Source organism: Kribbella sp. CCNWLW201, from assembly GCF_037203805.1.
Lineage (GTDB): Bacteria > Actinomycetota > Actinomycetes > Propionibacteriales > Kribbellaceae > Kribbella.
This window is the reverse complement of the sequence record NZ_JBBCBQ010000001.1, coordinates 1,582,815-1,639,828: the sequence shown is the minus strand read 5'-3', so window position 1 is coordinate 1,639,828 and position 57,014 is coordinate 1,582,815. Positions and strand designations below refer to the sequence as shown.

The following is a 57,014-nucleotide window of genomic DNA, read 5'->3' as shown; positions in this document are numbered from 1 at the left end:
CGTGCAGGCAGGCGGTGTAGGCGCCGAGCTTCATAGACGGTGGTTCCTTTCCGGATCAGATGAGGGAGACAGCCTGGCCGTGGTTGAGGGCGGACTGGGTGACGGCGGCGAGGATCTCGAGGTTGTGCAGCCCGTCGGCCAGCGACGGCACTGGCGGGAGCTTGCCGAGGCCGGCGACCTGGTCCAGGAACGCCCGGGCCTGCCAGGCGAACAGGTCGTTCTGGCCGTGGCCGACCGAGGGGAAGTCCATCGGGATGCCCTTGTCGATCCCGGGGTGCTGCGGACCGATGAGCACCGACCGGAAGCCGTTGGTCTTGCCGTCGGGACCGTGGTCGGCGAAGGTGAACTCGCCCGGCCGGTTCAGGTCGAACGCGGCCGCGCCGTCGGCGGCGAACACCTCGAACCCGAGCCCGTTCGGCAGGCCGTGCGAGATCCGGCTGATCGAAAAGGTGCCGACGGCACCGTTTGCGAAGGTTGCCGTGAAGGTGGCGATGTCCTCGTTCTCCACCGGCTCGAAGGTGTCTCCGACAGCACCGGCCGCATGCCCAACTGTGGCGCCGAGCGGCACCGGACGCTCGGCGGTGAACGTCTGGAAGACCGCACCGCTGACGCTGGCGATCGGGCCGCACAGGTACTCACCGAGGTCGACCATGTGGCTGCCGATGTCGGCCAGAGCTCCGCTGCCAGGGCCGCCCTTGTAGCGCCAGCTCATCGGGTTGCCCGGGTTCTGTGCGTAGTCGCACCAGTAGTGACCGTTGAAGTGCCGCACCGGCCCGATCGCTTCGAGCTGTTCACGGATGGCGTTGATTCCCGGCGTACGACGGAACGAGAAGCCGACCCCGGAGATGGTGTCCGCGGCCTCGGCCGCGGCGACCATGGCCTTGGCGTCGTCGACACTCGGCGCCAGCGGCTTCTCGCACAGCACATGTTTGCCGGCCGCAAGCAATGCCTCGACCACCGGACGGTGCAACTCGTTGGCGATGGCAACGGACACGACGTCGATGTCCGGCGCGTCCACGATCGCCTGCCACGAGGTCTCGGACCGCTCGTAGCCGAACCGCTTGGCGCCGTCGACCGCGAACGGTTCGTACGCGTCGGCAACGGCGACCAGCCGGATCTCGGGCAGGTCGAGGTCGTAGAGCTGGGAGGCGGCGCGATAGCCCGCCGCATGCGCCCGGCCGACCATGCCGGCACCGATCACTGCCACGCCGAGAGAGTTCTGGGTCACAGCTGTCCTGCCTTCGCTTCGGTGGTGTTGAATGCTTCGATCTCGGCCTCCAGTTCGGCCATCGCCTCGCCGCCGGCCATCAGGTCGGTGATCTCTTCCCGGGACCGTTCGCCCTTGCGGAAGTCAGCGGCCAGCGAGCCGCGGATCAGTACGGCGAAGTGGTCGCCGACCGTCATCGCATGCGTGACGTGGTGCGTGACCAGGACGACCGCGATGCCCTTCTGGCGCGCCTGCATGATGATCCGCAGGACGTGTGCGGCCTCCTTCACCCCGAGTGCCGCGGTCGGCTCGTCGAGGATGAGTAGCTTGGCGCCGAAGTACACCGCCCGCGCGATCGCCAGCGCCTGCCGCTCGCCGCCGGACAGCCCGCCGACCAGGCGGTCCCCGTCGGTCACCCGGGTGATGCCCAGACTCTGCATCTCCTGGACGGCGATCCCGCCGGCGAACTTCCGGTCGAACCGGCGGAATGGCCCACGCCACTTGGTCGGCTCGGCCCCGACGAAGAACGACCGCCCGATCGACATCAGCGGGAACGTGCCGCCGAACTGGTGCACGGTCGCGATACCGCGCCCACTCGCATCCCGCGGACTCCGGAACACGACGGCTTCGCCGTTGGCCTCGATCGTGCCCGAGCTCGGCTGGTGAACCCCCGACAGGATCTTGATCAGCGTCGACTTGCCCGCGCCGTTGTCACCCAGCAGACAGAGGACTTCACCCGGGTGCACCCGCAGCGAGATGTCGGTCAGTACGTCGGTCGCGCCGAACGACTTGCAGACATCCCTCAGCTCGAGCAGCGGTGTCGCCATGGTCACGCCTTCCTCTTTGTTTTCGGTGCATGGGACAGGGCCATCCGCCGGAACGTGTTGTTCATCAGTACGGCGGCCAGGATCAGCACACCGAGGATCAGTGCGGCCCAGTCGGAGTTCCAGCCGGTGTAGTAGATGCCCTGGCTGACGATGGCGAAGGTGAGAGTGCCGAGCACGATGCCGACGACCGAGCCGTAGCCGCCGGTCAGCAGCACGCCGCCGATGACGACCGCGATGATCGAGTTGAAGACGAAGGACTGACCGTTCGCGACCTGGGCGCTGTTGTAGAGCATCGTCTGGATGACGCCGACCGTTGCGGCCCCGAGCCCTGAGGCCATGAAGAGCGTGATCTTGACGCCCTGGACCGGGATACCGGTGGCGCGGGCGCTCTCCTTGTCGCCGCCGACGGCGAAGACCCAGTTGCCGTACGGGCTGACGTGCAGCAGCCAGCCGACCACCAGGACCGCGGCGATCCACCAGAAGATCGCGGTCTCGAACTTGCCGCCGACCAGCGTGCCGAGCAGTTGCTTGGCCGGCGGACCGGGGTCGATGGCGACGCTCGTCGTACCGGTGATGACCCGGGACAGACCGAGGGTGAGACCGGAGAGTCCGGACAGGGTCGCGAGGGTGACGATGAAGGAAGGGACGTTCGTCCGGGTCACCAGCAGGCCGTTCAGGAAGCCGACGGCCAGGCCGAGCGCGAGCGCGGCGACGATGCCGACGATGACCGGTGCACCCCAGTAGCCCGAGATGATCGCGACCGTCATCGAACTCGACGCCAGCACCGAGCCGACGGACAGGTCCAGCTCACCTGCGACCATCAGCAGGCCGACCGGGATCGCGATGATGCCGAGTTCGGCGGCCACGTTGAGCCAGCTCGCGGCGCCGCCGGCGGAGAGGAACTGCCCGCCGCCGAAGATCGCGAAGAACACGAAGACACTGATCGTTCCGATCAGGGCACCGGTCTCCGGCCGGCGCGCCAGGTCGCCGACCGACACCCCCGATCGCGCGCCGTACCCGGCCTGCGACTTCGCCGGCGACGGTTCGGCCAGTTGGACTGTCATGGGGATACCACCTTCGATTGGTTCCGTCCGGGATCGGTCACGGATCACCGGACGCCGGCCTTGGCCCCGGCGATCGCTGAGTCGACGTTGTCCGCGCTGATGATGGCGGGGCCGGTGAGCAGCGGGCGCTGCGGCAGTTCGAGGCCGTACTTGAGGTAGCCGTTGGCCATCGAGACCGCCAGATACCCCTGCATGTAGGGCTGCTGATCGATCGAGAACAGCTGCTTGCCGGCCTTGATCCGGTTGAGCTGCGACTCGTCCATGTCGAACGTGCCGAGCTTGACCTTGCTGCTCAGACCGGCCTGCTCGATACCGCTGAAGGAACTGTCGGCGTCCTGGGTGCTGATGGTCACGACACCGTCGATGGTGTCGTCCTTGAGCAGGGCCGCCTTGACGCCCTGGGCGACGGCGGTGGGGTTGCCGAAGTTCGAGGACGGCATCGGCAGTTGCTTCGACGTACCGCCGCTGGCCTTGACGCCGTCGGCGATGCCACGGCAGCGCGCCTCGGTGTTCGCCGCACCCGGGACTGTGTTGACACACAGCACGTTCTTGGCGCCCTGCTTACCCAGGAACTCGCCCCCGGCCTTGCCGGCCGCGTACTCGTCGCTGCCGATGTAGTTCAGCGCACCGACCCGGTCCGCGGCCTCGATCCCGCCGGCGTTGTAGACAATCGCCGGGATCCCCTTGGCGACGACGCGTTTGAACGCCGCGTCCTCGGCCTCGGGCACCCAGTCGGGGGCGAGTACGGCGCTCGCGCCCTGACTGAGCGCGGAGTCGATCAGCTTGGCCGCGTCCGGGCCGAGGTTGTCGTAGTTCTGCGGCCCGAGGAAGGTGACCGAGCCGCCCTGGGCCTGGACCACCTTGGCCGCGTCGTCGACGCCGCGTTTCACCTTCGACCAGAACGGGTCGTCCGACTTGCCGCCGATGACGAAGATCGCGACCTTCCCGGTGTCGGCGGCCGCCTTCGCCGTACTGCCGGCGTTCCCGGCGTCGGCCGCGTCGGGGGCCGAGCCGGACGGTTTGCCGCTGTTGCAGGCGCTGGTGAGGAGCAAGGCCGCCACTGCGACCGCGCCGAGAGCCCCGCGGACCCATCTGGTGCGCATGTGTGTTCCCTTCATGAGCTTCCTGAGCTGTTGCCGGTGTGTGGCGCCAGTCACCAGGGAACCGACACATTTCGGTGCTGTCAATACTTTGTTACGACATTTTAGAGCGCTCTAGAGGTTCCTTCGTTGTAATCTTCTATAGCGCTCTAGAGCTATTGACCTAGAGCGCTCTAGGCGAGATGCTCGGACGCTGCCGTGCCGGGTGCGCTACGGTGATCCGACGCGGGAACGGGAGGTGGTGAGGGCGATGGCGGGAGAGCTTGGCCGGGCCGGCCGGCGGGTCACGCTCGCGGACGTCGCCAAACGCGCCGGCGTCTCACCGGCGCTGGTCTCGATCGTCATGCGGGACGCCCCGGGAGCGAGTCAGCAGAGCCGGCAGCTGATCCTCGCGGTCGCCGAGCAGCTCGGCTACCGCCCGGACGTCCGGGCCCGTTCGTTGGCGAGCCTCAAGGCACACACCATCGGCGTGCTGTTCGGCCGAGCCGGTCGCTTCCACCTGGAACTCATCGACGGTCTCTACGCGGCGGCCGAGGAACGCGGCTGGGATCTCGTCCTCAGCGCCCTCACCACCAGCCGGGACGAGAAGCGAGCGCTCGCCTCCCTCCACGACTTCCGGTTCGACGCCCTGATCATGCTGGGCCCACCCGTCGCCGAGCCGCTGCTGGCCGGAAGTGTTCCGCTGGTGGTGATGGGATGGCATGTCGACCATCCGGATGTCGACATCGTGCGTACGTCGGACGAGCACGGCATGGCGTTGGCCGTGCAGCACCTCGTCGACCTGGGCCATCGCCGGATCGCCCATCTCCAAGGCGGGGACGGGCTGGTCGCGGTCGCCCGCCGGGATGCGTACGTGAAGGCCATGCGTGCCCACCGCCTGACCAAGCAGATCCGTGTCGTCCGGTGTGACGGTGAGGACCAGCTCGACGGGCAGCGCGGGGCCCGGGCGATGCTCGACGACGGTGCCGAGCTGCCGACGGCCGTCATCGCCTTCAACGACGACATCGCCGCGGCCGCGATGAGCGTGCTCGGTCAGCAGGGCATCGACGTACCGGGGGAGGTGTCGATCATCGGCTTCGACGACAGCGTCCTGGCTCATGGCCCGGTGATCGATCTGACCAGCGTGCAGCAGATTCCGCACGAGATGGCCCGGCTGGCGGTCGATCGCGTCATCGCTCGTACGGCGGGTGACGCCGTACCTGATCGTGAGCTCGTCCTCGAGCCTGAGCTCATCGTCCGCTCGAGCACCGGCCCCGCGCCCGGGCTCAGTCGGGCGCGGGACCGGTAGCACTGGTTACCCGATGGAGATGCGGTCCAGGTCGGGAGCGGAGTCCTCGGTGTTGAAGATCCGGATGGTGTTGGCGCCGGCCTGCAGGTTCACCGGCATCGTGACGGTTTGGACGGTCGCGTTGCCGATACCGGTGACCGACGCCTCGACCGGTACGCCGCCGTTGACGGATACGAAGTACGAGCGCGTCCCGTTCACCGTGTAGTCGATGTAGAGGGTGTACTGCCCGGCCTGGTCCACGGTGACGTCCGGGAAGACCACGTGCGCGTCATCCGAACCGCCGAGGTTGCGGACCTTCTGGCTGCCCGAGCATGCCGAGCAGTTCGTGATGCCGGCGCTGCCGATCTGGTTGAGCGAGCTCTCGGCCTCGCGCATGAACAACCGGTCCGCCGGGCGCACCTGGATCGGGATCACCTTCGACACCTTCTTCGGAATCCCGACGGTCTCGAACGTCACCTCGACCGGCACCTGCACCGCCCCTGTCCCGGTGAGCGTCCACGAGCCGGCGATCGTCTGGCCGAGACGCAATCCAGACTTCTCGACCGGGCTTTCTGTCACCGTCCAGCCCGACGGCGCGACCGGCGTCATCCGGACGTTGTCGACCGAGTCCTCGTCCAGCCGCAGTTCGGCCGAGATGTCCACCGACTGTTGCCCTGGACCGACCCAAACCACGCCCGACGGCTTCACCGCCATGGTCGTCTTCGGCACGTACGACGCCGGTGGCATCGGACCCACCGCGATCCGATCGAGGGCCGCCGTACCCGACACCTGGATCGTGTTCGCACCAGCATTCAGTGGTACGGCGATCGCCGTACTGCCGGGGACATCGGGGTTGCCGGCGTCCAGGGCTGCCTTGATCGGCGCACTGCCATTGACCCGGACGGAGAACGAGCCGGCGGCTGACGTCGTACCGTCGAGTTGCAGGCGGTAGGTTCCGGCGGTGGGAGCCTGGACATCTCTATAGGTGACGCTGCCGTGGCCGGTGACTCGAGCGGAGCCTGAACAGGCTGCGCAGGGGTCGGGTCGTGCGGCGCCGCTGAGGTATGCGTGCTCGGCCTCGAGTGGCAGCGGGTTCGCGAGCTTGGTCGGGTAGGCATAGCCGACCTTGATCTCGTCGATCTTGAGCTGCTTGTAGAAGGGTGGCGCTTGTGGGCCGGACCAGGTGTTCAGCACGTCCAACTTGATGTAGCGGGCAACCTGGTTGCCGATGTCAACGAACTGGACCCCGCGTCGGCTCGGCATCGCCCTGGTCCGGACGGACTTCCAGGTCTTGCCGTCGACGCTGACCGACACCTGGTAGTCCTTGATCCGCGCGGAGTCTTCCGGGCGACCGAAGGACTCGCGGGCGTGGGTCGGCGACCACTCCGTCTGGTTCACCGCCAGGTACGCCGCCTTGCGCGCCCGGCCGAGGTCGAGTGTCACCGAGACCGGGAGTTGCCCCTTGGCGTCCCAGTAGCTCGGGTAGCTATCGTCGACCAGGCTCGACGCGGGACTGCCCGCGCTGGCAGTCGCCTTCAAGGTCGACTGCGGATAGAGGCCCTCCTGCCCGTCCGTCGTCACCTTGAAGACGGTGTCGTAGGTGTCCCAGTCGGTGATGCCCAGGATGCTGAGGTAGCCACCGGACTGGTTGAAGCGCAACTGCTTGCCGGTCCGGACATCCGTGACTCCGGTGACCCGGTAGCCGTTGTCCCGAAGTCTCACCAGGTCCTGCGACTTCGGTTTGGTCAGTACGTGGACGTACTGCGTGCGCGCGTCGTCGGCGAGGGTGATCACGCCGTGCGCGCCGTCGTTCCAGAATCCCGGCTGCATGCCCCCGTACATGTAGCCGCCGCCGTTGGTCTTCGCCAGTGACGACCAGATCGGTGGCAGCCACTGGGCCATGAAGTTGTTGAAGTTCTCCTGTTGCGGCGGGAACTTGCCGTTCACCATCGCGGTCTCGGCCATCAGCGACTTGATCGAGGAGCCCGCGTTGGCGACGTACCGGCCGACACTCAGGCCGTAGTCGACCGCGCTGTCGTTGCCGTCGTACCACCACTGGCCGACGGTCGGCAGCTTGTAGTCCGCCTCGACCAGCCGCGGCATCGGCGTGAAGGTGGCCTGCGGGTAGTCGTACGCCGGGGTGATGCCCGTCTTCTGCTCGTTGGAGACGGTGTCCATGATCGGCGTGTCTTCGTTGTTGTTGCTGAGCAGCCAGGTCGGACGCTTCTCCCGGATCTGCTCGTAGAGTCCGTTGCGTTCCCAGTAGGCGTTGTCGTTGTCGATCCAGAAGCCGGACAAGTCGGGATAGTTGTCCATCACCTCGTGGAACAGGTCGTAGCTGTACATGCCGAACCCGTCCCGCGTGGTCAGATCCACCTGCTGACCCTTGTACGCCGAGTAGGCCGCCGAATCGAGTGTCTGAACGCCCGGGACCTCGTTGTGCCACTGCGGATCGTCGGTCATGTAGAGCAGGATGTGGACGCCCTTGGCCTTGCCGGCGGCGATCAGCTCGCCCAGGAAGTCTCGTTGCGTGGAGCAACTACCAGGGATGGCCGACGGCCACGGCCTGGCGTAGCCGAGGCGGCTGTGGAAGGTGGCCAGCACGATGTACGACGCGTGCAGTTTGCGCGCCTCGTCGACCCAGTAGTCGGCGCTCCAGCCGCCGGCGGTGACATCGCGCTCCCAGGACGCGCAGTCGGTGTGGCGGGGCGCGGTGAACATGCCCCAGTGCAGGAACAGTCCGGCGGTGGAGTCGCGCAGCCACTGCTGACGCGGATGCTCCACCTCCGCGTGGGCGGGGGTGGTGGTGCCGAGCATGGCGGAGAGCAGGGCCAGGACAAGGGTGACGGCGTGGAACCGCCTTCGATAGGCCATCGGGTTCTCATTTCCGGACGGGCGGGGGAAATTATGGCAAGTAGCTTGCCTATTGAGAGATCCGATCTTTGCAACGTCCTGGCGGCCGGGTCAAGACCCGGGCACCGCCAGCAGCTCGGCGATCACCGTGTCCAGTGCCATCCGGGCAGCGCCCAGAGCGACCGAGTCGGCGCCCATCGTGGAGGTGATCACCTCCACCGGGACCAGCGTCAGCTTGGCCAGTTCCCGGCGGAACGGCTCGGCGATGATCGCGCCGCCGCGCGACATCCCGCCGCCGAGCACGATCACCTCGGGGTCGACGGCCAGGGCGAGCACGGCCGCGCCACGGGCGAGCGCCTCGGCGAACTCGATCAGCACCGCGAGGCTCTCCGGGTCCTGCCTCGCGGCCGAGGCGACCACCAACTCACCCTCGCGGCCGGGGCCGACGTTTTGGTCGGCAGCCAGTACGGCGCCCCGGGCGTGCAGGCGCGCCATCGCCGCTTCCCAGCCGAGCATCGGGAACACGCCGATCTCACCGGCCGCACCGTGCCGGCCTTGGTGCACCTGCCCGTCGATCAGCACGCCGGCGCCTGCGCGATGTCCGGCGAACATGTAGACGATGTCCCGGTGCTCGCGAGCCGCACCCTTCCAGTGTTCGGCCAGCGCGGCGAGCTTCACGTCGTTCGCCACCGCAACAGGCTTTCCCAGTCCGCCCGATAGCTCCCCGGCCACGTCGATCTCGGTGAAGCCGGGCAGTGAGTACGGCGCCAGGCCTGAGCCGAACGGTCCTTCGCGGACGTCGTGCACTTCCTCGGCGGCGCGGAGTGCGCCGGTCACCCCGCAGGCGATGCCGGTGATGTCGGCCGGCCCGAGGTTGGCCTGCGACCAACTGATGCGGGCAGCCTCGACTGCGGCTTGGACGCGGTCGGATGCGGGCAACTCGGGGTCGAGTTCGACGCGGTGGGTGGCCAGGGTTCTGCCGCGTAGATCGGTCACCACGGCCATCGCCTTGTGTGCCCCGATGTCCAGGCCGCTCACGTACCCGGACTCGGCGCGGAACCGGAAGTAGCGGGCCGGCCGACCGGCGCTCCGGGCCTCGGACGGCTGGCGAGGTGGGGTCGTCTCCTCGACCCGGCCCTCGGTGAGCAGTTCGGCGAGCAGGTCCTCGGCGGTCGGCCGGGAGACGCCGACGACCGCGCGCAGTTCGCGCAGCGTCAGCGGCTCCGACTCGAGGAACGCGCCCAGGGCGGCGGCCAGGTTCAGCCGGCGCAACAGCGACGAATCGCCCATCCGCCCGCCGACGGCTCTGTCCTGACTCATCCGATGACTCGCCCCATGCTCGACCGATTTTGCTAAATGGTCTGCACATTATCACCGGACGGATACCTGCTCAGCTACCTTCGAGCAGGTTCTTCAGGGTGACCAGATCGGCCTGTACGGCGTCAGCGTCGCGGGCGAAGTCGTCCTCGGTCATGTCCGCGCGACGGCGGACGGTGAAGACGACTTCGCAACCGTCGCCGTCGGCGATCACGCGCATGGGATTGTAGACGGATTCGCCCGACGGAAGTGTCACGGTGTGGTCCAGGACGCCGTACTCATTGCTCTCGGCAAACTTGACGACGATCCGTCCCATCGGTGAGTCGGCGACCCAGTCTCCGTCGACCTGCTCGATCGAGCCGGCCAGCCCGGCCGCCCACTCGGGCGCGTTGGCCGGGTTGGACGCGTACTCGTAGACCTCCTGGGCGGTCCGATCGATGTGGGTGCTGAGGTGTCGTGAAGTGCTCATGACCCCCGACGTTAGCGAGCCGCCGCCGAGGTCGTCTTGAACGAATCGGTCATCAGGCGCTGGCTTGGTCCAGTCGTTCCAGTTGGTCACCGGTCAGCTTGATGTCGCCCGCGGCCAGGGCTGTCTCGAGCTGCTCGGGCGTGCGCGGACCGATCAGGGTGATCAGTTCGGGATCGGTCTGGTGAAGCAGCCAGCTGATCACGAGCTGGTTCGGCGTGACGTCCAGCTCGGCCGCGACCTCGGTGAGGACGGCGAGTCGGGCGTCGGCGTCCGGACCGGCGTACGACCGCATGATCTGATGTCCCTCGCGTTTGGCCGGGTCGTCGTAGATGCCCTTCAGGATCGGCGAGTACGCCACCAGGGTCAGGTCGTCGTTGGCACGCAGATAGTCGACTTGCTCATCGTCGACAATCGACAAAGTATTGACGCCGGCCTTCGGCCGCAGATACGAGTGCTCCTGCTGTACGGCGACCGGCACCGGCCAGCCGTTCTTCTCGGCCAGGGCGCGGATGCGCTCGAGCCGCCAGGTCCGCACGTTCGACCACCCAATGTACCGAGCTTTGCCGGCGGCAACGATCTCGGCGAGTGCCTCCAGCGTTTCCTCCAGCGGCGTGGACCGGTCGTCGACGTGGACGTAGTACAGATCGACGTGGTCGGTCCCCAGCCTCCGCAGGCTGTCGTCGATCGCCTGCCGCAACGTGTCACCACTGGCACCCACCCACTGGGCCGCCATCGTCTCGTAGCTTCCGTCTCCGGACCGGATCGCCTCCGGATCACGCACCCACGCGCTTCCCTTGGTGGCCAGGAAGATCTCGTCCCGCTTCCCGGACTTGGCAAGCCAACGCCCGAGGAGCGACTCGCTCTCGCCCCCGGTGTACGGCCCGGGCCACCACGCGTAGCAGTCAGCCGTGTCGATGAACGTCCCGCCGGCCTCCAGATACCGCTCGAGCATCCCGACCGACGTCACCTCATCGGTCGACGTACCCATCAGCATCGCCCCCAGCGCCAGCTGGCTGACCTGCTCCCCAGTCCGCCCCAACCCGACCGTACGCATCAACATCCTCCTCGCGACTCCGTCCCGTCACCGCGAGCCTATGCACCCCAAATCCATACGTCCAATGCCAACAACTACCCCACTTGATGCACACAACGCATCAACTAGCTGTCCGAGGTGGGTTCGGGAGTCGTTTCACGAGGCTGCTCTGCTCGCCGCTGAGCGGGTTGCTGACGTTCCTTCCGTCGGATTCCTGGCCACCATCCTGCCCGCCGAGGGGGTCCATCCCAGCACGTTGCTGATGGCAACGGTTTGTGGTTCGCGAAGAAATTTCGGTTGGCGTTGAACCGATTCGTCGGGGGGTGCGTGTGGTGGGGCGAGAGACACCGGAGAGCACACGTTCCAGACCACGGAGGATCTGATGAGGAAGTCCCTTGCTGTGACGATCAGCGCCGTTGCCGCCGTACTGACCCTGACAGCATGCGGTTCGGCGTTCGTTGACAAGTCTGCTGACGACGGCGAGCCGGCGGGGAGCGGTGCGCCGGTGGCTCAGCAGAACAACGCGCCGGCCAACGGTGCGCAGGCGAAGACGCAGGCCGGTCAAGAGGAGCCTAAGGTGCTCAAGGTCCAGCGGGTTCCGGGCCTGACGCCCATCGTGACCAGCGCGAGTGGGCGCACCGTGTACCGCTTCGACGACGACTCGTCGAACCCGTCGAAGTCGAGCTGCTTCGACGCGTGCGCCAAGGTGTGGGAGCCGGTTCTGGCCGGTTCGGGCGTCGAGATCGACGGTGGTGGTATCGACGAGCGCCTGATCGCCACGATCGATCGTCCGGAGGGCAAGCAGGTCACGCTGAAGGGCTGGCCGCTGTACTACTTCAAGGACGATCTCCGGCTCGGCGAGCTCGCCGGTCAGGGCCGCGGCGGCGCGTGGTTCGCGGTCAACCCGCAGGGCGGCAAGGCCAAGTCGACGAAGCCGACCAGTACGACGGCGCCGGTCCAGAAGGATGTGCAGACGCTGACCGTCAACGTGGTCGACGGCTTCATGCCCTTCGTCACCAACCAGGCGGGCCGGACCATCTACCGCTTCGACAACGACTCCGCCAACCCGTCGCGGACCACCTGCTTCGGCGAGTGCACGAAGAAGTGGGAGCCGGTGCTGGCCGGCAAGAACGGGATCAAGATCCTGAGCAACAAGATCAACCGTGCGTCGGTCGGCACGATCGATCGCCCGGAAGGCAAGCAGGTCACGCTGAACGGCTGGCCGCTCTACTACTTCCACAAGGACAAGAAGCTCGGCCAGACCGCCGGGTACGGCGTCGGCAACGCCTGGTTCGCCATCGCCTCCGACGGCAAGAAGGCCCCCCGCTGCCCCTGATCCACCCCACTGAGTGGCCGGACACCTGCCCGGCCACTCAGTGCTGTCCGTGGTGCATCGAGGCCCGTATCGTGCTGACCGGGGGTGGTGGCGATGGCACAGGCACCGAGTGGGTGGTCGGGGTCGTTCAGCGAGGCGTTGCAGTGGGCGGAGGCGTCGGCGGCGTTGCGGGGACCCGGCCGGGTGGTGGGCGAGTCGGATCTCTTCCTCGGCACCTTGCTGGCTCACCCTGATCCGGACGGCGAGATGCGCCGGTTGATCGGGTACTTCGGGCTCACCGCGCGCGATGTGTTACCCGACGACTTCCCGAAGGTCACGCTGGACAGCCTTCGCCGCGCGGCCGCCACCGTCGGTACGACGAGCACGGCCAGCCTGGACCAACCCGTCACCCGGATCATCGCGGCGGCGGAACGGTTCACCAGCAGTCGGCCGACCATCCTCGCCGACCTGGTCGGCGCCCTCTTGTCCGATTCACCGGTGTTCCAGCAGGCTCTGCAGCGCGCGCTGGATCGATCCGGTCTCTCGGTCAGCATCCTTGCCGACCAGTACCGCACCTTCCTCCGCGAGTTGGACCCGCAGAAGGAGGTCGCCGGCGAGAAGCTCGGTGCCTGGTTGACCCGGAACTTTCCGCGCAAACCGGCCAGCCTGGCCGCGTTCAGCAGTGACGTGGTCGACCCGACGGCCGACTTCATCGACGTCAGCATCGAGGCCGACGCCTTCGCCTACCTGATCTCGTCCCGCACCCTGGTGCCGCCGCTGGCCATCGGCCTGTTCGGTCAATGGGGCAGTGGCAAGAGCTTCCTGATGGCCAAGATCCGGTACCGGATCCAGAAACTCAGCGAGTTGGCCCGCTCCAGCGAGGAGGCCAACCTCGCTGTCTGGCCCAATGTCGCGCACATCGAGTTCAACGCCTGGGAGTACGTCGAGACCAACCTGTGGGCCTCGTTGCTGGACAAGATCTTCGACGAACTGAGTCCGGAGGCGCGGAAGAAGCTGTCCGATCGGCGGCGCGAGGACACGTTGAAGGAGCTGGACGACAAGAAGAAGGACGTCGCCGAGGCGGTCCAGAAGCTGGAGACCTTGCAGGCCGCGGAGACCACGGCTGCGAACGTCGTACGGAAGAAGCAGGAACATCTCGACACGGTGGTGCGGACGACCGCCGAGCTCCGGGACAGCATGATCACCGGAGAACTCGAATCCACTGCCCGGGCCGCGCTGGTCCGGACTGTGGTTGCCGTGGGCAAGAAGGAGCTCGGCGACGAGGTGACCGATGCGGTGACCGACGTACGACGTGCCGCTGAGGCGACTCGAACGAGTCCGTGGCTGCAGCAGAAGTTCTGGACCGCCAAGCGAGTCGTCTACGTGGCGCTCGCGGCGGCCGTCGTACCGGTTGTCGCGTTCGTGATGGACCAGCTGTCGGCTCCACCGCTCACGAGTGTGGTGGCGAGCGTCGTACCGCTGATCCCGTTGGCAGCGCTGGCACTCAAGGCGGCGGCAACCTTCGCCACGAACCAGCAGGAGGCCTTGGCGAGCGCCGAGCGCAAGGTCGACGAGCAGCTCGCAGGGGCCGTCACCGCAGTCAAGAACGATCTGACTGAGGCCAACAAGACGCTCGAGAAAGCGCGCACCGACTTGGGGGTGGCGGAAACCGACGCTGCCAAGGCTCGTGACGAGCAGGCGGTACTGGAGCGGAAGCGTGATGCGCTCACGGTCGGGAACACGCTGGTGGAGTTCCTGGCCGATCGCGAGGCCAGTGAGGACTATCGCAGCCAACTGGGTCTGGTCAGCAAGGTTCACCAGGACCTGCAGGATCTCGCCGACCTGACCGCCGATTTCAACATGGAGACCCCACAGGCCGCGGGTGGGCCGCCGAATCGGATCGTGTTGTACATCGACGATCTGGATCGGTGCCCGCCGAAGAAGGTGGTCGAGGTCCTCGAGGCGGTGCACCTGTTGCTCTCGTTCCCGCTGTTCGTGGTGGTCGTCGCAGTGGACACGAGGTGGCTCAGGTCGGCCCTGCACGACGCACTGCCCGCCCTCGACGCGAAGCCGAACGAGGCCGGAGAGCAGCCGAAGGCGATGGATTACGTGGAGAAGATCTTCCAGATCCCGTTCTGGGTGGAAGAGCTCGACGACGACGCCCGGCGCCGCCTGTTGCGCGGCCTGCTGCTGCCGTCGGTGGCAGCAGAGCAGACCAACGCGGTCGGGCGCGGCAAGACCCTGCAGGTCGGGAAGCGCGAGGAAGAGCTGGTGAGCGCGATGCTGACCGACTTCGGCAGCTGGCTCGACCTCGACGCCAGGCAGCTCGCGCTGACCGATGACGAACTCGCCTTCATCGAGTCGCTGGCACCGCTGATCGGCGGGACGCCGCGCCGGGTCAAGCGCTTCGTGAACATCTGCCAACTGTTGCTCGCGATGGCACCACCGCTGTCGGCGGACGGCGATCAGCCGACCGAGCGGATGGCCACCTGTTTCATGGCGGCGGTGCACGAAGGTATGCCACGCCTGGCAAGCCGTCTCGCCGAAGCATCCGCCGGTCTGCGTGGGGCGCCCACCCTGCTCACTACGCTCGCCGCCCTCGACCCCGTCGAGCTGACCGTGGAGCGAGAGCGGGTGCAAGCGTGGTTGCAGAAACGACTGCAGCTAACGCCTGGGACGGCCCCGTTCGAGCTGACCCCGATGAGCAGGTTCCTCGCCCGCTTCGAGCTGATTCGCCGGCTGACCTTCGAGACCGGAGCCTGATCACTTGGTCGGAGTTGCCGAGGGGGGTGGACGACGTGCGGGGGGTGAAGAGGGGATAGGTGCGGGTCGCCTGCGGTGGCAGTTGCAAGGAGGCGGCGACGCGCTGGACGAGGTTGATCGAATCCGGCACCGCCTTGCGTCCCTTGCCGGGGCGGTAGATCCGCAGATTGATGTACCAGTCGCCGATGATCGCGACCGCGACCGCGCCGGTCCGATAGGCAGGCTCGGAGAATCCGATCGGATGGTCGGCCGGGAACAGCGTCCACGCGGGGCCCGCAGCGCGGCCACGGATGCGTCGGCCGCCTGCCTCGCGGCGGTTGCCCGACCGGCCAGATCGGTCCCGAACGCTGTCGACGTACCGCCGGTCCAGGCCTTCGCCGCGAACGCCTTCTTCGCCGCGTCCAGTGCGGCGGCGGCCGAGGCGGCCGGCGTACCGGCCGTTGCCAACGCCCGACCGACAGCAGCCTTGTACGGGTTGGACACCTCGTCGGTCAAGCTCGTCCCCAGGTGTCGAGTGCAGGAAGCCAGGCCAATTCTGACCCGAACTCCGACCACTGTCGGTCAGTTCGCCCTCACATCTCGTTGCAACTTCGTGCAACTTCGCGGGCACAGGCGTCGTCGTTGACGGGTCAGATCACGGCGGGGAAGATGAAAACAGTTGGGGGGAATCGCATGGCACAGAACCCGGTCGCATTGTCGGACCAGGAACGCGACGCGGTCGCCAATGACCTCTACACGGCTCCGACCGAGCCCGACGACGTCGGCCTGTGTCTGTCCGGTGGCGGCTATCGCGCGATGGTGTTCCACGTCGGATCGCTGCGAAGACTGAACGAAGCAGGACTGCTGCGCAAGCTCACCAGGGTCAGCTCGGTGTCCGGTGGATCCATCACCGCCGGGGTTCTCGGGCTGGCGTGGAAGGAGCTGGAGTGGAACGGCGACGTCGCCGTCAACTTCACCGAGGTGGTCGAGAAGCCGATCTTCGCCTTCGCCGGCGAGAGCGTCGACCTCACCTCCGTTCTGCTCGGCATCATCCCCGGTCGTATCGCGGCGAGGGTCGCGAACTCCTACGACGAGCACCTGTTCCACGGAAGGACGCTGCAGGATCTGCCGACCGACGCGGAGGGGCCGCGGTTCATCTTCTGTTCGACGAACCTCGGCAACGGCGCGTTGTTCCGGTTCAGCCGCCCGTACATGGCGGACTGGAGGACGGGGAAGTTCGACAACCCGACGACCCGGGTCGCGACGGCGGTCGCGGCGAGCTCCGCCTTCCCGCCGGTGCTGTCGCCGGCCATGCTCGACCTGCCCGACGGCCGCACGATCACGCTGACCGACGGCGGGGTGTACGACAACCTCGGCCTGGAGCCGGTGAAGAAGAGGTGCGGCACGGTCTTCGTCAGTGACGGAGGTGGCACCTTCCAGATCAAGGCCAAGCCACGCCGGGACTGGGTGCTGGGAACCAAGCGGCTCCTGGAGGTCCTCGATGTCGAGGTACGCCGGTTGCGACGCCGTGAGATCGTGGGCGCCCTCAAGGGTGGCTTCCGCAAGGGGGCGTTCTGGGCCATCAACACCGATCCGGCCGTGTTCAAGCGACCAGCGTCCACACTTCCCTGCACCTACGACCAAACGAAGGCGCTGTCCCTGGTGTCGACGAGGCTGAAGAAGATGCCGGACAGACAGAAGAACCGGATCGCGAACTGGGGCTACACCGCGACCGACGCGTCCTTGCGGGACAACTACGACCAGAATCTGGCCGTGCCCAGCCGGTTCCCCTACGACGACGGCATCGGCTGACTACAGCTCAATGGCGAAAGAGGGCTGGTCGTCGTCGAGCACCTTCACCTCGATCCGGCCCGGATTCTGCGCCGCCGCATCCTCGGCTTCTTTGATGGCTGCTCCCAGGGCTTCCCGGCGGTTGGCGATCGTGCGGTCCTCGGAGCAGTTGAACCAGAGTGTGAACGGCCCGGGGGCCTCGAGCCGAGAGGCGATGATCGTCGCGATGACCCGCGGATTGGGGTTGCCGTGGGCACCATCGCCGCAGAACACGTAGTGGTCGGCGTGCACCTGGTCAGCGAACGTCTTGCTCAGGTTGTTCTCCGAGCCGTGATGCTGGACCTTGAGGAGGTCACAGTGGAACGGCTCGCCGTTCAGGCGCCCAGCGGCCGTCAGGCCGTCGAGGATCTCGTCCTCGGCAGCATCCCCGGTGAGCAGGCACGTCTTGCCGGCCTCCTCGGCGAGCAGCGTGATCGAGGCCCGGTTGGGCGGCGTCACGTTCGCCGAGTTCGACTTCTCGATGATCTCCGCCGCGGTGGCAATGGAGTTGATCAGGGTTTCGGCCTCGCCGACCGAGGTGGGCGGGCCGGCGAGCAGCAGGTCGTCGATACCGAGCCCTTGTCCGTCAGCCGATCCTTGTCCGCCGCCGCGAGGCCGTGGTTGCCGTCCCGAACCGAGCAGGCGCTCGACGTACTCGCGCCATTCCTCCCGCAGTTTCTCGAGGTGCTCTTCGGACGGTCCGAGAATCGTCAGCTTGAGGCTCCCGAAGCTCTTGCGCTGCACGGGCTTGCGCAGCCGCACGAGCTTGTTCTTGAAGCCTTTGTTGCGAGGGACAGGCGTCTGACTGTCGACGAGGCTCATGAGATCGATACCGCCGGCGATGCTCTCGGCGAGGTCAGCGAAAGAGGTGAGCGCGATCCGGGCCGCGCCGGTGCTCTCGGCGTCGCTGCGAGGAGCGAGTTCGATGGCCTCGGAAACCTGCTGGGCAAGGGCACTGATCGGCCCGGCCAGGTCGCCGAGCTGCGCTCGCCAGGAGTTGTGCCACAGCCCGTGGATCTCCGGTGGACGAGGCCGTTTGGGCTCGGGGAAGTTGGGGTTGTTCCCTTCGTGCACCTGGAAGTCGTGCACCTCCCAGGCTGCGACGTCCTCCAGCAGCGAGATGATTCCCGTGATGTGGTCGGCGTCGATATGGCTGACAACCACCAGGTCGAGCGGCGTCCCGTTGTCGGCCAGCTCCTGCAACACGGGGCGCGTCTGCGAGTCGAAACTGCCCGACCGCCCGCCGTCCACCAGAATGTGGTGCCCGTCTGCCGAGGTGAGCAGTAGACAGTCGCCGTCCTTGGCGAAGAACACATCGAGCTTCATTTCCCGCTCCCTCTCTTGGCTGCGGCCGCCTTCTCCACCATGTCCGCGAACTCCGCCGTTGCCTGCACACAGGCGGCGGCGTCGATCAGGCCGAAGCCGGTGTCGTTGCGCCAGCCGAAGGTCTGTCCGGGAAGCGGTGCCGAGGTCGAACGCATGATCCCCTGGATCTGCGCGGACGTGAGGTCCGGCCTGATCGCCAGCATCAGCGCGGCGACGCCGCAGACATAAGGACTGGCCATGCTGGTGCCGGTCATCGCGATCCACGCGACCTCGCTGTCGAAACCCTTGGCGGCGATCACAGCGGTGCCGTCCGCGGCGATATCGGGCTTGGACCGGCCGTCCCGGGTCGGGCCGCGACTGGATGTGACATGGGCGGCGTTGCGATCGATGTCGACGTTCCCGACGGCCAGCAGGCGCTCGGCACAGGCAAGCGAGCCGATCATCCGGTCGTCGGTGTACGAGCCTGCCGCGAAGTACGACGGATAGCGCCACTGCTGCACGGATCCCGGCGCGCGGCGCGGATCGTCGCGCTCGATCCAGGCGTCGAAGCTGCCGTCGCGCACGACCACCCCGGTGAGGCGGACACGCCACTCCCCGGAGGCGATCGGACCCAGTTGCGGGCTGCCGCCCGGCGTGCCCGGCCCGAAGAACGGGGAGAGGAGCACCGAGATCCGGTTGAGCCCGTTGGCGGGGTGATAGGCCTCGTTGTACACGCTCAGGACCGTGCCGTTGCTCAGGAGTTCGTTCCGGATCATCTGGCCGAGCTTGATCGGTTTCAGCCAGGGCTGGCCGGGCGGCTTGACCTCGACGGCGAAGCGGTCCTGGGGGCCGTACCAGATCTCCAGTTCGTTCTCCGAGATGTCCTGTACGCCGTCTCCGCCCACGACCCAGCCGAGTTCGCGCCGCAGGTTGGTCGCCGGGATCCGGCCGCTCGCGTGGATCCGCCCCTTGACGTATCCCCGGTCGGTAGGCGAGCCCGGCTCGACCTGTCCTGCGTTGCCGGCAGCAACGGACACACACCGGCCGCGAGTGGCCAGCGCGTTGTCGATCCACCGGGCCATCGCGCTCGAGGTGTCGTGGGCATGCCCGTTGGTCCCCAGGCTGATGTTGATCGACAGCGGGAGAGGGGTCTTGTCCTTGTGCCTCTCCTCGCCGAGCCGGGCCGCGAGTTCGATCAGGTACTCGACCGCGTCGGCGATGCGCGTGGAGTCGTAGAAGCTCGACGACGCGACCGTGTCCTCCGGGCGCAGCGCCAGCAGGACACCCGCGATGATCGCCCTGCGGGCCACTCCACTGTTGCCGGCGGCGATCGATGCCACATGGGTGCCATGCGACCCGATCTCCAGCTGCGACTGGGGTTCGAGGCTGGTGGCGGCCATTTCACGGCCGGGCATCCGAGCCCTCTTGATGGCCGCGTTCATGTCGTCGCGGCGAAGCTCTGATCCGTAGTCCAAACCGACGCATCGCCCTTTTTCGCGGGCGGCCGGGGAGGGTCGTAAGGTGCCGGCCTGGTCCCAGATCGCTTCCCAACGAGTCTGGTCCTTCTCCAGGAAGTCCGGGTGGGCGAAGTCGAACCCGCCGACGTCGATGATGCCGACCACGACCTCCTCGCCGTACCTATGACGAGCACGCTCCGCCGTCACCCGCCGCGAATCGCCCGGGCCCTTCGTGGGGTCGTGGCCGACCGTCGGCTCCGGGCCCCGCAGCGCTTGGCCCGGCTCGATGTACGCGACGGCCTGATTGGCCAGCAGGTCCTGTACGTCCTTCGCGGCCACCTCGAGAACGCCGGTGTCGAGCTTCCAGCGCGACCGCTGTGCATGACGGCCGATCGCTTTGATGGCGGCCTGACGGGCGTCCGGCGTCAGGTCCCGATCGAGCTTGACGAAGAGACTGAAGACAGAGTTCTCCGCCGGTGCCTGCTGCGGAAGCTCCGCCGCAAGCGCGGTCACCTCCGCCGGCGACAGAGCCGTCGGGGCTTGCAGCTCCGCCACCTCAGCACCGGCCACGGACGGGCACTGCACCGCCCGCGCCTGGTTGACCTCGTCCGAGCCCCCCAACAACACATCAAGCTTCGGCGACAGCCGCGGATTCAACGGCCTGATTTCCGGCGCGTCCATAGCACCCCCCTGACACCTTCCCCCTGCCCTACACCACGATCATGACCCCCATCCCGTCCCCGGGGTAGGGGACAAGAAACATTCGCGATCTGCCCGCAATGTCCAGCGTCGGCTTGGGGGTCCTGCCGGGCTTCGCCGTTGCTGGTATAGAAGATGACGTGCTTGGGGTCGGTGTAGATGCCGATCACAGCGAGGATCTCGCTGTCGATGCCGGTTTCTTCTTTGGTATCCAACCCGTCCGAGGCCCGCCACGCTACTGGTCTGGGGATTGCAGTTGGCGGAAGGCTGGGAGCGCCCGGCGTCCTTACTTCACGGCGCGGAGGAGAAGGTGGATGGTGCTGTGGGTGGCGAGGCCACCGAGAGCGGCGAGGGCGCGGAAGGTGAGAGGTACGTCGACGACGGTGGGTGCGTCGAACTGGATGCGGAACGCCAGGTCCTGGCGGTGTTCGCCGGTGAGTTCATGCGGTGGCAGGTCGAGTTCGACGCCGGGGATCGGCTCGGTCTCGATGGTCAGCGGGCCGGTGACGAAGCCTTCGTTGATCAGGGTGACGTCGATGGTGTGCCACTCGGCCGGGGTGAGCTTGCCGATGGGTGCGGTGGTTCGGGCGGCGTTGACTCGGGCCTCGGGGTTGATCGTGACCGCGATCGGCGCATTGGTCTCGACCGGGCCGGAGCAGCCGCACGCGACCGCGTGGTGGGTGTGGTTCATCAGTCGACCTCGCATTCGTCACGCCGGATCAGATAGATGCTTTGCGCGGCGTCGTACGCCTCCCGGGCGGCTGTGCGCTCGCTGTCTCGGATGAAGCCGGACTTGGTCTTCCAGAGGGCGTCGACGGAGTCGTGCAACCACTGGGCGCTGCGGCGGGAAGCGCGGATCGGCCGGCCGGCGATCTCGACGAAGATCGGCTGCGTGTGAACGCTGCGCAGGATCCGCATCGCGACCCAGGACGACTGCTCCAACGTTACGTCGAAGCCGACCTCCTGTTCGGTGCCGTCGGCCACTAGTTCTTTCGAGGCCACGACGACGCCGTTCACGAGCACCTCGAGCAGGACGTTGCGGGTCCCGGCGAGTCGCGCCCGTTCCAGGTGCCAGCCCATCGCGGCGCTGTAGACAGGCCGGCCCGCCGGTGGCGGGGGCGGCTGCTCGGGCAACCAGGCGGCGACGGTTGCGCTGACTCGGACCGGGCCTGCCGCCGCTGCGGTGTGTTCGCGGCTGAGGTCCCCGTCGACAGCCAGGTCGAAGACGTGACTACGGCCGTCACCGAAGTACGACGTACCTTCGCGCAGCCAGTGGATCCACGACTCCAGAGCCTGTGGGCCTTGCGGTGGTTCGGCCAGTCGTACGTAGGTGCGTCCGACGCCGGGGCCTTCGTCGTACATGCAGGGATAGTCGGTCTCGCCGAGCATCAGGGTGCGGTAGCCGACATTGAGCAGGTGGTACCAGATGTTCAGCTCGGCGGCGGGAGCGAACTGGCCACCGCACTGGAAATCGGCGGCGTCGAGGGGTACGTCGACGATGATCTCGTTGGAGCCGATGCCTTGGAACGACGGGATCAAGTAGTTGGGAAGTTCGTCGGTGCCGACCGCGAGTCCGACGCCGCAGTGTGCGTAGCCGACCAGCGCGTTCTGCTCGTGTCCCCAGCGCATGATCGGCAGGTTCCACGACGGCCAGTCCTCGATCAGGCTGGTGCCGGGATAGTCCTGGTCGGTGAGTCCGAGCAGGATCACATGGCCGGAGTGACTGGATGGGAAGCCGGACACCTCGACGTCGTACCGCAACAGGCTCTCGTCGTCGCGGTCAGTGGACCGTGGGACCCAGGTCATGCCCTGCGCCGCTTGCATGTCGGGGTATTCGAGTTCGGCCGGCGGACTGATCGACTTGCCACTGAAGAATTGCTTCTGGTGGTAGTAGCACGGCCCCCACGCGAGCACGCTGCCGAGCCACAGTCCCTCACCGCGGACATGCCTGATCATCGTCTCCGGGGTGACGCCTTCTGTCGGGACGCTGTAGTGCGAGCAGCCACCGGCGTGGATGTGTGGGTCGCCCGAGTAGTAACCGTGGGACGGCGGGTCGATCCAGCGGTCGAGCGGGACCGGCACTGTCGTGGTTCCGGAGTCGACGGAGACCTCGAGCCGGACTGGCCGGTACTCCGGGCCGCGGGTCGCGGAGATCTCGTACCGGCCGTCGGGCAGCCGGATCACCTCGCCGGTCGCGCGGTACACATGCTCGTGGAAGAACATGTCCGGCGCGAGCCGCATGCCCTTGGACGGGTACGAGCGCCCTTGCGCGTCGCGGACCGTGAGGGCGGCCATGCAACTGCTTCCGTCCGGCTCGCGGATGTCGAACTCGATCTCGCGGGCCGGCGCACAGTCGAACTCGAACGACGCGGAGTGGTCCTGGTCTTCGAAGGACGTCCGGAAACCGGCAACGCTCTCCGGTGACCGGCTCAGACTGTGATGGTTGTGCCGGTCCGCGACGCCGAGCATCAACCCACCGTGAAGAGTGCCGCTGTCTCGGCTGTACAGGCTGATGACCTTGTATTCCAACTCGAGTCCGGACAGGGGACCGGGTGCGGCGATCTTCGCTTCCAGCCAGGCATCCTTGATCCGCGGAACGCTGGTCAGCGCATCGTGCAGGGCGATCCGCGCCGCGTGGCTGACGTGGTCGATCACGCCGTACACACCCTTGTTCAGGGCGAACAGGTCGGCCTCGATCCGATGCGGGTTCGCGACCCGGACCAGGAAGCTGCGCCAGCCGTGCTGGACCAACCGTGGCGGCGCCGCGCCCGGCGTGGACGTCGTCAATCCGTGCTCGTCGATCCGCGCGTCGACCAGCACGAACGGCCGCAGCAGCTCCTCGAGTTCGCGACACTGCTCCGCGTCGCCCATCGAGCTGTCCACCGCGGACAGCCGGGCGGTCACATCGGCCGGCAACGGATCGCCGAGATCTGCCAACGTCCGGACGGCACGGTTCGCCGAGGCAAACAGCGGCTGAGCGGCGGGCTGGGACATCGGACCTCCTGAAGACGAGCCAAAGCGTTCAGGACCACAACACCCGCACCAGTACAGCAGGTCGGCGGGACCTGGACAGGTCGAACGTTCGGTGATGACAGCGGTACGGCATGGGCGAGTTCGGCTCAGTGAGTATGTTTCAGTTGTTAACGTGTCCAGCGGTGGTGAGGATTTGCCACGACCGCCCATGAGGGCTGCGTGGGATCGGCAGCGAGAGCTTTGGGGACCACTCGATGTGCCTTGGATCCTTTGTAGACAAGGGCTTTCCCGGGCGTGTCGGCTAGGGAGCCGGCCAGCCGTCGTTACGAGACCGTGACGCCAGGATGTCTTGTTGATGTCTTGACCATCTGCGTGTGAGCGCTAACACTGTGAGCGCTAACAATCGATCGGGGCCCGTGATGCGGGAGTTGACACCTATCCCGAAGGGGAAGAGTTGTGAAGAAAAGGTTTGTGGCCACTCTGAGTGGCGCCCTGCTGGTGCTCGGCCTCGCGGCGTGCGGCGGGCAAGGAGCGGGCGGGACCACCGACACCGCTGCTGAACAACCCAAGGACCTGTCCATCGGCGTGTCGATGCCGACGCAGACGTCGGAGCGCTGGATCGCCGACGGCAAGGCGGTGAAGGAGAAGCTCGAGGCGAAGGGATACAAGGTCGATCTGCAGTACGCGAACGACGACATCCCGACCCAGTCCCAGCAGGTGGATCAGATGATCACCCAGGGCGCCGACGTACTGATCATCGCCGCGATCGACGGGACCGCGCTGAGCAGCCAGTTGCAGGCGGCGGCCGACCAGAAGATCCCGGTGATCTCGTACGACCGGCTGATCCGCGACAGCAAGAACGTCGACTTCTACGTCAGCTTCGACAACTACAAGGTCGGCGTCGCCCAGGGCAAGGCACTCCTGCGTGGACTGGGCCTGGAGAACAAGGACGGCTCGAAGGGCTCCAAGACCGGGCCGTTCAACATCGAGGTCTTCGCCGGCTCGCTGGACGACAACAACACGCGCTTCTTCAACCAAGGCGCCATGGACACCCTGAAGCCGTACCTCGACAACGGCTCGCTGGTGGTCAAGTCGAAGCAGACCAACCTGGAGCAGATCGCGATCCTGCGCTGGCAGCAGGAGGCCGCGCAGAAGCGGATGGAAGACCTGCTGACCGCGGCCTACAACGACGGTGCCAAGGTGGCCGGCGTCCTCTCGCCGTACGACGGCATCTCGCGCGGCATCATCACCGCGCTGCAGAACGCGGGCTACGGTACGGCGGCCAACCCGATGCCGGTGATCACCGGCCAGGACGCGGAGATCGCGTCGGTCAAGCTCATCAACACCGGTGTCCAGAGCTCGACGATCTTCAAGGACACCCGGCTGCTGGCCGAGCAGGCCGTCAACGCGGCGGAGGCCTTCCTGCAGAAGAAGCAGCCGGAAGCCAACGACACCAAGTCGTACGACAACGGCGTGAAGGTCGTCCCGGCGTACCTGCTGCCGATCCAGACCGTCTTCAAGGAAGACATCCAGAAGGAACTCGTCGACTCCGGCTACTTCACCACCGCTGAGGTGGCGGCCGGTCAGGCGAAGTGACAACCGGCCGGGCCCGGCGGCAGCGACCGCCGGGCCCGGCCGCGCTGCTGAGCTGGACGGTCTGATCGTGAAGGAGGATGTATGAACGACGTGCTGCTCGAGATGCGGGGTATCACGAAGAGTTTCCCTGGTGTCAAAGCTCTCGAGGACGTCTCACTCGCTGTCCGGCGCGGAGAGATCCACGCGATCTGCGGCGAGAACGGTGCCGGCAAGTCGACCCTGATGAAGGTGCTGTCCGGCGTCTATCCGACCGGTAGCTACGACGGCGAGATCTGGTTCGACGACAAGCCTGTCCACTTCACCGGGATCCGTGACAGTGAAGCCGTCGGGATCGTCATCATCCATCAGGAACTGGCGCTCGTGCCCTACCTGTCGATCGCGGAGAACATCTTTCTCGGCAACGAACGCCGCGGCCGCGGCGGGCTGATCGACTGGAACAAGACCAACGCCGAGGCCCGCGAGCTGCTGGCCTCCGTCGGGCTGGACGAGAACCCGGTGGCGCCGGTGATCCAGCTCGGTGTCGGCAAGCAGCAGCTGGTCGAGATCGCGAAGGCGTTGGCGAAGGACGTCCGGCTGCTGATCCTCGACGAGCCGACCGCCGCACTCAACGACGTCGACTCGGCCCACCTGCTCGACCTGCTCCGGCGGCTGCGGGACCGCGGGATCACCTGCATCATGATCTCCCACAAGCTGAGCGAGATCACCGCGATCGCCGACTCCACCACGGTGATCCGGGACGGACACACGGTCGAGACCCTGGACATGAGCTCCGGCGACGTCACCCAGGAGCGGATCATCCGCGGCATGGTGGGACGCGACCTCGACAGCTTCTACCCCGACCGGGTCTCCGAGCCGGGGCCGGAGGTACTACGGATCGAGGACTGGACGGTCTGGCATCCGGTTCAGCCGCGCAAGGTCGTCGATCACGCGGCGCTGAACGTGCGCGCCGGTGAGGTCGTCGGCATCGCCGGGCTGATGGGCGCGGGGCGCACCGAGCTGGCGATGAGTGTCTTCGGGCGCTCGTACGGACGCAATATCAGCGGCCGCCTGTACATGCACGGCAAGGAAGTCCGGGCGCGCACGGTGGCCGACGCGATCGACAACGGCATCGCCTACGCCACCGAGGACCGTAAGCGGTACGGCCTCAACCTGATCGCCGACGTCCGGGCCAACGTCTCCGCCGCCGCGCTCGGCAAGCTGGCGCGGGCCGGCTGGGTCAACGGCAACGAGGAGATCAAGGTCGCCGAGCAGGGACGCCGCGACATGAACATCAAGACGCGCACCGTGCTGGACACCGTCGGCACCTTGTCCGGCGGCAACCAGCAGAAGGTCGTGCTGTCGAAGTGGCTCTTCACCGATCCGGACGTGCTCATCCTCGATGAGCCCACCCGCGGTATCGACGTCGGAGCGAAGTACGAGATCTACACGATCATCAACCGGCTCGTGGCCGAGGGGAAGGCGGTCATCGTCATCTCCTCCGAACTCCCCGAACTGCTGGGAATCTGCGACCGGATCTACACCTTGTCGGCCGGCCGGATCACTGGCGAGGTACCGATCGGCCAGGCAACACAGGAAAACCTCATGGCGCTCATGACGATGGAGAAGGAGCTCGCCGGATGACCAGCACCAAACCAACCGCGCGGCCGCAGGACGCACCGGCGGACAGCGGACCGGCCCAGAACGCGTCGGCCCAGAACGCGCCGGCAGAGAGCGCCTCCGCCGCCGCGCTGCACGTCGGCACCAGCGATCCGTTCGCCCTGATCACGCGCAACCTGCGGCAGAGCGGCATCTACATCGCCTTCGTCGTGATCGTGGCGCTGTTCGCCGTGATGACCGATGGCGTCCTGCTCAGCCCGGGCAACATCACCAACATCGTGCTCCAGTACTCCTACATCCTGGTGCTCGCGATCGGCATGGTGATCCTGATCATCGCCGGCCATATCGACCTGTCGGTCGGGTCGATCGTCGCGTTGACCGGCGCGGTGTCCGCCGTACTGGTGATCCAACATGACCAATCCTGGTGGGTCGGCATCGTGGCAGCCGTTGCGGTAGGCACGGCGGTCGGAGCTTGGCACGGTTTCTGGGTGGCCTATGTCGGCATGCCGGCGTTCATCGTGACGCTGGCGGGCATGTTGCTGTTCCGGGGCCTGACATTGCAGGTGCTGGACAACGTCTCGCTGTCCCCGTTCCCGGGCGAGTACCAGAAGGTGGCCAGCGGCTTCCTGAATGGCCTGCTCGGTGGACAGGGGTACGACGCCTTCACGCTGCTGATCGCCGCCATCGCGGCCGGTGGATACGCGGTCAGCGTGTTCCGCACCCGGCTGGCGCGGATCCGCTACGAGCAGCCGGTGGAGTCGTTCCCGCTGTTCGTCACCCGCGTGGTGCTGGTCGCGGCGGTCGTCATGTACTTCGCCTGGCAGCTCGCCCACGCCCGCGGTCTGCCGATCGTCCTGATGATTCTGGCTGTCCTCGTGATCGCCTACGGGCTGATGACGAAGAACACCGTCTTCGGTCGCCAGGTCTATGCGATCGGCGGCAACCTGTCGGCCGCGATGCTGTCCGGGGTGAAGGTCCGCAAGGTCAACTTCTGGATCTTCGTCAACATGGGCTTCCTGGCCGGCGTCGCCGGGGTCATCTACTCGTCCCGGTCGAACGGTGCCCAGCCGGCCGCCGGTAACATGTTCGAGTTGGACGCCATCGCGGCGGCGTTCATCGGCGGTGCGGCCGTCGCGGGCGGCGTCGGCACGGTGGTCGGGGCGATGGTCGGCGGTCTCATCATGGCGGTCATGAGCAACGGGATGCAGCTGATGGGGATCGACCAGTCGACGCAGTCCATCGTGAAGGGCCTGGTGCTCCTGCTGGCCGTTGCCTTCGACATCTACAACAAGCGCCGCGCCGGCGCGGCACGCTGACGAAGGAGTTCCATGGATCGCCCCGTCACGGTTTCGGGACCAGCAGTTCCCGGCAAGGACGACGTCACAGTGGTCGGGGCGACCCGTTCCCTCGGGATGTCGGACGTTGCCGCACGCGCAGGTGTGTCGCACCAGACGGTGTCGAGGGTGATCAACGGGCAACCGAACGTGGCGGCGGCGACCCGGGAGCGGGTTCTGGAGGCGATCGCCGAGCTCGGCTACCGGCCGAACAGCGCGGCACGGGCGCTGGTGACCGGGTCGTCGCGCACGATCGGGCTCGCGATCGCCAACATCAGCCAGTACGGGCCTGCCCAGACCTTGCTCGGTCTGGAACATGCGGCCCGTGAGGCCGGCTACTTCCTGACCGTGTCGGTACTCGACGACGACACCGCCGGCGGCCTGATCCAGGCTGTCGAGCGATTGGCGACGCAGTCCGTCGATGCCATCGTCGCGTTGAGTACCTATGAGGGTGCTGTCCGTGCGTTGCCCGACGTGAGTCCGAGGGTGCCGCTGATCGCCGTCCAGGCGGAGCGTGGCGGGCAGGACCTCGCGGTCTGGGTCGACCAGGAAGCGGGCGCCGCACTCGCCACCAGGCATCTGCTCGACCTCGGTCATCGCACTGTTCACCATGTGAGAGGGCCGGTCAGCGCACTCGAGGCGGATGTCCGGGAGCGCCGCTGGCGGATCGAGCTCGAGGCGGCCGGCGCTCCCGTTCCCGCCGTACTGCAGGGGGACTGGTGGCCGCCGACTGGTTACCTGGCCGGTCGGGAGCTGATCGCACGTCGTCGTGGTGGAGAGGAAGTCACTGCCGTCTTCGTCGCCAACGATCAGATGGCGCTGGGGCTGCTCAGCGCGCTCGACGAAGCCGGGATCCGGGTACCGGACGACATCAGTGTCGTCGGGTTCGACGACGTCCCCGAGGCGGCGTACTACGTACCACCCCTGACGACCGTCCGGCAGGACTTCGCCGAACTGGGTCGGCGCGTCGTCCAGGCGGTCCTCGCGCGAATCGGTGGTACGTCGATTCAGCCGGAGCCGGTGCAGCCGTACCTGCTGGTCCGCAGCACGACTGCCCCGCCGCCAGTGAACTAAGGGCGTCCGGCGAGTTCGATGACGCGCGCGGACGGCGCTGGTGTGTTGGCCGTGATCGTCAAGATGTCGTCCTTCCAGTCGTAGATCCAGCCGTCGGGCTGAGCCGGGAAGAGACTCTTGATCTCGCCACGAGGCAGTGGCAGGTCGATCTTGGACGGTTCGGCGGAGCGGTGCCACACCGTGAGGTACGACGTCGATGGTCCCGCCAGCCCGAGTGCCACCCACTCGTCGGTCCAGGCGGGCAGGCCCAGCGGCCAGAAGGGAACGAGCTGTGGCAGGTCGGTCAGCACCGCCCGGTGAGCGGCCAGAGCTGATCGGACCAGGTCGAGCTCGGGTTGTGTCATGCGGTTCAGGTGGCCGGACAGGTACATGCGGCCGAGGATGCCGTTGACGAGGCAGAGGGTGAATTCCTCGCGCGACATCCCGGTCTGAGGATAAGCCCAGTTGCCTGCTTGCTCGGGTAGTACGGAGGCGGGCGCGGCTGCCGCGATCGTTGCGTAGAGCAAGGGATCCTGCTGGTCCGAGGTCGACTGCAGGTGCAGCCGGGAGAGCATCGCGTAGTCCATCCGCAACGCTCCGGACCCGCAGTTCTCGAGGAGTAGCCGGGGATGCCGGGCCTGGACGTCGTCCAGCCAGTCGAGCAGTGCGCGCTGGTGCTCCAGCAGGCCTTGGCCGAGCGACTTTCCGTCGGAGTCGGTGCCCGGTCCGGTCATGGTGTTGTTGTCCAGCTTGAAGAACCCGATCCCGTAGTCGGCCACCAGCCGGTCGACGGTGTCGTCGAGATGCCGGCGGGCCGCGGGGCTGCGGAGGTCCAGGAGGTGCCGGCCTCCCTCGGTGACCCGGATACCTCGTCGGCTGAGGAAGGCGTCGTCCGGTAGGTCACCTGCCAGCGGCGAGTCGACGCCGACCACCTCGGGTTCGAGCCAGAGCCCGGGCACCATGCCGCGGTCGTGGATGCGATCGATGACCTCGCCGAGTCCGCCCGGGAAGCGCGTGGTGGACTCCTGCCAGGCGCCGACCGTGCTCCACCAGTTCCCCTCGGCGTACCAGCCCGCATCGATGCAGAAGTACTCCGCCCCTACGGCGGCCGCGGCGTCGATCAACGGGAGCAGCCGCTCCGTGGTCGGATCGCCCATCAGGGTGTTCATGTAGTCGTTGAAGATCACGGGCAGCTTGTCGTCGGCGGGACGGTGCCGGCGGATGGCGCGGCGGTGCCGGGTCAGCGCGGCGAACGCACTGTCACGGTCACTTGCTGCGACGAGCGACACCGGCACGGTCGTGAACGAGGAGTCCGCGGTGATGGTCGCCGTCCACTGGTGCTCTTGATCGGTCGGGCCGCTGAGCAGGAGGTAGCCGCCTTGCTGGGTCTCGCCGATCTCGTAGTACCAGGGCCCGTTGTGCTCGATCTGCCAGCCGAGTGCGTACCCGTCTCGCACCAGAACGCCGGTGGGAAGGTGATCGCCGGTCGACCACGAGCCTCGACTCGTCACTGCGTGGTGGGTGCGTGGCGGCGGGCGGTGCGGCGGGCTCTGGATCTGGGGCAGTCCGATCTCGCGCAGCGGACGGGTGGACCACCTGCTCTCGGCCATCCAGTCGTTGTCGCCGGAAAGCAGGTCGAAGTCGACCGAGTCGATCGCGACGACGACCGATGACAGGCTGGTCAACTCGAGACTGCCGGGGCCGGTCAGCCGGGCCTCTGTCCAGGAGCGTATTCCGTGCGTCGCTTCGAAGTAGCTGGTGACCTGGAGCCCTGTCTCCGCGTCCTGCTGAACGATGCGCAGGCTGGTGTCGGTGGCTTCGTGACTCGTGTATCGCAGCCGGTGGCCGAGGACCGTGCCGGCGTGGCGATTGGTGCTGACTGTGCCGCCGTGACCGAGTGCGGACACCTCTACAAGTGGCTGGTCGACCGGACCGGTGGAGGCCTCGGGATCCCAGTGGACGGATTCCCACCGGACCGGGCCGTCGTCGAGGTTGAACGTCAGAGTCAGGTTCGCAGTACGCCAAAGGAAGGGCATCAAAGCAGTCCTCAGAGATCGGGGATGATGTCGTTGTCGTCGGGCGGTCGTTGGCGCAGGTAGTCCTCGACGCCGAACAGGTGGACGGCCATCCGGATGCGAGCCCGCTCGGGGTCGCGGCTGGCCAGGGCGTCGAGGATCGCCCGGTGCTCGCCGTGCGTTGCCTCGTCGGCGCCTTCCTGACTGATCGAACGCCACAGCCGGTCCCGGGTGGTCCGTCCGCCGAGTGCCTCGATCAGGGCCGTGAGTACTGGGTTGCCCGACGCCTGGGCGATGACGCGGTGGAACGCGATGTCGTTGTCGATCAGCGCCTCGTGGTCCGGCACACCGTCGGTCAGTTCGGCTTCGGTTCGGCGCAGGATCTCGTCCGCCGCGGCGAGCGCTTCGTCGCTGATCCGGGCCGCCGCGAGTCCGGCTGCTTGAGTCTCGAGCATTCGTCGTACGGCGTGCAAATGGCGTGCACCGCTGTGGTCCTGCAGGTCCACCACGAATCCCATCGGTGCCAGCAGCAACGAAGGGTCGAGGGCGGTGACGTAGGTCCCGTCGCCCTGCCGGGTCTCCAGCACGCCCATCATCGACAGCGCGCGGACCCCCTCGCGGAGCGGGCCGCGGGAGACTCCCAGTGCCTCGGCGAGGTCCTTCTCGACCGGCAGGCGATCGCCTGGCCGGAGCGCGCCGTCGATGATCAGCTTCTTGATGCCCTGTACGACGACGTCGGTCTGCGAACCACTGACGCGAGCAGTCATGCCACCGACTCCGTGCCGTCCCGCGTCGCCCAGTAGGACCCGGTCGGGAACGTGTACGTCGCGAGTGACGGTCGGTGCATCTCGGCGCTGTAGCCGGGCGCCGAGGGCAGCCGGTAGGCGCCGTTGCGGACGATGCAGGGATCGACGAAGTGCTCGTGCAGGTGGTCGACGAACTCGGTGACCCGGTTGTCCAGGCTGGCCGACACGGCGACGTAGTCGAAGATCGACAGGTGCTGGACCAGCTCGCACAGCCCGACCCCACCCGCGTGCGGACACACCGGTACGCCGAACTTGGCCGCCATCAGGTAGACCGCGAGGACCTCGTTGACACTCCCCAGCCGGGCAGCGTCGAGCTGGCAGAAGTCGATCGCACCGGCCTGGAAGAACTGTTTGAACAGCACCCGGTTCATCCCGTGCTCGCCGGTCGCCACGCCGATCGGCGACACCGCCCGCCGGACGGCCGCGTGACCGAGGACGTCGTCGGGACTCGTCGGCTCCTCGATCCACAGCGGCTCGAACCGCGCCAGCGCCCGGACCCACTCGATCGCCTCGGGCACGTCCCAGACCTGGTTCGCGTCGATCATCAGATGACCGCCCGGACCGATCACCTCCCGGGCGATCCCACAGCGCCGGATGTCGTCGGCCAGATCCGCGCCCACCTTGAGTTTCACGTGTTTGTAGCCGGCGGCAACGGCTTCCTCGCAGAGCCGGCGGAGCTTGTCGTCGGAGTACCCGAGCCAGCCGGCCGAGGTGGTGTAGCAGGGATACCCGCTGACCTCCAGCTCCTTGATCCGGCGCGCGCGACCCGACTCCCGGTCCGCCAGCAAGGCGATCGCCTCGTCCCTGGTCAGGACGTCGGACAGGTACTTCAGATCGGCGGCATCAACCAACTGTGCCGGTGACATGTCGCAGAGCAACCGCCACAACGGCTTCCCGGCCCGGCGCGCGGCGAGGTCCCAGACCGCGTTCATCACTGCCGCGAGCGCCAGGTGCACGACGCCCTTGTCCGGACCGAGCCATCGGAGCTGACTGTCCGACTGCAGCTCGCGATACGTGCCGCCCAGATCATCGACAACCGAGTCGACCTCCCGGCCGATCAGCGGCTGCGCTCGCTGAGTCGCCGCCGCCACGCACAGGTCGTTGCCGCGCCCGATCGTGAAGGTGAAGCCGTGCCCGGTCAGCTCCGGGTCGTCCGTGTGCAGGACGACGTACGCGGCCGAGTAGTCACCGTCCTTGTTCATCGCGTCGGAGCCGTCGCTGGTGAGCGAGGTCGGGAAACGGACGTCGACGACCTCCACCGACGTGATGCGTGACATGAGACCCCCTGTGCTCCGATAGATAAGATGATTTGCCGTCCAGATGCGGCTTCAGTATGGACCATCCGCCGCCACAGCGCTACGATCCCCAGCATTCATATGATGATTACGCACCATCACTCACGATGGAGGTGCCTGGGATGAGCGACCTGGTGGGCTCGGACCGGACGGATGGGACCTGGCTGTACTACGACCGGCCCGCCGGAACCTGGCTGGAGGCCTTGCCGCTCGGTAACGGCCGGATCGGGGCGATGTGCTTCGGCGGTGTCGGAGCAGACCGGATCGGCCTGAACGACGAGACCTGCTGGTCGGGCGGTCCGGAGACGGCGCGTCTGCTGTCGGAGCCGCTCGGCGCGATCGGAGCCGAGGCCGTGCAGGCAGTGCGCGCGGCCCTGGCAGCCGGCGACATCCGGCGGGCTCACGAGCTGGCGGGTGGATTCCACTCCGGCTACTCGCAGGCCTATCTGCCGCTCGGCGATCTGCTGCTGGACGTCACGATCGACGGCTCCACGCCGGCTGCCGGCGACGTAACGCAGTACCGCAGGCAGCTCGATCTCGACACCGCGACGGCGTCGGCGGAGTACGAGCTCGGGGGAGTGGCTGTCCGGCAGGACGTGTTCGTTAGCGCACCGGCCGGGGTGCTCGTCGTGCGCCTGACCGCCTCGAAGCCTGGCGCACTCGGTGTCACCGCGCGGCTCACGTCGCAGCTACGCTCGCGGCCGCACGTGACCGGCGACGGCGCCGGACTGTTGCTGCAGGCGCCGGCCGATGTCGCACCACCGCATCGCGACGTACCGGAGCCGATCAGGTACTCCGACGGCCCGGATCGCGGGATGTCAGCCGCGATCGCACTGCGCGCGCGGACCGATGGTGAGGTGACCGCCGACGAGACCGGTCTCGCCATCCACGGAGCCGGCGAGCTGCTTCTGATCCTCTCCACAGCGACCGGGTACGACGGCCCGTCAGTTGTGCCGACGCGGACCGCGGAGGAGTGCTGGGCCGCCGCCGACGAGAAGGTGCGCGCTGCGCTCGGCCGTGAGTACGGCGAACTCGTCACTGAGCACACCAATGATCACCAGGCGCTGTTCCGTCGCTCGTCGCTCGAGCTCGCCGGTCCTCCGGACTATGCGGCGCTGTCGACCGACGTGCGGTTGACTCAGCACGGCGATGACCCCGCGTTGGCGGCGCTGGTGTTCAACTACGGGCGCTATCTGATGATTGCGAGCTCGCGGCCCGGTGGACTGCCGACCAACCTGCAGGGGATCTGGAACGACATCCTCCGGCCGCCCTGGAGTTCCAACTTCACGGTCAACATCAACACCGAGATGAACTACTGGCCTGCCGAGACGACGAGTCTGCCCGAATGCCACCAGCCGCTGCTCGACTATGTCGGCCACCTCGCCGAGGCAGGTCGCCGTACGGCGAAGGAACGGTACGGCTGTGGCGGCTGGACCGCACATCACAACGCCGACGCGTGGTGCTGGACGCTTCCCGTCGAGGGAGACCCGCGGTGGTCCAACTGGCCGATGGCCGGTGCCTGGTTGGTCCGCCATCTGTGGGATCACTACGCCTTCACCGGCGATCTGGAGTTCCTGGAACAGGCCTGGCCGGTGCTGCGAGGCGCCGCGGAATTCTGTCTCGACTGGCTGGTCGAGCTGCCGGACGGGAGCCTGGGTACGTCGCCATCCACCTCCCCGGAGAACGACTACCTGGCCGATGACGGCAAGCCCGCGTCGGTCACAGTCTCGTCGACGATGGACCTGGCGCTGATCGCCGACCTGTTCGAGCGGTGTGTGCAGGCCTCCGAACTGCTCGGATTGATCGATCCACTGGTCGAGCGTCTCGTGCTGGCCCGCAAGCGGATCCCGGATCCGCCGATCGGTAGCCGTGGGCAACTTCAGGAGTGGGCCGCCGACCTGCCCGAGGAAGATCCGCACCACCGCCACATGTCGCATCTGGTCGGCCTTCACCCCGGCGATGCGATCACTCCGGACGGCACCCCGGCCCTCGCGGCGGCCGCCGCGCGCACGCTCGACCTGCGTGGCGATCAGGCCACCGGCTGGTCCCTGGCCTGGAAGATCAACCTGCGGGCCCGGCTGCGCGACGCGGCCGCGGCGCATCGGCTGGTGCGCGCCTTCCTGAGCCCGGCCGACGACACCTCGACGGACTATGTGGGCAGTGGGGCGGGTGTCTACCCGAACCTGTTCTGCGCTCACCCGCCGTTCCAGATCGACGGCAACTTCGGAGCGACCGCGGGTATCGCGGAGATGCTGCTGCAGAGCCACACCGGCGAGATCGAGGTGCTACCGGCCCCGCCGGACGACTGGCCGACCGGCCGGGTGACGGGTCTCCGCGCCCGCGGCGGCGTCACGGTCGACATCGACTGGAGCGCGGATGGCATCGACGTGGTGCTCACCGCGGATCGGGACCAGGAGCGCGTGGTCCGCTTCGGCGACGAGCGGATCGGCGTCCAGCTGACAGCCCGCACAGCCCACCGTCTCAGCCTGAGCTGACCGGGCCCGAGGGAGGAGGAAACCTGATGGCAGTCCTGACAAGCATCCCGCCGCCCGTCGGCGAGGCGCCGGCCCCGCAGCGACGACGCCGGCGGCGTGAACGCACCACCATGGTCGGTCTGCGGCGCAGTCTGCAGCGGCACTGGACGCTGTATCTGTTGATGATCGTGCCGCTGACGTGGTTCGCGGTGTTCAAGTACATCCCGATGTCCAACGCCGTGCTCGCGTTCAAGAACTACAACGTGATCAAGGGCATCTGGGGCAGTCCGTGGGTCGGCTGGCAGAACTTCGAGCTGTTCTTCGCCAACCCGGTGTTCTGGACGCTGGTGAAGAACACCTTCCTGCTGTCGGTGTACACAGTCGCGGCGAGCTTCCCGCTCGCGATCATACTGGCGCTGGCGCTGAACGAGATCCGCACCAGTCTGTTCAAGAAGACGGTCCAGCTGGTGACCTACGCGCCGTACTTCATCTCGACGGTCGTCGTGGTGTCGATGACGATCCTGGTGCTGTCGCCGCGGCTGGGCATCGTCAACGAGGGACTCGGGTTCTTCGGCGTACCGGCGGTGGACTTCCTCGGCAACCCGGACTACTTCCGGCACATCTACGTCTGGTCCGACGTCTGGCAGACCACGGGGTACTCCGCGGTCATCTATCTCGCGGCACTGGCCGGGGTCGACCCGGCGCTGCACGAGTCGGCCAAGATCGACGGCGCCACCCGGCTGCAGCGGATCCGGCACGTCGACCTGCCCGGCATCATGCCGACCGCGGTGATCATCCTGGTACTTGCTGTCGGCAACATCATGGCGATCGGGTTCGAGAAGGCGTTCCTGCTGCAGAACCCGCTGAATCTCAGTGAGTCCGAGATCATCGCCACCTATGTGTACAAGACCGGCCTGCTGAACGCCGACTTCAGCCTGGCCACTGCCGTCGGCCTGTTCAACTCGGTCATCAACCTCGTCCTGCTGCTGGGGGTCAACATGATCGCCAAGCGCATCACCGGAAACGGACTGTGGTCATGAGCGTCAGGAGCGAACCGGGGACCAGGCTGACCCTGCGGACCGAGCGCCGGGCGGCGCGGGCACGGCGGATCCGGGAATCGCGGACGGACCGGATCTTCATGTTCTGTGTCTACCTGCTGCTGACGGTGTTCCTGGCCGTCGTGGTCTTCCCGCTGCTCTACATCGTGGCGAGTTCGTTCAGCAGTCCCGAGGCGGTGTCGGCCGGACGGGTGCTGTTCTGGCCGGTCGAGTTCTCACTGCGCGGGTACGACGCGGTGTTCGAGAACCCGCAGATCCTCCGGGGCTACGCGAACTCCTTGTTCTACACGGTGGTCGGCACACTCGTCAGTGTCGTGATGACGATCGCGATCGCGTATCCGATGTCGCGCCGTACGCTGGTCGGGCGAAACCTGGTGATGAGCCTGATCTTGTTCACCATGCTGTTCACCGGCGGGCTGATCCCGACCTACCTGGTGGTCCAGCAGGTCGGATTGCTCGACACCCGGTGGGCACTGATCGTCCCGCAGGCGATCGGGGTCTGGCAGGTGATCATCGCCCGGACGTACTTCCGCACCGTGATCCCGGACGAACTGGCCGAGGCCGCGCAGCTGGACGGCTGCGGCGATCTGCGGTTCCTGTGGTCGGTGGTGATTCCGCTGGCCAAGCCGATGATCGCGGTCGTCGCGCTGATGTACGCGATCACGCAGTGGAACTCGTACTTCGACGCCCTGATCTACCTGAAGAACCCGGACCTGTTCCCGCTGCAGCTCGTACTGCGCAACATCCTGATCCTCAACACCTACAGCGGCGGCGCGATCGACGCTTCCGTCGTCCTCCAGCGGCAGCAACTGGCCGATCTGCTCAAGTACTCGCTGATCGTGGTCGCGAGCGTGCCGGTCCTGCTCATCTACCCGTTCGTCGCGCGCTACTTCACCAAGGGAATCATGATCGGCGCCGTCAAGGGCTGATCCTCCGCACCATCTCTAGCCCTGTGAGGGACACCATGAAAACTCAGCTCAGGAGAACCAGATCCGCGGCGGTCGCCGGGCTCTGCGTGCTGGCACTCGGTTTGGCCGCGTGCAGCGATTCCGGTACGACCGCGGACCAGGGCAAACCGCTGCCCACTGTGACCGGCAACCCGGCCGTCACACTGGACGTCTTCGCGCCACAAGCCGCTGACTGGAACCTGGCCACGAACGACTTCACCCAGAAGGTGAAGAAGCAGTTCAACATCAGCTTCAAGTGGCAGACCAGCACCTTCGACGGTGGGCCGGCCAAGGAGAAGCGGCAGATCTCGCTGGCCAGTGGGGACTACCCGGACCTGTACCTGCTGATCCCGTGGGTCGACCAGTTCACCCCGGCCGAACTGCTCAAGCTGGGCAACCAGGGTGTCGTCGTACCGCTGAACCAGCTGATCGACCAGTACGGGCCGAACATCAAGAAGGCCCTCGACGCGGAGCCGGAGTGGAAGGCGATGGCGACCGCGCCGGACGGCAAGATCTACGGCATGCCGCAGTGGGTCGACTGCTACCACTGCTCGTACCAGGGCAAGCTGTGGATGAACACAGCCTGGCTGAAGAAGCTCGGACTCGAGCAGCCGAAGACCACCGAAGACATGCGCAAGGTGCTGCAGGCCTTCAAGACCCAGGACCCGAACGGGAACGGGAAGGCCGACGAGATCCCGCTCAGCGCGAGCGTGCGCGACGCACTGATCCCGTATTTCATGAACGCCTTCATCTACGACCCGCAGGGCACCAGCGGCAACAACAACTCGACCTTGGTCCTGAAGGACGGCAAGGTCGAACTGCAGGCCAACAAGGACGGCTGGCGAGAGGGACTGAAGTACCTGAACTCGCTGTACAAGGAGGGCCTGATCGACAAGGGTGCCTTCACCCAGAACCCGGACGCGCTGCAGCAGCAGGGTGACAGTGGCAAGGTGCCTCTGCTCGGCTCGGCCGCCGTGCTGCACCTGGGCATCGCGGTCAGCAACCTGCCTGACGGTCGCCAGAAGCAGTACGACGCCGTTCCGCCGCTCACCGGACCGGAAGGGGTGAACCACACCGGATACAACTTCCCGAGCGCGCCGGGTGCGACGTTCGTCCTGACGAACAAGGCCACGCCGGAGGAGCAGATCCAGGCGATCAAGCTGCTCGACTACATGTTCACCGACGAAGGACAGATCAATGCCTTCTGGGGTACTGAGGGCAAGACCTGGACGAAGCCACAGCCCGGAGACGTCGCGCTCGACAAGTCACTGAAGCCGATCTTCAAGGTGATCCCGCAGCCGGAGGGCGGGACTCCGCCGAACTCCGGGTGGCAGGCGCTGGCGCAGTACAACAACACCGAGAAGTACCGCAACTCCGAGGCGATCGCGACCGACATCTACAGCCCGGCCGGATACGAGCGGCGGTTGTTCGAGGCAACCAAGCTGTACGAGGGCAAGGAGGACAAGTCGGCGATCTACCCGTACTGGAAGGTTTGGATCGACCCCTCCCTGGCCGGTGAGGTCGCCACCTTGCAGACCAACCTCGAGAACTACGTGCAGCAGAACGCCTTGCAGTTCATCACCGGCTCGAAGAACATCGACAGCGAGTGGGACGCCTACGTCAAGGGCCTCGAAGGCCTCGGCCTGAAGCGCTACCTCGAAATCCAGCAAACCGCCTACGACAAGATGCCGAAGTAACACGACGACGGCGAGGTGGCGGCCCGAGCCGCCACCATCGTCGGCAACGTCCCTGTGACCGACGATCAGAAGGCTGACGCACGCGAATGAACACCGAATTCATGGGCTACCTCTACGCGCATTTCAAGCGTGAATCAGCCGATGGTGAGCAGGTCTACTTTGCGTTGAGCGACGGCAACGATCCGCTGCACTTCGACGACCTCAACGGTGGCAAGCCGGTTCTGTACTCCACCCTGGGCGAGTGCGGGGTCCGTGATCCGCACATCGTGCGTTCGCCGGAAGGCGACCGGTTCTACCTGGTCGCGACCGACCTGCGGCTCTACGCCAACCGCGATTGGGACCGGCACCAGCGCCGGGGTAGCCGCTCGATCATGGTCTGGGAGTCGGCGGATCTGGTGGACTGGGGTGAGGGACGGCTCGTCGAGGTCGCACCACCCGAGGCCGGCAACACCTGGGCCCCCGAGGCGGTCTGGGACCCCGAGCAGGATGCGTACCTCGTCCACTGGTCCTCGACGCTCTACGACAACGCCGAACACGAGGGGGAGAGCTACAACCGGATCATGTGTGCGACCACCCGCGACTTCCGGGAGTTCTCCGAGCCGCGGGTGTGGATCGACCGGGGATGGCACACGATCGACACCACCGTGATCGACCACGAGGGCGTCTACTACCGCTTCCTGAAGGACGAACGCGGCCGCAGCGGCGACGTACCGTTCGGCAAGTCGGTGTTCTGTGAAACCTCGACCTCGCTGACTGCCACCGAGTGGAAGCCGCTGGCCGAAGGGATCGGCCTGGACACGATCAGCCAGGGCGAGGGTCCGCTGGTGTACAAGTCGAACACAGAGGTGAAGTGGTATCTCTGGATCGACGAGTTCACCTCCGAACGCCGCTACGTCCCCTTCGAGACGACCAACCTCGCCGGCGCCGAGTGGATCCCCTCCACGGACCACCGCCTACCGAAAGACCCCTGCCACGGCGTCGTACTGCCGGTGACCGCCGAGGAGTACGAACGGCTCAGTGTCGCTTGGACATGATCTTCTGAGGAGGAATATCCCATGTCAGAATCCGCAATCAGCCCGTTCGATGCGTCGTTCGACTCGTTGGCGAACTTCGAATGCCCTGACTGGTTCCGGGACGCGAAACTTGGCATCTGGTCGCACTGGGGACCTCAGTCGGTGCCGCGGTACGGCGATTGGTACGCACGCAACATCTATCGGGAAGGCTCGGATCAGTACCGGTACCACCTGCGGACGTACGGACACCCGTCGGAGTTCGGCTACAAGGACGTCGTACGGCTGTGGAAGGCGGAGCGGTTCGATCCGGACGCCTTGATGGATCAGTTCGTCGCGGCCGGCGCTCGGTACTTCGTGGCGCAGACCGTCCATCACGACAACTTCTTCAACTACGAGTCGTCGGTGAATCCCTGGAACTCGGCGAAGGTTGGGCCGGGCAAGGACATCGTGGGCTTGTGGAAGGCCGCCGCGGACGAGCGCGGGCTGCCGTTCGGGATCACCGAGCATCTCGGTGCCGCGTTGACGTGGTTCGCGGTCAACAAGGGCAGCGACAAGCACGGGCGGTTCGCCGGCGTGCCGTACGACGGGACAGATCCGGCGTACCGGGATTTGTATTTCGACAACAGCAAGTTCCTGCCCGCCGAGGACACCCCGGTTCAGGACCCGTGGTACGCCCAGGATCCGGCCTGGCACACGTACTGGCTCGAGGCAGTCACCGAGATGATCGACCGGTACCAGCCGGATCTCCTGTACTCCGACGGCCCGCTGCCGTTCGGCGAGGCCGACTACACGCCCGGCCTGCGCGCGGTTTCCCACCTGTACAACACCAGTGCGCGGATCCATGGCACCAACCGTGCCGTCTACCAGCAGAAGGACCGTCGGCCTGAGGTGAGCAGAGTCGGCCTGATGGACATCGAGCGCAGCCAGACGCCCGGGATCCATGCCGCTCCATGGCAGACCGACACCTCGGTCGGCGACTGGTTCTACAACGTCCGCGACGTCTACAAGTCCGCAGGACACGTGATCGAGCTGCTGGTCGACATCGTCTCGAAGAACGGCAACCTGCTGCTCAACGTGCCCCAGTTGCCAGACGGCACGCTCGACGTCGAGTGCACGCAGATCCTCGAGGACCTCGGTCGGTGGATCCGGGTGTGCGGCGAAGGTATCTACGGCACGAGACCGTTCCGCGTGTTCGGTGAAGGGCCCTCGGGGGTGGTCATCCGCGGGTTCACCGAAGACCGGGTGAACTGGACGAGCTCCGACTTCCGCTTCACCCGTAAGGGCAACACCCTCTACGCGTTCCAGATGGGTTGGCCGGACGACGGACGCGCTGTCATCCGAAGCCTCGCAGACCACGAGTCGGTGACCGGCGTCCGGCTCCTCGGCCACGGCCCCGTCCCCTTCGAGCAGGCCCACGGAGTCCTGGTCGTCCGGCTGCCCGAGGCGCCACCGGTCGACGTCGCAAACTGCCTCGCCGTCGACCTCGCCGAAGCCTGACCACACGCGGCTTTCAGAGGCGTTTCAGGGTGACCGAGTTCCACGTCGAACACCGTGGGCTGCTCGAACTGTTCATCACGATGGCCGCCGAGGCGACCAACCCGGAGCATCCGGCGCGCGAGTTCATCCAACGCCGGTACGACGATGTCCTGGCGAACTGCACCGCGAGCAGGCAATCACCGGCTGGAAGGCCGGCGCTCCTCAGTCCTAGTGCTCCTGGGTGGATCTCAGTACGTCGAACTCGCAGCCTGGTGAGGACGGATCGAAGCCGTGCTCGACCAGCCAGCGGGCTGCCCCCAGGCTTCGCAACGACCACCATGCGCGGATCACGTCGATGTCGACGTCGGTGCCGTAGCCGGCGAGGACGTCGCCAAGGTGCTCCTCGTGTCCGAGCGTCAAGCTGGCGAGGTCGTACAAGGCGTCGCCCTGGCTAGCCTCGGACCAATCGAGCACGCCGGTGACCTTGTCGCCGTCGACGAACACGTGGGTGATCTGCAGGTCTCCGTGCGTGAACACGGGTGTCCACGGCCGGAGCGCCGCCTCGGCCACCCGGCGGTTGCGCGTGACCAAGTCGGCGGGAAGGACGTCGTTCGCGATGAGCCACTCGCATTCGCCGTCGAGGTGCGGTGCGAGCTCGTCGACGCTCCGACCGGGCCACGGCGGCAGCGGTGCGTCATGCAGCATCCGTACGGCGGCACCCGCCGCAGCCCACGCCCCCGGCGACGCGACCGACGGCTCGCCGAGGCGGCCGAGCGCCGTCCCCGGCAGCGCAGCGAGCGCGAGCACAGGCGGCTTCCGCCACAGAACCTCCGCAGTCGGAACCGGCGCCAAGCCCATCGCCTCGACCTCAACATCGAGACGCGCCTGATCCCCATCAACCTTCAAAAACACGTCACCAACACGCACGGTCGCCCGCTCGCCATGCGCAACAACGACCTCGACTTCCTCCACGCCGGCCATTGTCGCGAGAATCCCCACCGACGTCACCGGGATTATCGCGTCCGACCGCGCGGTCGGGGCTAGGTGCTCGACTGGACGATGATGGTGGCCTGGCTTGGGTTTGCGGTGACGTATTCGGCTGCGGCGAGGCGAGCCTCGAGTTGAGCGACCGCCAGCTGGTCCTGGAGTTGCTTCAGCGTCGCGTCAGGGTCGGCGGGACCTTTGAGCTTCGCCTTGGCCTCAGCGATCTTGAGGTCGCGTTCGAGCTGCTGCAGCTGGATCTGCTTGGGGTCGAACGCGCCACCGGTTGCCTTCCCGGACGACAGTGCCTGCTCGGCAACGCCGGGCACTTCGGACAACGCTGCGGCCTTCTGCGCGGACGCACTGGTGGCGCTGACATCGAGTGCCGTCAATGCGCCGGATGGACTCAGCTCGGCTTTGATCTTGCCGGCGTTCTTGTCGCTTGTGACGGTGATCGTCTGCTCTGTGCCCGGCGCTGTGACGAGGATGCGGTCGCATCTCACGACCTTCGCCTCGAGCCCGGACGGCGTCGTTGCGTTCTCCACGATCTCCCACGTCGTCAGCGTCGCTGGTCGCGGAGGACGATAGACGATCGATCCCGCCGGGACGGACAGCTCGGTGGTTCGCTTGTGGAGCTGGTCGAGGTAGTCGATCGACACCATCGTCCGCAGCGTGACGGCGATGCGCCACCAAGTGCGCCCAGACGCGGAAGTGCGGTTCCGGATCGCACTGCGGAGTGCCTCGCCAGTCGGAATCTGGTTCGCTTGCAGCCACAGGTCGACGGCTTCTAACTGAGTCCGTTCCTTCGACCGTAGCCAGGCTTCGTACCGCGCCTCAACCTGGCTCGCCTCAGCTCGCGTGCGCTTGAGGACCGTGCTCAGGTGCCGAACGTGTTCGGCTCTGAGTGTGGGAGATCGGTCGGGTTCGATCGCCGTCTGCGCGAGCTCGGCGGTCAGCCGCAGCAGCGCGAACCGATACGCGACCAGCAGCGCATGGTCGGCAGGATGCTCAGCCCTGAATTCGGGCCGGATCCCGAACACCTCCGGGTCAACGATCAGCGCCGCTGTCTGCGGTACCGGTTGTGTGTCGGCCCCGCCGCCGGCGGGGACTTCGTCGATCGCGCCGCCGGTGGCAATTGCCGTGAATGCCGCGGCTGCGACAGCGGCCGCCCCCGCGGCAAGAGGGCTGGCACCGAGGGCGAGCAATCCACCGGCCGCAGTAGCGCCCAGCGAGACGACAGCCTTGAGTCGCTCGCCGGATCGGTCCACCACTTCAGCGCCGACCCCGCTCAACCGTCCGTCCGTCAACAGGGCGAGATTGAGCTGTCGATCCTGCCAGCCGGTGCCCACGGGCGGATGGATCTCGTAACGGCTGTTCGGGTCGGCCATCACGTCGAGATCAATGGTCGCCGACCGCTCGACCCGCTCGTTGACCGAATCCAGCTCCGAGGTCGTGGTGGTGACCGTGCCGCGAACGTGCACGACCGTCGTAGCGAGCCGGTACACGATCGGGTCGCGCGCCTCGGTCGCCGTACGGCCGCGGCTGACCGGCACCGGAAGTCGGTAGCCCGTGGTCATTGGCAGAGCTCCCCGGTTTTCAGGTACGCGTTCCAGCGGACCTGGGCCTGGACAGCTGCGAGTTGCGGTGTGCCGATCAGATCCGCGCCGACTTGGCTGGCCTTGATCGCAATGACCGGCGTACTGGCGATCACGGTGGTCGGCCCGCTTGGCGTGTTCACGGTGAACTCGACCTCGACACCGGAGGCGAGCCGGAACGCCGTACCCGCAGGGGGTGCCGTGTTCGCCGGAGCCGCAGCGGTGGTGAAGTTCGCCGCCGTACTGGGCAAGAGCGCCGACCAGTCGGCGCCCGTATCGATCAGCCAGTCCACGACCTCACTGTGCGGCGCGCCCATGTACGTGCCGATCGCGCGGCCGCTCTGGAACGGTCGCGCCGAGTTTCCGATGGCCATCAACGTCATGACGATCAGCCCTCCCGATACCTCAGCGACTCGAAGTAGAGCGCCCGCCCGGCGAACTGCCGGCCGGCATAACCCACCAGATCTGGCGCATCATGAGCCTCGACCGGCACGTCCGCGACACAACCGACAGCCTCGGACAGCCCAGGATCGTTCGCCACGATCCGCGGCCGAAACAGCTCCTCGAACAAGGCCCGCTGCCGAATGAAGTCCTCACCGAGCTCCACGTCGTACACGCCCTGCCCCACCAACTCATGAATCCAGTCGGCGTATTCCCCCTCATTCATGTTCCCCCCAAAATCCGCCCCTACCAGCCATATCGCTGTCAGGAACCCTCCGTTACGCATCGCAACCCCATGCCGTAACCAACAGGACCCGAGCTCTACGACGTACCGCTGTTGACCTTCGACGCCTGGGGTCGTCAGGGGCGCTTTGGGTCGATCCAGATCCAGAGGTCGGGGTTGTTGGGGGAGGGGCGGTAGGCCAGGGCCCAGCCTCGGGTGTCGTCTGGGGTGCGGCCCATTCGTTGGGCGGCGCGGCGGCGTTCCTCCCAGTCTTCGACGTAGAAGACCTGGCCGTGACCGGGGCCTCCGGACAGCCTGACCGTTTGGCGGCCACTCTGACCCATAGTCCGATGATCCGCCCGGCCATGGACAGAAATCACGTCCGCTGCGAGACGTAGCAGCAGGCTTCCACCGCGTGACGCCTGCCATGGAGTTGCCCAAGGCAACTGATCGGGCTCACTCTGAGGGGGTGGACGTCGATGCGGTGGTGGAGCTGTACGGGGTGCCCCCGGATCAGTTCACTACGGCGCGCAATCGGTTGGCCACTGCGCTGAAGGAGGCTGGCGATATCAACGGGAGCGCCGCGGTCAAGGCGCTGCGGAAACCGACCATGGCGGCCTGGTTGGCGAACCATCTGGTCCGGGTCGCACCGGATCAGATCGCCGAGCTGACTGAGTTCGGCGATGAGCTCCGCGCTGTTGTTGCCGCCGGAGACGGTGCCCGCTTGCGGAGGCTCACTCCCCGCCGTCACGACCTCGTCCAACGCCTGGTCGCGACCGCGGGGACCGAGGCGGCAACGATGGGACGGGCCGTCACGCCCACCGTCGCCGAGCGGCTGGGAGAAACCCTGGATGCGGCATTGGTCGACCCCGGGGCGGCGAAACTGCTCCGCACCGGCCAGCTGACCAGCGCGTTGCGTCATATCGGCTTCGGCGTGGTCGACGAGCGCGGCGAACCTGTCACCGTCCGGCCTGCTAAGAAGACTCTGCGTGCCAAGACGCCGGCGAAGACGGCAGCTCCGGCCAAGCAAGCGGCCACCCGAGCGGACGCGCAGAAGCGAGCCATCCAGCGGCAGCGAGCCGAGCTGCAGGAACGACTACGGGAAGTCGAGGCCGAGTACGTCGAAGCCGAGAAGGAACGCCAGTCCGCCGAGGCAGAGCTCGACGCCAACGAGCACCACATCGCCGACATGCACACCGCGATCGAGCGACTTACCAACGAACTCGAGCAAGCCCGCCGCGAACTCCGCACCGCCCAGAGCCAAACCAGGAAACTGGAACGCGCCGTCACCCGCGCCGAACGAACCGCCGCCATCGCCAGACGCCGACGCGACACCCAACAACAGCACCTGGCGGCCTTCAGCGAATAGCCCCCACCGGAGCACTCAGCCGAGGCCGGATCGGGCGATGACGTTGGTGATGCTGATGTGAACTGCGGTGAAGCCATCTGCTACGAAGGCTTCAGCCAAGTCCCCTGCGGGGTGATCAGGGTAGTAGCGGTCGGCGATGCCCACGGCGACGCGTTTGATCTGGTCTGGCTCGGCGGAGGTTCGGGCATGTCCTTCGATGGTCACGAAGCCGTACGGCTGCCGCTCATCGCTGACGCAGACCGCGATGCGCTGGTCACGGGCCAGGCTCTTGCCTTTGACGCTCCCGGGCGACAGGGCGAAGGCGAGTTCGTCGCCGTCGAGGATGAAGCAGACCGGGGTGACGTGGGGTCGCCCGTCGGCGCGGATGAGGGCTATGTGGGCGAGCCTCGTTCCCGCTGTGACGAAGGATCGCCATTCGTCGGTGGTCATTGTTGCCATTGGCATGTTTCCTTTCGTTCGAGCTTGCTATTCCCACTTGCTAGAAGCGCCAGCGGGTGGCGGTGAACCCTGTCTCCTTACCGAAGGCGAACACCTGTGCCGGCTCAACCGCGTAGACGTGCCGGGGATCATTGAGGGCCGTGTCGGCCGGATCGTAGAACTCGCCATCGCTGACGAACGGATGCCACCACGGATACTTCGCCGGAAACAGGTCCGCGACTTTCTGGAGTCGGGCGGCGTCCCGAATGAGCTGGGCGGCGCCTTCGAGAACCACGTCGACATCCTGACCTGGCACGGTGACGGCGCAGCCGTTGTTCCGAACGAGGTTGCGGGTCTTGCGAGACTGCCGGAAGGTGACGAAGCAGAGCGTTCCTTCGAGCCATACGCCGAGCACCGGCACCACGTGCGGCCGCCCGTCCGGGTCGGTCGTTGCGAGCAGGAAGTCGCCAGCTTCGGCCACGCGCGTCTGTACGTCCGCCCAGCTGAGCGATGTCAGTGGTGTGCCGCGAGGGCTGGACAGTTGCTCGGGGGTCGGCTTCAGCTCTGTCATGTCAACGACACTATGGTTCGTCGACGCATCATGAAAAGCGATGGTTTCCGATCGAATTGATCGCTACGGGCGATGTCAATCCGGTGCGGTGTCGGAGCGTCTGATGCAGGCGGTCCCGGAGCGCCTTTGGCTCAGCCCACTGTGTCCATCAGGGCGGTGACATAGGCATCCAGCCGCTGTTCCACCGCTCGCGTCGTCAGCTCTGTCCTCCCTGCTTCCCGCCATGGCTGCGACACCACCTGCACTTCTTCCGAGAACGCCAGACCGTCCCGCACCCGCCAGTACAGCCGCTCGCCGGCGGTCGCGGCCAGCACCCCGCCAGCCTCCTCGTACGCGTCAGTAAATCGCAGACCCCACGCTGGGCCGTGCAGCAGCGCGAGATTGGTGGAGCAGTGCGCCACATCGAGATCCGCCGGACCCCAGGAGGTCCCTGCCCAGTCGACAACGCCGGAGATCCGGGCACCTGACGGCGGCACGTCGAACAGCACGTTGCCGGGTTGGAAGTCCCGGTGCAGGAACCGCCCTTCGTACGGCGGCGAGGACTTGCGGATCACGTCGATCGCCGCGGCCCATACCGCCGCGTCGGCATCTTTCGGAGTCACGACGGTGTCGGCGGTCGTCAGCGCCACATACTTGCGGGGCCGCTCGGCGGGTCGCAACGCGTGGATCGCCACGAGTTGACGGGCCAGCAGCGGGACGCGCGCCTCCAATCCCTCGTCGTCGAGAACCGTCCGGCCCGCCAGATGTGTCATCAGAAGCGATGGATACTCGCACTGCGCGGCGGTCGGATCAACGGCGATCAGTTCAGGAGCCGGTACGGCGGTCGTCGTGAGCAGACTCAGGGCGCCAGACTCCCTGTTCAGCGAGTCCGTGGCGTGCTCCGCGTCGACGAAGGTCCGCAGTACCAGGGCACGGGTGCCTCCGTCCCGCGTGCCGATGATCAGCCTCCGCATCTCGGCGGTGATGCCGCCATGCAGCGCCTCGATCCTGACGATCCGTTCGCCGACCTCCAGGTGCCGGCTTACCCAAGCCAGTGTCAACGGTCGAACAGCCGCCGTCCCATCGTGGTTGTTCACCCTGCCACCTCATCATCCGGACCGCGGCACCAGCGAACGTTTTATTGGCGGCGATGCCCGGGTTAGTCTGCGGCATGGCGCAGCAGGGGGAAATCGACAAGATTGCGAAGGACACCGGATTCTCCGGTGTGGTCTGGATCGATCGGGACGGCCAGATCGAGTTCGCTAAGGCCTACGGCCTGGCCAATCGCACCTACCAGGTTCCCAACTCCCTGGACACCAGATTCGGCATCGCCAGCGGCAGCAAGGGATTTACCGCTCTGGCCGTGCTCTCGCTGGTGCATGACGGCGCGCTGGAGCTGAGCACCACCGCCCGATCCCTGCTCGGCAAGGATCTGCCGCTGATCGCGGACGACGTGACCGTCGAACATCTACTCACGCACACCTCCGGCATCGGTGACTACCTGGACGAAGAGGCCGACAGCGAGATCACCGACTACTTCATCGGCGCGGCGCACGAGCTGACTACTACCGAGGCTTTCCTGCCCTTGCTGGACGGGCATCCCACCAAGTTCCGGGCCGGTGAGCGGTTTGGCTACTGCAATGGTGGTTTCGTGGTCCTCGCTCTGCTGGCGGAGCGGGCCAGCGGCGCCGGATACCACGACCTGGTGCGGGAACGGGTGCTCCGCCCAGCCGGCATGACCAGAACTGATTTCCTCCGCTCCGACGAGCTACCTGCTGACGCGGCCGTGGGTTACCTGCCACTGGACGGGGTGGACCGCTCCAACATCTTCCACCTGCCGGTGTTGGCCAACGGAGATGGCGGCATCCACACCACTGCCGCCGACATCTCCACCTTCTGGCGCGCGCTCTTCGCCGGCGACATAGTCGATCCCGTCGAGGAGGTCGTCCGGCCGCGCTGCGACGTACCCGAGGAATCCAGGCGCTACGGCCTCGGCTTCTGGCTGCACGAGAGCACCGACACGGCGATGCTCGTCGGGTACGACGCCGGCGCGTCATTCAAGTCCACCCACGACCCGCACACCAGCACCACCTGCACGGTCCTCTCAAACACCTCCCCCGGCGCCTGGCCCATCGCCCGCGCTCTCACACCTTGACGACCGCCACGTCGTACAGTGAACGGCACAGTCCTGGAAGACCAATGACCTTCACCCGTCGTTGCGCCAGCGAGCGCGTAGGTGGAAGGCGGCGGTCTTGGGGCGGCGGTCGCGGGTGAAGACGCCCTTCTTGTTGCCGTCGACGCGGAAGACGCCTGGCATGGTGGCGAAGTCGGCGAAGCTCCAGACGTGTTCGCCGACGACCGCGTCGACCCGGTCGAAGACACGGTGGTACACGTCGAGCAGTTCGGTCTGGTACTCCTCGGTCCACGGGCTGGGCACGACGCCGCGCAGACCGGGATAGGTGTCAGCGCCGTACTCGGTCATGATGATGGGCTTGTCGTGCAGTTCTGCCCATTGGCGCAGTTCGGCCTCGAGCGCAGTCTCCGCGGCGTCGAGGTCGCCGGGTCCGAAGTACCAGCCGTAGTACCGGTTGAGCAGGATGACGTCGAACAGTTCGGTGATCACGCACTGGTCCGGTGGCGAGAGCAGTGCGTTGGCGTAGGCCACCGGCCGGGTCGGGTCGAGTCGGCGGGCTTCGGCGGCCAGTGGGGCGAAGTACTCGCGTGCTTCTGGTTGGACGTCGTCGGGCTCGTTGGCCAGGCACCACAGCACGACACTGGGACGGTTCTTGTCGCGGGCGACCAACTCCTGGATCGCCTGGAGATGGTTGCGCTGGGTGTGGTCGCTGACCCTGTCCGGGGAGAAGGTCGGCACTCGTTTGCCGGAGCTGAAGACACCCCCTCCGATGTTGAGGTTGAGGCCGACGGCCGGCGTCTCGCCGATGACGACCACGCCGTGCCGGTCGGCATAGTCGAGAACCTCCTCCGCGTACGGGTAGTGCGAGGTACGGAAGGAGTTCGCGCCGATCCACTCCAGCAGCGCGAAGTCATGCACCATCAGTACGTCGTCATGTCCCTTCCCGCGCACGGCTGCGTCCTCATGCTTGCCGAATCCCTTGAAATAGAAGGGAGTTCCGTTGATCAGGAACTGCTTGCCGCGTACCTCCACCGTGCGTACGCCGACGGGCTGTCGATAGCTGTCGACGACTTCACCGGAGGCGGTGAGCAGCGAGGCCTCCAGTTCGTAGAGGTATCCGTCGCCGGGCGCCCAGGGATGTACGTCGGGCACTCGCAAGGTGCCGGCCGTTCCATCACTTGCGGCCACCTCGTCGCCCGAAGCCTCGCGAAGCACCACACGCGCCGCCGACTCGATGCTGCCGTCCACGCGGTAGTCGATCACGCCGGTGGTGTCGTCGAAGGATGTGGTGACGGTGATGTCGCTGATGTACGACGACGGCGTGGTGTAGAGCCAGACCGGTCGGTGCAGTCCCGCGTAGTTGAAGAAATCGTGGAAGTAGCGCTGCACCCGACGGCCATCGGGACGCTCGTCGATGGTGCCCGGCGGGATCGACGCCCAGCTGAGCTCGTTGTTGATCACGACCGTGACGCGGTTCTCGGCTCCCGGTCGCAGGTGTGCGGTGACGTCGGTTTCGAAAGGCGTGTAGCCGCCCTCGTGCTCGGCGACCTCGGTGTCATTGACCCAGACAGTCGCGCGGTGGGTTGCGGCGTCGAAGCGCAGTACGATGCGCTGACCTGCCCACCCGGCCGGCACCCACACAGTCGTCTGGTACCAGGCGTCGCCAACGTGATCCCGGACAGTCACGTCGGGGTAGATGTCGTTGTAGCTGGCGGGCACCGGGATGTCCACGGCTCCCGCGAGAGGCGAGCGCCACCAGCCTTCGGTGCGGCCGGCTCCTTCGGTGTCCAGCCTGAACCGCCACAATCCGGCCAGAGAGCGTCGTTCGCGGGTGGGTCCGTCCTGCGGACGAAGCATCGTCGGTTTCTCCTTATTTCAGGCCGGTGTTGGCGATGCCCTGGATGAACTGTTTCTGCAGGGCCAGGAAGAGCAGCACGATCGGAGTGACGACGGTGACCGCACCGGCGAGCAGCAGGCCGTAGTTGGTGCCGTTGGCGCCCACCGAGAAGAGGGCGAGCGCGACCGGCAGCGTGTAACGGTCCTCGGTCTGCGCGATCACCAGCGGCCAGAGGAAGTTGTTCCACTGGGCGAGGAAGGTCAGGATCGCCAGTGTTGCCAGCGGGGGCCGGCAGAGCGGGACGATGACTCCGAGGAAGATGCGAGCTTCCCCGGCGCCGTCGAGGCGTGCGGCTTCGACCAGTGAATCCGGGATGTCGCGGATGAACTGGCGCATCAGAAACACACCGAGCGGCGTCACCAGGAACGGCAGGATCAACCCGAGATAAGAGTTGCTCAGTCCCATGTTGCTGACGAGAACGAACAGCGGCACGAAGGTGGTGACGCCAGGGATGATCAGCATCGTCAGGACGAGGCCGAACAAGAGCTTCTTCCCGGCGAACTCCAGCTTCGCGAAGGCGTAGCCCGCCATCGAACTGAAGAGCAGGTTCCCCGCCACGCAGGTCACGGCGACCAGGGTGCTGTTGAAGAAGTACAGCGCGAAGTTCTGCTTGGACAGCAACTGTTCAAAGTTCCCGAGCGTCGGGGAGCGGGGCAGCCAGACGCTGGGATTCGCGACGATTTCCCCGGTCGGTTTGACCGATCCCAGGAACATCCACGCGAACGGGGCAAGCGTCGCGAGCAGACCCAGCGAGAGGGCGCCGTACAGCAGGATGCGGGCGGGCCGGAGGGGACGAGCTGTACTGCGGGCGGCAGCGGCCGCGGCCAGGCCCGCGATCGTGGTCGTCATGTCATGCCTTCGCTCGGAAGATACGGAACTGCAGGAAGCTCAGCAGCGCGATCGCGGCGACCAGGACGTACGAAGCCGCGGAGGCCATGCCGTAGTTGCCGAACCCGAACTGCTCGTAGGCGTAGTAGCTGATCGAGGTTGTGCTGCCGAGCGGGCCGCCGCTCGTCATCACGAACGGCTCCTCGAAGAACTGCAGGTAACCGATGCTCAGCAGTACGGCGACCACCAGTGTCGTCGGTCTGAGCAGCGGCAGCGTGATGGTGCGGAACGCCTGCCAGCGGGTGGCGCCGTCGACGCGAGCCGCCTCGAGCAGGTCCGCCGGGACGGACTGCAGGCCGGCCAGGAAGATCACCATCGGGATGCCGAAGTGGCGCCAGACAGCCATCACGATGAGTGCCGGCATCGCCCAGTTCGGATCGTTCAGCCAATCCGGCCCGTGGATCCCGACGACTCCGAGGACCGAGTTGATCATCCCGTCCGGCTCGTACAGGTACCTCCAGACCACCGCGATCGCGACGACGCTGGTCACGACCGGTGCGAAGTACCCGACCCTGAACAGCCCCTTCGCGCGCTGGATCCCTGAATTGAGTGCCACCGCGATGGTCAAGGCGATGATCATCGTCAGCGGGATTCCTACGGCGACGAAGTACAGAGTGTTGAGCGCGGCACGTCGGAAGGTCGGATCGCCGAAGAGCTCGGTGTAGTGCGCGAGGCCGACGAAGTCGACGCTGAACGGCGTCCGGATGTCCCTGGCGGTGATGTCGGTGACGCTCATCGACAACGACGAGAACACCGGCCACACACCGAAGGCGGCGAACAGGGCGATGAAGGGTCCGCAGAAGGCCCAAGCGATCAAGGTGCGCCGGGCACGGCCGGCGACTGCGAGAGTGCTCATTCCTACTGTCCGGTTCCGATCGCACTCGCCCTCGTCTGGATCTCCTTCAGCGCCGCCTCCGGTGACGAGACGCCCTTTGCGACCTTCTCGAACTCGGCATCCAGCACCGCCGTGACCTGCCGCCAGGTCGTGGTGTTCGGTCCGGACTGCGCCGTCTTCAGCTGAGCACGGAAGACAGCCAGCGTCGGGTCGGTCGCGAGCTTCCCCTCGTTCCACGCCGACTGGACGGCGGGCAGGTCGCCGGAGACGTCGTACCAGGTCTTCTGCACCTCAGGAGCGGCCATCCACCGGATGAACTTCCAGGCGCCGTCGCGGTTCTTGGCGTCCTTGAACACCGACCACTGGCCGCCGCCGATGTAGCTGGCGTTCGACTTCGGTCCCGACGGGAGCGGTGCGATGCCCACCTTGTCGTCGACGAACGACGCGCCGCCGGCGGACTTCAGCAGGCCTTCCTCCCACGGGCCGGAGATGAGCGCGGCAGTCGATCCGGCGACGAACTGCGGCTCGATCTCGCCCAGGCTGACCGGGCCGTTCGGGCTGGAGATCTTCGAGGCGATGAACTGGCGGTAGAACTCGAGTCCCTTGCGCGCCTCGGGGGTGTCGAAGGTGAACTTCGTCCCGTCCGAGCTCATGATCTCGGCGCCCGCCTGCCACAGGAACGGTACGACGGCCTGCCACGTCCCGGCCGCGCCGGTCGGCAGCGAGAGACCCCACTTGGCTCCTTGCTGCTGGAGGGCGGTGAGGAACGGGCCGTACTCGTCCCAGGTCTTCGGTGCGGAGACCCCCGCCGCTTGTGCCAGGTCCTTGCGGTAGAACAGCGAACGGGTCTCGACGTACCAGGGAACGCCGTACTTCGCTCCCTCGAAGGTCGTGCTCTGGGCGGCGCCGGGATAGAAGGCACTGTTGTCGACCAGGTCGGACGGGACCTGTTCCAGCCCGCCCGTGGATGCGAAGGCCGCGAGGTCCACCGCACCCACCATGGTGGCGTCAGGGGTGTCTCCCGAGGCGATCGCCGTCTGCACCTTCTTGGCGTAGTCCTGCCAGGGAACCGCTGTCACCTCGACCTTCGCGTCAGGATTGTCCTTGCTGAACTGGGCGGCCAGCTTGGGCAGGAGCTCGCCCTCGGTTCCCATCGCCCACACGGTGATGGTGCCGCTGGCGGCCTTGGTGTCGATGGGAGCGCCCGCCGCGGCCTGCGCCGACGGGGTGTCGGACCGGCCACAGCCGGCCAGGAGCAGTGCGACGGCCATGCCGCCGACGAGTGTCTTCGCAACGTTTGAGGTGACCATCGAGGTCCCGTTCCTCTCGCCGTGGTCGAAGCGTCGCCGCTTCGTCCGTACGTCGTGTTGTGGGTGAGCAGGAGAGTATCGCGAAAACCGAACAGTTGCCATACTTTCGTTTGGGCGGGTTCACCGGCGATGGGTGCGCGGGCACATAGGGTTGTGTTCATGAGCGATCAGACAGCGAGTCGACAGGGCGCTCGGCGCGGTCCCTACGCCAAGAGCGCGGGCCGCCGAGCCGAGATCGTCGCCTCTGCCACGTCCGTCTTCTCGACGCGCGGCTACCGAGGTGGGTCACTGCGGGAGATCGCCAAGCAGCTCGACCTCAGTCTGACCACGGTTGTCCATCACTTCCCCAGCAAGAGTGCCCTCCTCGTCGCAGTCCTCGAGAGCGCCGATTCCGCGCACGCCGACGAGTTCCAGGAGGACAGCCGGAACGAGGGCGTGGCGTACGCCGTGCTGCAGTACGTGCGCCGGAACGTCGACCGGCGCGAAATGCTGAGACTGCTCGCCCTCATGGCCGCAGAGTCGTCAGCGTCGGACCATCCGGCGCACGAGTGGTTCCGTCACCGTTACGAGCAGACGATCGACATGCTGGCGATCGCCATCCGTCGGGACCAGGAGCAGGGCCGCATCTCCAACGGCCGCGACCCGCAGGGCATCGCCGAGTCCCTCGTGGCCCTGTGGGATGGACTCCAGCTCCAGTGGCTCATCGACCCCCGCCGCGACATCGTCACAGCCATGACAGCCGCCCTGAAAGACCTCCTCGGCCCACACGCCCTCCCCGACGTGGCGGGAGCGCGGCCTAGCTGAGCTGGTCGTTTGGGGCGATCCGCTGCTCGTGGTGGGCTCGGGCGGCTTCGATGTCGGGGACGTGTTGTTCGGCCCAGAGTCGTACGGCGCGGAGTGGGACGAGGAGGGAGTGTCCCAGTGGCGTCAGGGCGTATTCGACATGCGGCGGGTTCACGTCGTACTCGTGCCGGCTGATCAGGCCGTCGACCTCGAGGGAACGGAGGGTCTCGGTCAGGACCTTCGGGGTGATGCCCTGGATGTGTGCCTTCAGCTCGGTGAAGCGGCGCGGCCCGTCGGCGAGGGCGTTGACGACGAACACAGTCCAGCGGGCGCCGATGCGGTGGAGCACGGTTCGGCTCGGACAGGTCGCCGCCATCACGTTGTACGCCTTGCTCATGGGTGCTCCCCGGTTCCGTTGAAGATACCGGTATCAAATCCATACCGTGGACCCGATCCTACGAGAAGGAGTGATGAAAGTGGAGCGGATCCTGGTCATCGGCGGTGCCCGGGCGCTGGGTGCGGCGGTTGCGCGGCGTGCGGTGAAGGACGGGTACGACGTCGTGGTCGGAGCACGTGATCTGGCTGCCGCCGAGGCGCTGGCGAGCGACATCGACGCGACCGCGGTGCGAATCGATCTGCAGGACGAGGCGACGATCGCCGCCGCGGCCGAACGGTTCGCGGATGGGGTCGACCACATCGTGTCGACAGGTTCGGCGCCGCACGACGTGCGTGCTGTCGACCTGGATCACGACAACCTGGTGGCCGCGTTCACGGCGAAGGTGATCGGCCCGATGCTGATCGCCAAGCACTTCGCGCCGGTCTTGCGGCCGACCGGGTCCATCGTGTTGTTCTCCGGGATCGTCGGGTGGCGGCCGGGACCAGGCTCGCTGGTCAAGGGGGTGACCAACGGTGCGGTCGAGTACGCCGCTCGCCATCTCGCGGCGGACCTCGCCCCGGTGCGGGTCAACGCCATCTCGCCTGGTGTCGTCGACTCGGGTGCTTGGGACCGGCTCGGCGACAACAAGGCCGGCTTGCTGAGCAAGAGCGCCGCAGGAACCCTGGTCGGCCGGCACGGCGAGACCGAAGACATCGTCGGCACAGTGATGTGGCTACTCCGCGCGGGCTTCATCTCCGGCGAAACAATCCACCTCGAAGGCGGCGCCCGCCACAAAGTCACACCCTGACCGACGCGGCGCCTTCGCCGTCCCTCCCGCCCCGCGGCAGGAATGGAGTCTGTCAGCCGGGCTGGTGGGGTTTGATGTTGTGGTTGAAGCGGAACGTGTTGTTCGGGTCGTACTGGGCTTTGACCTTTGCGAGGCGTTCCATCCGCGCGTCGTTCCAGAAGGCACGGACGCGGTCCACGTCCTCGTCTTCGGTGACGAGGTTGAGGTAGCTGTCGCCCGTGCCGACGGCGCGTAGGTCGGCGCCTGCTTGCTTCGCCCAGGTGCGGCAACGGTCGGTGTCGGCCGGGTCTGTCCACTGGGCCATGACGTGGATCAGCCAGCTGTCCTCCCGGTGACTGAAGGCGGTCGCGTCCGGGTCGACCCTGGTCACGGCGGACTCGAACGGGATCACCTGGATGATCGAATGGTCGGTCGGCAGGCTGGCGCCGTACGAGGCCAGCGTGCCGATCTGTTTGGCGCCCAGTTCGGGTAGGTACTCGCCGGTCCAGTAGTGGAGGTTGCCGTTCGGGTTCAAGGAGTCGAGCAGTTGCTGTACGGCGACGTACGGCATGGGGTAGATGAAGTCGAGCACCGGGCAGCCGAACTCCTG

The 57,014-nt window shown here is 66.6% G+C and carries 49 protein-coding genes (2 of these 49 cut by a window edge); 19 read left to right on the top strand and 30 right to left on the bottom strand.

From position 1 onward, the window contains the following. The 5 genes in view from V9K99_RS07885 to V9K99_RS07865 are tightly spaced (at most 44 nt apart) and all read right to left on the bottom strand, a layout consistent with a single transcriptional unit that may run on beyond the window. Positions 1-34, bottom strand: the 5' portion of a protein-coding gene (locus tag V9K99_RS07885; protein WP_337323050.1) for a sugar phosphate isomerase/epimerase family protein. The gene continues 965 nt to the left of window position 1, outside the view; 34 of the gene's 999 nt are visible here — the first part of the coding sequence; it begins with the start codon at positions 32-34; its stop codon lies off the left edge, out of view. A 21-nt stretch (positions 35-55) separates the two neighbouring features. Next, positions 56-1,228: a Gfo/Idh/MocA family protein gene (locus V9K99_RS07880; RefSeq protein WP_337336377.1), complete on the bottom strand. Its 1,173-nt coding sequence runs from the start codon at positions 1,226-1,228 to the stop codon at positions 56-58. After that, entirely contained in the window at positions 1,225-2,034 is an 810-nt protein-coding gene (locus V9K99_RS07875) for an ATP-binding cassette domain-containing protein (RefSeq protein WP_337323052.1), read from the bottom strand. The genes V9K99_RS07880 and V9K99_RS07875 overlap by 4 nt, the downstream gene beginning before the upstream one ends. 2 nt (positions 2,035-2,036) lie before the next feature. Continuing rightward, complete coding sequence (locus V9K99_RS07870) at positions 2,037-3,098, bottom strand: ABC transporter permease (protein WP_337323053.1); 1,062 nt, start codon at positions 3,096-3,098, stop codon at positions 2,037-2,039. 44 nt (positions 3,099-3,142) lie between these two features. After that, positions 3,143-4,201: a sugar ABC transporter substrate-binding protein gene (locus V9K99_RS07865; RefSeq protein WP_337323054.1), complete on the bottom strand. Its 1,059-nt coding sequence runs from the start codon at positions 4,199-4,201 to the stop codon at positions 3,143-3,145. 247 nt (positions 4,202-4,448) lie between these two features. On the opposite strand from V9K99_RS07865, the gene V9K99_RS07860 reads away from it, so the two are divergent. Continuing rightward, positions 4,449-5,486 (top strand): LacI family DNA-binding transcriptional regulator, encoded by a 1,038-nt coding sequence (locus V9K99_RS07860; protein WP_337323055.1) that lies wholly within the window; start codon positions 4,449-4,451, stop codon positions 5,484-5,486. Positions 5,487-5,492: 6 nt separating this feature from the next. Here the strand turns inward: V9K99_RS07860 and V9K99_RS07855 are convergent, their stop codons facing one another. The 4 genes from V9K99_RS07855 to V9K99_RS07840 form a co-directional block, all read right to left on the bottom strand. After that, positions 5,493-8,339, bottom strand: a complete 2,847-nt coding sequence (locus tag V9K99_RS07855; RefSeq protein ID WP_337323056.1) for a CBM35 domain-containing protein — start codon at positions 8,337-8,339, stop codon at positions 5,493-5,495. Between the two features lie 90 nt (positions 8,340-8,429). After that, positions 8,430-9,638, bottom strand: a complete 1,209-nt coding sequence (locus tag V9K99_RS07850) for an ROK family protein (RefSeq protein ID WP_337323057.1) — start codon at positions 9,636-9,638, stop codon at positions 8,430-8,432. A 70-nt stretch (positions 9,639-9,708) separates the two neighbouring features. Beyond that, positions 9,709-10,104 (bottom strand): SRPBCC family protein, encoded by a 396-nt coding sequence (locus V9K99_RS07845; protein ID WP_337323058.1) that lies wholly within the window; start codon positions 10,102-10,104, stop codon positions 9,709-9,711. Between the two features lie 52 nt (positions 10,105-10,156). Next, complete coding sequence (locus V9K99_RS07840) at positions 10,157-11,158, bottom strand: aldo/keto reductase (protein WP_337323059.1); 1,002 nt, start codon at positions 11,156-11,158, stop codon at positions 10,157-10,159. Positions 11,159-11,519: 361 nt separating this feature from the next. Here V9K99_RS07840 and V9K99_RS07835 point away from each other — a divergent pair, with 361 nt between their 5' ends. From V9K99_RS07835 to V9K99_RS07820, 4 genes are all read left to right on the top strand, one after another. Continuing rightward, positions 11,520-12,473 carry a hypothetical protein gene (locus V9K99_RS07835; protein ID WP_337323060.1) on the top strand — a complete coding sequence of 318 codons (954 nt, stop codon included), beginning with the start codon at positions 11,520-11,522 and terminating at the stop codon, positions 12,471-12,473. Between the two features lie 93 nt (positions 12,474-12,566). Further along, positions 12,567-15,215, top strand: a complete 2,649-nt coding sequence (locus V9K99_RS07830) for a P-loop NTPase fold protein (RefSeq protein WP_337323061.1) — start codon at positions 12,567-12,569, stop codon at positions 15,213-15,215. Between the two features lie 241 nt (positions 15,216-15,456). Continuing rightward, positions 15,457-15,840 (top strand): hypothetical protein, encoded by a 384-nt coding sequence (locus V9K99_RS07825; protein ID WP_337323062.1) that lies wholly within the window; start codon positions 15,457-15,459, stop codon positions 15,838-15,840. 47 nt (positions 15,841-15,887) lie between these two features. After that, positions 15,888-17,006 (top strand): patatin-like phospholipase family protein, encoded by a 1,119-nt coding sequence (locus tag V9K99_RS07820; protein WP_337323063.1) that lies wholly within the window; start codon positions 15,888-15,890, stop codon positions 17,004-17,006. Here the strand turns inward: V9K99_RS07820 and V9K99_RS07815 are convergent, their stop codons facing one another. The 4 genes from V9K99_RS07815 to V9K99_RS07800 form a co-directional block, all read right to left on the bottom strand. Then, positions 17,007-18,350, bottom strand: coding sequence for an MBL fold metallo-hydrolase (locus V9K99_RS07815; protein WP_337323064.1), 1,344 nt, complete (start codon positions 18,348-18,350; stop codon positions 17,007-17,009). Next, on the bottom strand, positions 18,347-20,467 hold the full coding sequence (locus V9K99_RS07810; RefSeq protein ID WP_337323065.1) for a S8 family serine peptidase: 2,121 nt from the start codon (positions 20,465-20,467) through the stop codon (positions 18,347-18,349). Before V9K99_RS07810 ends, V9K99_RS07815 begins: the two co-directional genes overlap by 4 nt. A gap of 304 nt (positions 20,468-20,771) precedes the next feature. Further along, complete coding sequence (locus V9K99_RS07805; protein ID WP_337323066.1) at positions 20,772-21,176, bottom strand: hypothetical protein; 405 nt, start codon at positions 21,174-21,176, stop codon at positions 20,772-20,774. Continuing rightward, complete coding sequence (locus V9K99_RS07800) at positions 21,176-23,479, bottom strand: CehA/McbA family metallohydrolase (RefSeq protein WP_337323067.1); 2,304 nt, start codon at positions 23,477-23,479, stop codon at positions 21,176-21,178. Before V9K99_RS07800 ends, V9K99_RS07805 begins: the two co-directional genes overlap by 1 nt. Before the next feature lie 435 nt (positions 23,480-23,914). Here V9K99_RS07800 and chvE point away from each other — a divergent pair, with 435 nt between their 5' ends. The 4 genes from chvE to V9K99_RS07780 all read left to right on the top strand — a co-directional run bounded on the left by chvE (position 23,915) and on the right by V9K99_RS07780 (position 29,058). Next, positions 23,915-25,054: a multiple monosaccharide ABC transporter substrate-binding protein gene (gene chvE / locus V9K99_RS07795; RefSeq protein WP_337323068.1), complete on the top strand. Its 1,140-nt coding sequence runs from the start codon at positions 23,915-23,917 to the stop codon at positions 25,052-25,054. An 81-nt stretch (positions 25,055-25,135) separates the two neighbouring features. Then, positions 25,136-26,674 carry a multiple monosaccharide ABC transporter ATP-binding protein gene (gene mmsA, locus V9K99_RS07790; protein WP_337323069.1) on the top strand — a complete coding sequence of 513 codons (1,539 nt, stop codon included), beginning with the start codon at positions 25,136-25,138 and terminating at the stop codon, positions 26,672-26,674. Beyond that, on the top strand, positions 26,671-27,966 hold the full coding sequence (gene mmsB, locus V9K99_RS07785; RefSeq protein ID WP_337323070.1) for a multiple monosaccharide ABC transporter permease: 1,296 nt from the start codon (positions 26,671-26,673) through the stop codon (positions 27,964-27,966). The genes mmsA and mmsB overlap by 4 nt, the downstream gene beginning before the upstream one ends. A 12-nt stretch (positions 27,967-27,978) precedes the next feature. Then, complete coding sequence (locus V9K99_RS07780) at positions 27,979-29,058, top strand: LacI family DNA-binding transcriptional regulator (protein ID WP_337323071.1); 1,080 nt, start codon at positions 27,979-27,981, stop codon at positions 29,056-29,058. On the opposite strand, the gene V9K99_RS07775 is transcribed toward V9K99_RS07780, so the two are convergent. From V9K99_RS07775 to V9K99_RS07765, 3 genes are read right to left on the bottom strand one after another with little or no spacing between them, the layout of a single operon-like run. Next, positions 29,055-31,073 (bottom strand): alpha-galactosidase, encoded by a 2,019-nt coding sequence (locus V9K99_RS07775; RefSeq protein WP_337323072.1) that lies wholly within the window; start codon positions 31,071-31,073, stop codon positions 29,055-29,057. The genes V9K99_RS07780 and V9K99_RS07775 overlap by 4 nt on opposite strands. An 11-nt stretch (positions 31,074-31,084) precedes the next feature. Next, entirely contained in the window at positions 31,085-31,819 is a 735-nt protein-coding gene (locus tag V9K99_RS07770) for a FadR/GntR family transcriptional regulator (protein ID WP_337323073.1), read from the bottom strand. Continuing rightward, on the bottom strand, positions 31,816-33,135 hold the full coding sequence (locus V9K99_RS07765; protein WP_337323074.1) for an L-fuconate dehydratase: 1,320 nt from the start codon (positions 33,133-33,135) through the stop codon (positions 31,816-31,818). The genes V9K99_RS07770 and V9K99_RS07765 overlap by 4 nt, the downstream gene beginning before the upstream one ends. Positions 33,136-33,275: 140 nt before the next feature. On the opposite strand from V9K99_RS07765, the gene V9K99_RS07760 reads away from it, so the two are divergent. The 6 genes from V9K99_RS07760 (at position 33,276) to V9K99_RS07735 (ending at position 41,839) form a co-directional block, all read left to right on the top strand. Then, positions 33,276-35,648 carry a glycoside hydrolase family 95 protein gene (locus V9K99_RS07760; protein ID WP_337323075.1) on the top strand — a complete coding sequence of 791 codons (2,373 nt, stop codon included), beginning with the start codon at positions 33,276-33,278 and terminating at the stop codon, positions 35,646-35,648. Positions 35,649-35,674: 26 nt separating this feature from the next. Beyond that, positions 35,675-36,667, top strand: a complete 993-nt coding sequence (locus V9K99_RS07755; RefSeq protein WP_337323076.1) for an ABC transporter permease — start codon at positions 35,675-35,677, stop codon at positions 36,665-36,667. Next, positions 36,664-37,614: a carbohydrate ABC transporter permease gene (locus tag V9K99_RS07750; RefSeq protein ID WP_337323077.1), complete on the top strand. Its 951-nt coding sequence runs from the start codon at positions 36,664-36,666 to the stop codon at positions 37,612-37,614. Before V9K99_RS07755 ends, V9K99_RS07750 begins: the two co-directional genes overlap by 4 nt. A gap of 35 nt (positions 37,615-37,649) precedes the next feature. Further along, positions 37,650-39,329 (top strand): extracellular solute-binding protein, encoded by a 1,680-nt coding sequence (locus V9K99_RS07745; protein ID WP_337323078.1) that lies wholly within the window; start codon positions 37,650-37,652, stop codon positions 39,327-39,329. Positions 39,330-39,415: 86 nt separating this feature from the next. Next, positions 39,416-40,363, top strand: a complete 948-nt coding sequence (locus V9K99_RS07740; protein ID WP_337323079.1) for a glycoside hydrolase family 43 protein — start codon at positions 39,416-39,418, stop codon at positions 40,361-40,363. Positions 40,364-40,384: 21 nt separating this feature from the next. Next, complete coding sequence (locus V9K99_RS07735) at positions 40,385-41,839, top strand: alpha-L-fucosidase (RefSeq protein WP_337323080.1); 1,455 nt, start codon at positions 40,385-40,387, stop codon at positions 41,837-41,839. 207 nt (positions 41,840-42,046) lie between these two features. Here V9K99_RS07735 and V9K99_RS07730 read toward each other — a convergent pair whose 3' ends face one another. The 5 genes from V9K99_RS07730 to V9K99_RS07710 form a co-directional block, all read right to left on the bottom strand. Beyond that, complete coding sequence (locus V9K99_RS07730) at positions 42,047-42,790, bottom strand: phosphotransferase family protein (protein ID WP_337323081.1); 744 nt, start codon at positions 42,788-42,790, stop codon at positions 42,047-42,049. A gap of 68 nt (positions 42,791-42,858) precedes the next feature. Then, positions 42,859-44,376, bottom strand: a complete 1,518-nt coding sequence (locus V9K99_RS07725) for a hypothetical protein (RefSeq protein ID WP_337323082.1) — start codon at positions 44,374-44,376, stop codon at positions 42,859-42,861. After that, positions 44,373-44,777 (bottom strand): hypothetical protein, encoded by a 405-nt coding sequence (locus V9K99_RS07720; RefSeq protein WP_337323083.1) that lies wholly within the window; start codon positions 44,775-44,777, stop codon positions 44,373-44,375. Before V9K99_RS07720 ends, V9K99_RS07725 begins: the two co-directional genes overlap by 4 nt. Before the next feature lie 5 nt (positions 44,778-44,782). Next, complete coding sequence (locus tag V9K99_RS07715; RefSeq protein ID WP_337323084.1) at positions 44,783-45,061, bottom strand: hypothetical protein; 279 nt, start codon at positions 45,059-45,061, stop codon at positions 44,783-44,785. A gap of 134 nt (positions 45,062-45,195) precedes the next feature. Further along, positions 45,196-45,402 carry a hypothetical protein gene (locus V9K99_RS07710; RefSeq protein WP_337323085.1) on the bottom strand — a complete coding sequence of 69 codons (207 nt, stop codon included), beginning with the start codon at positions 45,400-45,402 and terminating at the stop codon, positions 45,196-45,198. Positions 45,403-45,527: 125 nt separating this feature from the next. Here V9K99_RS07710 and V9K99_RS07705 point away from each other — a divergent pair, with 125 nt between their 5' ends. Further along, on the top strand, positions 45,528-46,427 hold the full coding sequence (locus tag V9K99_RS07705) for a hypothetical protein (RefSeq protein WP_337323086.1): 900 nt from the start codon (positions 45,528-45,530) through the stop codon (positions 46,425-46,427). Between the two features lie 15 nt (positions 46,428-46,442). Here the strand turns inward: V9K99_RS07705 and V9K99_RS07700 are convergent, their stop codons facing one another. The 3 genes from V9K99_RS07700 to V9K99_RS07690 form a co-directional block, all read right to left on the bottom strand. Beyond that, positions 46,443-46,856 carry a PPOX class F420-dependent oxidoreductase gene (locus V9K99_RS07700; protein ID WP_337323087.1) on the bottom strand — a complete coding sequence of 138 codons (414 nt, stop codon included), beginning with the start codon at positions 46,854-46,856 and terminating at the stop codon, positions 46,443-46,445. A gap of 49 nt (positions 46,857-46,905) precedes the next feature. Next, positions 46,906-47,415, bottom strand: coding sequence for a pyridoxamine 5'-phosphate oxidase family protein (locus V9K99_RS07695; protein WP_337323088.1), 510 nt, complete (start codon positions 47,413-47,415; stop codon positions 46,906-46,908). 131 nt (positions 47,416-47,546) lie between these two features. Further along, positions 47,547-48,491, bottom strand: a complete 945-nt coding sequence (locus V9K99_RS07690; protein WP_337323089.1) for a phosphotransferase family protein — start codon at positions 48,489-48,491, stop codon at positions 47,547-47,549. 53 nt (positions 48,492-48,544) lie between these two features. On the opposite strand from V9K99_RS07690, the gene V9K99_RS07685 reads away from it, so the two are divergent. Then, the gene (locus V9K99_RS07685; protein ID WP_337323090.1) at positions 48,545-49,549 is read left to right on the top strand and encodes a serine hydrolase domain-containing protein; all 1,005 of its coding nucleotides are present in this window, start codon (positions 48,545-48,547) and stop codon (positions 49,547-49,549) included. Positions 49,550-49,600: 51 nt separating this feature from the next. Here V9K99_RS07685 and uidA read toward each other — a convergent pair whose 3' ends face one another. From uidA to V9K99_RS07665, 4 genes are read right to left on the bottom strand one after another with little or no spacing between them, the layout of a single operon-like run. After that, a complete protein-coding gene (gene uidA, locus V9K99_RS07680; RefSeq protein ID WP_337323091.1) occupies positions 49,601-51,385 on the bottom strand; it encodes a beta-glucuronidase in 1,785 nt (594 codons plus the stop codon). Between the two features lie 13 nt (positions 51,386-51,398). Then, positions 51,399-52,274 (bottom strand): carbohydrate ABC transporter permease, encoded by an 876-nt coding sequence (locus tag V9K99_RS07675; RefSeq protein WP_337323092.1) that lies wholly within the window; start codon positions 52,272-52,274, stop codon positions 51,399-51,401. Between the two features lies 1 nt (position 52,275). Beyond that, positions 52,276-53,169: a carbohydrate ABC transporter permease gene (locus V9K99_RS07670; RefSeq protein WP_337323093.1), complete on the bottom strand. Its 894-nt coding sequence runs from the start codon at positions 53,167-53,169 to the stop codon at positions 52,276-52,278. A 2-nt stretch (positions 53,170-53,171) separates the two neighbouring features. After that, a complete protein-coding gene (locus V9K99_RS07665; protein ID WP_337323094.1) occupies positions 53,172-54,458 on the bottom strand; it encodes a sugar ABC transporter substrate-binding protein in 1,287 nt (428 codons plus the stop codon). A gap of 159 nt (positions 54,459-54,617) precedes the next feature. Here V9K99_RS07665 and V9K99_RS07660 point away from each other — a divergent pair, with 159 nt between their 5' ends. Further along, positions 54,618-55,262: a TetR/AcrR family transcriptional regulator gene (locus V9K99_RS07660; protein ID WP_337323095.1), complete on the top strand. Its 645-nt coding sequence runs from the start codon at positions 54,618-54,620 to the stop codon at positions 55,260-55,262. Here V9K99_RS07660 and V9K99_RS07655 read toward each other — a convergent pair. Further along, a complete protein-coding gene (locus V9K99_RS07655; RefSeq protein WP_337323096.1) occupies positions 55,255-55,638 on the bottom strand; it encodes a winged helix-turn-helix transcriptional regulator in 384 nt (127 codons plus the stop codon). The genes V9K99_RS07660 and V9K99_RS07655 overlap by 8 nt on opposite strands. Before the next feature lie 73 nt (positions 55,639-55,711). Here V9K99_RS07655 and V9K99_RS07650 point away from each other — a divergent pair, with 73 nt between their 5' ends. Next, positions 55,712-56,425 (top strand): SDR family NAD(P)-dependent oxidoreductase, encoded by a 714-nt coding sequence (locus V9K99_RS07650; RefSeq protein WP_337323097.1) that lies wholly within the window; start codon positions 55,712-55,714, stop codon positions 56,423-56,425. 52 nt (positions 56,426-56,477) lie between these two features. Here the strand turns inward: V9K99_RS07650 and V9K99_RS07645 are convergent, their stop codons facing one another. Then, a protein-coding gene (locus V9K99_RS07645; protein WP_337323098.1) for an FAD-binding oxidoreductase crosses the window boundary here: on the bottom strand, positions 56,478-57,014 show its 3' portion. Its footprint extends 852 nt past the window's final position; the window shows 537 of its 1,389 coding nt (coding positions 853-1,389); its start codon lies off the right edge, out of view — the gene reads right to left on this strand; its stop codon occupies positions 56,478-56,480.

Excerpts from the sequence above, each read along its gene's own strand:
- V9K99_RS07875 (WP_337323052.1), bottom strand. The coding sequence starts at position 2,034 with ATGGCGACACCGCTGCTCGAGCTGAGGGATGTCTGCAAGTCGTTCGGC.
- V9K99_RS07870 (WP_337323053.1), bottom strand. The coding sequence starts at position 3,098 with ATGACAGTCCAACTGGCCGAACCGTCGCCGGCGAAGTCGCAGGCCGGG.
- V9K99_RS07865 (WP_337323054.1), bottom strand. The coding sequence starts at position 4,201 with ATGCGCACCAGATGGGTCCGCGGGGCTCTCGGCGCGGTCGCAGTGGCG.
- V9K99_RS07860 (WP_337323055.1), top strand. The coding sequence starts at position 4,449 with ATGGCGGGAGAGCTTGGCCGGGCCGGCCGGCGGGTCACGCTCGCGGAC.
- V9K99_RS07855 (WP_337323056.1), bottom strand. The coding sequence starts at position 8,339 with ATGGCCTATCGAAGGCGGTTCCACGCCGTCACCCTTGTCCTGGCCCTG.
- V9K99_RS07850 (WP_337323057.1), bottom strand. The coding sequence starts at position 9,638 with ATGAGTCAGGACAGAGCCGTCGGCGGGCGGATGGGCGATTCGTCGCTG.
- V9K99_RS07845 (WP_337323058.1), bottom strand. The coding sequence starts at position 10,104 with ATGAGCACTTCACGACACCTCAGCACCCACATCGATCGGACCGCCCAG.
- V9K99_RS07840 (WP_337323059.1), bottom strand. The coding sequence starts at position 11,158 with ATGCGTACGGTCGGGTTGGGGCGGACTGGGGAGCAGGTCAGCCAGCTG.
- V9K99_RS07835 (WP_337323060.1), top strand. The coding sequence starts at position 11,520 with ATGAGGAAGTCCCTTGCTGTGACGATCAGCGCCGTTGCCGCCGTACTG.
- V9K99_RS07830 (WP_337323061.1), top strand. The coding sequence starts at position 12,567 with ATGGCACAGGCACCGAGTGGGTGGTCGGGGTCGTTCAGCGAGGCGTTG.
- V9K99_RS07825 (WP_337323062.1), top strand. The coding sequence starts at position 15,457 with ATGGTCGGCCGGGAACAGCGTCCACGCGGGGCCCGCAGCGCGGCCACG.
- V9K99_RS07820 (WP_337323063.1), top strand. The coding sequence starts at position 15,888 with ATGGCACAGAACCCGGTCGCATTGTCGGACCAGGAACGCGACGCGGTC.
- V9K99_RS07815 (WP_337323064.1), bottom strand. The coding sequence starts at position 18,350 with ATGAAGCTCGATGTGTTCTTCGCCAAGGACGGCGACTGTCTACTGCTC.
- V9K99_RS07810 (WP_337323065.1), bottom strand. The coding sequence starts at position 20,467 with ATGGACGCGCCGGAAATCAGGCCGTTGAATCCGCGGCTGTCGCCGAAG.
- V9K99_RS07805 (WP_337323066.1), bottom strand. The coding sequence starts at position 21,176 with ATGAACCACACCCACCACGCGGTCGCGTGCGGCTGCTCCGGCCCGGTC.
- V9K99_RS07800 (WP_337323067.1), bottom strand. The coding sequence starts at position 23,479 with ATGTCCCAGCCCGCCGCTCAGCCGCTGTTTGCCTCGGCGAACCGTGCC.
- mmsA (WP_337323069.1), top strand. The coding sequence starts at position 25,136 with ATGAACGACGTGCTGCTCGAGATGCGGGGTATCACGAAGAGTTTCCCT.
- mmsB (WP_337323070.1), top strand. The coding sequence starts at position 26,671 with ATGACCAGCACCAAACCAACCGCGCGGCCGCAGGACGCACCGGCGGAC.
- V9K99_RS07780 (WP_337323071.1), top strand. The coding sequence starts at position 27,979 with ATGGATCGCCCCGTCACGGTTTCGGGACCAGCAGTTCCCGGCAAGGAC.
- V9K99_RS07775 (WP_337323072.1), bottom strand. The coding sequence starts at position 31,073 with ATGCCCTTCCTTTGGCGTACTGCGAACCTGACTCTGACGTTCAACCTC.
- V9K99_RS07770 (WP_337323073.1), bottom strand. The coding sequence starts at position 31,819 with ATGACTGCTCGCGTCAGTGGTTCGCAGACCGACGTCGTCGTACAGGGC.
- V9K99_RS07765 (WP_337323074.1), bottom strand. The coding sequence starts at position 33,135 with ATGTCACGCATCACGTCGGTGGAGGTCGTCGACGTCCGTTTCCCGACC.
- V9K99_RS07760 (WP_337323075.1), top strand. The coding sequence starts at position 33,276 with ATGAGCGACCTGGTGGGCTCGGACCGGACGGATGGGACCTGGCTGTAC.
- V9K99_RS07755 (WP_337323076.1), top strand. The coding sequence starts at position 35,675 with ATGGCAGTCCTGACAAGCATCCCGCCGCCCGTCGGCGAGGCGCCGGCC.
- V9K99_RS07750 (WP_337323077.1), top strand. The coding sequence starts at position 36,664 with ATGAGCGTCAGGAGCGAACCGGGGACCAGGCTGACCCTGCGGACCGAG.
- V9K99_RS07745 (WP_337323078.1), top strand. The coding sequence starts at position 37,650 with ATGAAAACTCAGCTCAGGAGAACCAGATCCGCGGCGGTCGCCGGGCTC.
- V9K99_RS07740 (WP_337323079.1), top strand. The coding sequence starts at position 39,416 with ATGAACACCGAATTCATGGGCTACCTCTACGCGCATTTCAAGCGTGAA.
- V9K99_RS07735 (WP_337323080.1), top strand. The coding sequence starts at position 40,385 with ATGTCAGAATCCGCAATCAGCCCGTTCGATGCGTCGTTCGACTCGTTG.
- V9K99_RS07725 (WP_337323082.1), bottom strand. The coding sequence starts at position 44,376 with ATGACCACGGGCTACCGACTTCCGGTGCCGGTCAGCCGCGGCCGTACG.
- V9K99_RS07720 (WP_337323083.1), bottom strand. The coding sequence starts at position 44,777 with ATGACGTTGATGGCCATCGGAAACTCGGCGCGACCGTTCCAGAGCGGC.
- V9K99_RS07715 (WP_337323084.1), bottom strand. The coding sequence starts at position 45,061 with ATGAATGAGGGGGAATACGCCGACTGGATTCATGAGTTGGTGGGGCAG.
- V9K99_RS07710 (WP_337323085.1), bottom strand. The coding sequence starts at position 45,402 with ATGGGTCAGAGTGGCCGCCAAACGGTCAGGCTGTCCGGAGGCCCCGGT.
- V9K99_RS07700 (WP_337323087.1), bottom strand. The coding sequence starts at position 46,856 with ATGACCACCGACGAATGGCGATCCTTCGTCACAGCGGGAACGAGGCTC.
- V9K99_RS07695 (WP_337323088.1), bottom strand. The coding sequence starts at position 47,415 with ATGACAGAGCTGAAGCCGACCCCCGAGCAACTGTCCAGCCCTCGCGGC.
- V9K99_RS07685 (WP_337323090.1), top strand. The coding sequence starts at position 48,545 with ATGCCCGGGTTAGTCTGCGGCATGGCGCAGCAGGGGGAAATCGACAAG.
- uidA (WP_337323091.1), bottom strand. The coding sequence starts at position 51,385 with ATGCTTCGTCCGCAGGACGGACCCACCCGCGAACGACGCTCTCTGGCC.
- V9K99_RS07675 (WP_337323092.1), bottom strand. The coding sequence starts at position 52,274 with ATGACGACCACGATCGCGGGCCTGGCCGCGGCCGCTGCCGCCCGCAGT.
- V9K99_RS07670 (WP_337323093.1), bottom strand. The coding sequence starts at position 53,169 with ATGAGCACTCTCGCAGTCGCCGGCCGTGCCCGGCGCACCTTGATCGCT.
- V9K99_RS07665 (WP_337323094.1), bottom strand. The coding sequence starts at position 54,458 with ATGGTCACCTCAAACGTTGCGAAGACACTCGTCGGCGGCATGGCCGTC.
- V9K99_RS07660 (WP_337323095.1), top strand. The coding sequence starts at position 54,618 with ATGAGCGATCAGACAGCGAGTCGACAGGGCGCTCGGCGCGGTCCCTAC.
- V9K99_RS07655 (WP_337323096.1), bottom strand. The coding sequence starts at position 55,638 with ATGAGCAAGGCGTACAACGTGATGGCGGCGACCTGTCCGAGCCGAACC.
- V9K99_RS07650 (WP_337323097.1), top strand. The coding sequence starts at position 55,712 with ATGAAAGTGGAGCGGATCCTGGTCATCGGCGGTGCCCGGGCGCTGGGT.